The sequence below is a fragment of the Falsiphaeobacter marinintestinus genome (genome assembly GCF_007923355.1).
In the GTDB taxonomy this organism is placed as follows: domain Bacteria; phylum Pseudomonadota; class Alphaproteobacteria; order Rhodobacterales; family Rhodobacteraceae; genus Phaeobacter_A; species Phaeobacter_A marinintestinus.
Map to the genome: position 1 here is coordinate 457,948 of NZ_VOGO01000003.1, position 56,788 is coordinate 514,735.

The 56,788-nt window shown below is 57.2% G+C and carries 54 protein-coding genes and 1 tRNA gene (2 of these 55 running past the window's edge); 14 read left to right on the forward strand and 41 right to left on the reverse strand.

The features are described 5' to 3' along the window. On the reverse strand, positions 1-56 hold the start of the coding sequence (locus tag FOY56_RS09400) for a SufE family protein (protein WP_146345577.1). It extends 364 nt beyond the left edge of the window; the window shows 56 of its 420 coding nt (coding positions 1-56); it begins with the start codon at positions 54-56; its stop codon lies off the left edge, out of view. Between the two features lie 139 nt (positions 57-195). On the opposite strand from FOY56_RS09400, the gene FOY56_RS09405 reads away from it, so the two are divergent. Then, complete coding sequence (locus tag FOY56_RS09405; protein ID WP_146345578.1) at positions 196-723, forward strand: hypothetical protein; 528 nt, start codon at positions 196-198, stop codon at positions 721-723. Here FOY56_RS09405 and rnd read toward each other — a convergent pair. The 3 genes from rnd to purM all read right to left on the reverse strand — a co-directional run bounded on the left by rnd (position 720) and on the right by purM (position 3,661). Next, complete coding sequence (rnd, locus tag FOY56_RS09410; RefSeq protein WP_146345579.1) at positions 720-1,877, reverse strand: ribonuclease D; 1,158 nt, start codon at positions 1,875-1,877, stop codon at positions 720-722. The genes FOY56_RS09405 and rnd overlap by 4 nt on opposite strands. Positions 1,878-2,021: 144 nt before the next feature. Further along, the gene (gene purN, locus FOY56_RS09415) at positions 2,022-2,618 is read right to left on the reverse strand and encodes a phosphoribosylglycinamide formyltransferase (protein WP_146345580.1); all 597 of its coding nucleotides are present in this window, start codon (positions 2,616-2,618) and stop codon (positions 2,022-2,024) included. Beyond that, the gene (purM, locus tag FOY56_RS09420; RefSeq protein WP_146345581.1) at positions 2,615-3,661 is read right to left on the reverse strand and encodes a phosphoribosylformylglycinamidine cyclo-ligase; all 1,047 of its coding nucleotides are present in this window, start codon (positions 3,659-3,661) and stop codon (positions 2,615-2,617) included. Before purM ends, purN begins: the two co-directional genes overlap by 4 nt. A 107-nt stretch (positions 3,662-3,768) precedes the next feature. On the opposite strand from purM, the gene FOY56_RS09425 reads away from it, so the two are divergent. Next, positions 3,769-3,845 (forward strand) — tRNA-Ile (locus FOY56_RS09425). A 306-nt stretch (positions 3,846-4,151) separates the two neighbouring features. Here FOY56_RS09425 and pgi read toward each other — a convergent pair. The 3 genes from pgi to zwf are packed head-to-tail and all read right to left on the reverse strand — an operon-like array spanning position 4,152 to position 7,879. Beyond that, entirely contained in the window at positions 4,152-5,753 is a 1,602-nt protein-coding gene (gene pgi, locus FOY56_RS09430; RefSeq protein ID WP_146345582.1) for a glucose-6-phosphate isomerase, read from the reverse strand. Positions 5,754-5,765: 12 nt separating this feature from the next. After that, complete coding sequence (gene pgl / locus FOY56_RS09435) at positions 5,766-6,437, reverse strand: 6-phosphogluconolactonase (protein WP_146345583.1); 672 nt, start codon at positions 6,435-6,437, stop codon at positions 5,766-5,768. After that, the gene (gene zwf / locus FOY56_RS09440; protein ID WP_146345584.1) at positions 6,434-7,879 is read right to left on the reverse strand and encodes a glucose-6-phosphate dehydrogenase; all 1,446 of its coding nucleotides are present in this window, start codon (positions 7,877-7,879) and stop codon (positions 6,434-6,436) included. The genes pgl and zwf overlap by 4 nt, the downstream gene beginning before the upstream one ends. A gap of 169 nt (positions 7,880-8,048) precedes the next feature. Between zwf and FOY56_RS09445 the strand changes: the two genes are divergently transcribed. The 4 genes from FOY56_RS09445 (at position 8,049) to FOY56_RS09460 (ending at position 12,458) form a co-directional block, all read left to right on the forward strand. Further along, on the forward strand, positions 8,049-9,002 hold the full coding sequence (locus FOY56_RS09445) for a radical SAM protein (RefSeq protein WP_146345585.1): 954 nt from the start codon (positions 8,049-8,051) through the stop codon (positions 9,000-9,002). Between the two features lie 167 nt (positions 9,003-9,169). After that, on the forward strand, positions 9,170-10,879 hold the full coding sequence (locus FOY56_RS09450) for a class I adenylate-forming enzyme family protein (RefSeq protein WP_146345586.1): 1,710 nt from the start codon (positions 9,170-9,172) through the stop codon (positions 10,877-10,879). Positions 10,880-10,906: 27 nt separating this feature from the next. Continuing rightward, entirely contained in the window at positions 10,907-11,677 is a 771-nt protein-coding gene (locus FOY56_RS09455) for an SDR family NAD(P)-dependent oxidoreductase (RefSeq protein ID WP_146345587.1), read from the forward strand. A gap of 10 nt (positions 11,678-11,687) precedes the next feature. Next, positions 11,688-12,458, forward strand: a complete 771-nt coding sequence (locus tag FOY56_RS09460; RefSeq protein ID WP_146345588.1) for an SDR family oxidoreductase — start codon at positions 11,688-11,690, stop codon at positions 12,456-12,458. Here the strand turns inward: FOY56_RS09460 and FOY56_RS09465 are convergent. From FOY56_RS09465 to FOY56_RS09495, 7 genes are read right to left on the reverse strand one after another with little or no spacing between them, the layout of a single operon-like run. Next, positions 12,440-13,432 (reverse strand): amidohydrolase family protein, encoded by a 993-nt coding sequence (locus tag FOY56_RS09465; protein ID WP_146345589.1) that lies wholly within the window; start codon positions 13,430-13,432, stop codon positions 12,440-12,442. The two genes, FOY56_RS09460 and FOY56_RS09465, sit on opposite strands and share 19 nt — an antisense overlap. Positions 13,433-13,461: 29 nt before the next feature. Further along, complete coding sequence (locus tag FOY56_RS09470; protein WP_146345590.1) at positions 13,462-14,328, reverse strand: acyl-CoA thioesterase; 867 nt, start codon at positions 14,326-14,328, stop codon at positions 13,462-13,464. Between the two features lie 30 nt (positions 14,329-14,358). Continuing rightward, on the reverse strand, positions 14,359-16,314 hold the full coding sequence (locus tag FOY56_RS09475) for an acetoacetate--CoA ligase (protein ID WP_146345591.1): 1,956 nt from the start codon (positions 16,312-16,314) through the stop codon (positions 14,359-14,361). Beyond that, positions 16,311-17,549, reverse strand: a complete 1,239-nt coding sequence (locus FOY56_RS09480) for a serine hydrolase domain-containing protein (protein WP_146345592.1) — start codon at positions 17,547-17,549, stop codon at positions 16,311-16,313. Before FOY56_RS09480 ends, FOY56_RS09475 begins: the two co-directional genes overlap by 4 nt. A gap of 19 nt (positions 17,550-17,568) precedes the next feature. After that, the gene (locus FOY56_RS09485; protein WP_146345593.1) at positions 17,569-18,366 is read right to left on the reverse strand and encodes an enoyl-CoA hydratase; all 798 of its coding nucleotides are present in this window, start codon (positions 18,364-18,366) and stop codon (positions 17,569-17,571) included. An 11-nt stretch (positions 18,367-18,377) separates the two neighbouring features. Further along, positions 18,378-19,133, reverse strand: coding sequence for an enoyl-CoA hydratase/isomerase family protein (locus FOY56_RS09490; RefSeq protein ID WP_146345594.1), 756 nt, complete (start codon positions 19,131-19,133; stop codon positions 18,378-18,380). 2 nt (positions 19,134-19,135) lie between these two features. Then, complete coding sequence (locus tag FOY56_RS09495) at positions 19,136-19,606, reverse strand: winged helix-turn-helix transcriptional regulator (RefSeq protein ID WP_222434970.1); 471 nt, start codon at positions 19,604-19,606, stop codon at positions 19,136-19,138. An 84-nt stretch (positions 19,607-19,690) separates the two neighbouring features. Between FOY56_RS09495 and FOY56_RS09500 the strand changes: the two genes are divergently transcribed. Next, complete coding sequence (locus FOY56_RS09500) at positions 19,691-20,302, forward strand: glutathione S-transferase family protein (RefSeq protein ID WP_146345595.1); 612 nt, start codon at positions 19,691-19,693, stop codon at positions 20,300-20,302. Between the two features lie 73 nt (positions 20,303-20,375). Here the strand turns inward: FOY56_RS09500 and FOY56_RS09505 are convergent, their stop codons facing one another. From FOY56_RS09505 to FOY56_RS09555, 11 genes are all read right to left on the reverse strand, one after another. After that, positions 20,376-21,080, reverse strand: a complete 705-nt coding sequence (locus FOY56_RS09505) for an ABC transporter ATP-binding protein (protein WP_222434973.1) — start codon at positions 21,078-21,080, stop codon at positions 20,376-20,378. After that, positions 21,077-21,835, reverse strand: a complete 759-nt coding sequence (locus tag FOY56_RS09510; protein WP_146345597.1) for an ABC transporter ATP-binding protein — start codon at positions 21,833-21,835, stop codon at positions 21,077-21,079. Before FOY56_RS09510 ends, FOY56_RS09505 begins: the two co-directional genes overlap by 4 nt. Next, on the reverse strand, positions 21,832-23,139 hold the full coding sequence (locus FOY56_RS09515) for a branched-chain amino acid ABC transporter permease (protein WP_146345598.1): 1,308 nt from the start codon (positions 23,137-23,139) through the stop codon (positions 21,832-21,834). Before FOY56_RS09515 ends, FOY56_RS09510 begins: the two co-directional genes overlap by 4 nt. Then, positions 23,136-24,092 (reverse strand): branched-chain amino acid ABC transporter permease, encoded by a 957-nt coding sequence (locus tag FOY56_RS09520; RefSeq protein WP_146345599.1) that lies wholly within the window; start codon positions 24,090-24,092, stop codon positions 23,136-23,138. Before FOY56_RS09520 ends, FOY56_RS09515 begins: the two co-directional genes overlap by 4 nt. Positions 24,093-24,181: 89 nt before the next feature. After that, positions 24,182-25,399, reverse strand: coding sequence for a branched-chain amino acid ABC transporter substrate-binding protein (locus tag FOY56_RS09525; protein ID WP_342779783.1), 1,218 nt, complete (start codon positions 25,397-25,399; stop codon positions 24,182-24,184). Positions 25,400-25,961: 562 nt separating this feature from the next. Then, the gene (locus FOY56_RS09530) at positions 25,962-26,990 is read right to left on the reverse strand and encodes a phosphotransferase family protein (RefSeq protein ID WP_146345601.1); all 1,029 of its coding nucleotides are present in this window, start codon (positions 26,988-26,990) and stop codon (positions 25,962-25,964) included. 12 nt (positions 26,991-27,002) lie between these two features. Next, the gene (locus tag FOY56_RS09535) at positions 27,003-27,653 is read right to left on the reverse strand and encodes a histidine phosphatase family protein (protein WP_146345602.1); all 651 of its coding nucleotides are present in this window, start codon (positions 27,651-27,653) and stop codon (positions 27,003-27,005) included. 23 nt (positions 27,654-27,676) lie between these two features. Then, complete coding sequence (locus FOY56_RS09540) at positions 27,677-28,606, reverse strand: SDR family NAD(P)-dependent oxidoreductase (RefSeq protein ID WP_146345603.1); 930 nt, start codon at positions 28,604-28,606, stop codon at positions 27,677-27,679. 16 nt (positions 28,607-28,622) lie between these two features. Then, positions 28,623-29,426, reverse strand: coding sequence for an SDR family NAD(P)-dependent oxidoreductase (locus tag FOY56_RS09545; protein WP_146345682.1), 804 nt, complete (start codon positions 29,424-29,426; stop codon positions 28,623-28,625). A gap of 7 nt (positions 29,427-29,433) precedes the next feature. After that, positions 29,434-30,549 (reverse strand): acyl-CoA dehydrogenase family protein, encoded by a 1,116-nt coding sequence (locus FOY56_RS09550; protein ID WP_186766294.1) that lies wholly within the window; start codon positions 30,547-30,549, stop codon positions 29,434-29,436. A gap of 5 nt (positions 30,550-30,554) precedes the next feature. After that, on the reverse strand, positions 30,555-31,721 hold the full coding sequence (locus FOY56_RS09555) for an acyl-CoA dehydrogenase family protein (protein WP_146345604.1): 1,167 nt from the start codon (positions 31,719-31,721) through the stop codon (positions 30,555-30,557). Positions 31,722-31,853: 132 nt separating this feature from the next. Between FOY56_RS09555 and FOY56_RS09560 the strand changes: the two genes are divergently transcribed. Continuing rightward, positions 31,854-32,849 carry an NADPH:quinone oxidoreductase family protein gene (locus FOY56_RS09560; RefSeq protein ID WP_146345605.1) on the forward strand — a complete coding sequence of 332 codons (996 nt, stop codon included), beginning with the start codon at positions 31,854-31,856 and terminating at the stop codon, positions 32,847-32,849. A gap of 6 nt (positions 32,850-32,855) precedes the next feature. On the opposite strand, the gene FOY56_RS09565 is transcribed toward FOY56_RS09560, so the two are convergent. Next, positions 32,856-33,512, reverse strand: a complete 657-nt coding sequence (locus FOY56_RS09565) for a histidine phosphatase family protein (RefSeq protein WP_146345606.1) — start codon at positions 33,510-33,512, stop codon at positions 32,856-32,858. A 98-nt stretch (positions 33,513-33,610) separates the two neighbouring features. On the opposite strand from FOY56_RS09565, the gene FOY56_RS09570 reads away from it, so the two are divergent. The 3 genes from FOY56_RS09570 (at position 33,611) to FOY56_RS09580 (ending at position 36,131) form a co-directional block, all read left to right on the forward strand. Continuing rightward, the gene (locus FOY56_RS09570) at positions 33,611-34,615 is read left to right on the forward strand and encodes an NADP-dependent oxidoreductase (RefSeq protein WP_146345607.1); all 1,005 of its coding nucleotides are present in this window, start codon (positions 33,611-33,613) and stop codon (positions 34,613-34,615) included. Between the two features lie 22 nt (positions 34,616-34,637). After that, positions 34,638-35,114: a MaoC family dehydratase gene (locus tag FOY56_RS09575; protein WP_146345608.1), complete on the forward strand. Its 477-nt coding sequence runs from the start codon at positions 34,638-34,640 to the stop codon at positions 35,112-35,114. Positions 35,115-35,375: 261 nt separating this feature from the next. Then, positions 35,376-36,131 (forward strand): helix-turn-helix transcriptional regulator, encoded by a 756-nt coding sequence (locus tag FOY56_RS09580; RefSeq protein ID WP_146345684.1) that lies wholly within the window; start codon positions 35,376-35,378, stop codon positions 36,129-36,131. A 488-nt stretch (positions 36,132-36,619) separates the two neighbouring features. Here the strand turns inward: FOY56_RS09580 and tsf are convergent, their stop codons facing one another. Beyond that, a complete protein-coding gene (tsf, locus tag FOY56_RS09585; RefSeq protein WP_146345609.1) occupies positions 36,620-37,495 on the reverse strand; it encodes a translation elongation factor Ts in 876 nt (291 codons plus the stop codon). Positions 37,496-37,571: 76 nt separating this feature from the next. Continuing rightward, on the reverse strand, positions 37,572-38,345 hold the full coding sequence (rpsB, locus tag FOY56_RS09590; RefSeq protein ID WP_146345610.1) for a 30S ribosomal protein S2: 774 nt from the start codon (positions 38,343-38,345) through the stop codon (positions 37,572-37,574). A gap of 256 nt (positions 38,346-38,601) precedes the next feature. Between rpsB and FOY56_RS09595 the strand changes: the two genes are divergently transcribed. Next, complete coding sequence (locus FOY56_RS09595) at positions 38,602-39,708, forward strand: porin family protein (RefSeq protein ID WP_146345611.1); 1,107 nt, start codon at positions 38,602-38,604, stop codon at positions 39,706-39,708. A gap of 124 nt (positions 39,709-39,832) precedes the next feature. Here FOY56_RS09595 and FOY56_RS09600 read toward each other — a convergent pair whose 3' ends face one another. The 3 genes from FOY56_RS09600 to FOY56_RS09610 all read right to left on the reverse strand — a co-directional run bounded on the left by FOY56_RS09600 (position 39,833) and on the right by FOY56_RS09610 (position 43,969). Next, a complete protein-coding gene (locus tag FOY56_RS09600; RefSeq protein WP_146345612.1) occupies positions 39,833-40,273 on the reverse strand; it encodes a universal stress protein in 441 nt (146 codons plus the stop codon). Continuing rightward, positions 40,270-42,879, reverse strand: a complete 2,610-nt coding sequence (locus FOY56_RS09605) for a TRAP transporter permease (RefSeq protein WP_146345613.1) — start codon at positions 42,877-42,879, stop codon at positions 40,270-40,272. Before FOY56_RS09605 ends, FOY56_RS09600 begins: the two co-directional genes overlap by 4 nt. 121 nt (positions 42,880-43,000) lie before the next feature. Further along, complete coding sequence (locus tag FOY56_RS09610) at positions 43,001-43,969, reverse strand: TAXI family TRAP transporter solute-binding subunit (RefSeq protein WP_146345614.1); 969 nt, start codon at positions 43,967-43,969, stop codon at positions 43,001-43,003. A 474-nt stretch (positions 43,970-44,443) separates the two neighbouring features. Here FOY56_RS09610 and FOY56_RS09615 point away from each other — a divergent pair, with 474 nt between their 5' ends. After that, on the forward strand, positions 44,444-45,814 hold the full coding sequence (locus FOY56_RS09615) for an MmgE/PrpD family protein (protein ID WP_146345615.1): 1,371 nt from the start codon (positions 44,444-44,446) through the stop codon (positions 45,812-45,814). Positions 45,815-45,837: 23 nt separating this feature from the next. On the opposite strand, the gene FOY56_RS09620 is transcribed toward FOY56_RS09615, so the two are convergent. The 10 genes from FOY56_RS09620 to FOY56_RS09665 all read right to left on the reverse strand — a co-directional run bounded on the left by FOY56_RS09620 (position 45,838) and on the right by FOY56_RS09665 (position 56,468). After that, the gene (locus tag FOY56_RS09620; protein WP_146345616.1) at positions 45,838-46,314 is read right to left on the reverse strand and encodes a CYTH domain-containing protein; all 477 of its coding nucleotides are present in this window, start codon (positions 46,312-46,314) and stop codon (positions 45,838-45,840) included. Between the two features lie 2 nt (positions 46,315-46,316). Next, a complete protein-coding gene (locus FOY56_RS09625) occupies positions 46,317-47,060 on the reverse strand; it encodes a ParA family protein (RefSeq protein ID WP_146345617.1) in 744 nt (247 codons plus the stop codon). Continuing rightward, positions 47,057-48,595, reverse strand: a complete 1,539-nt coding sequence (locus FOY56_RS09630; RefSeq protein ID WP_146345618.1) for a CHAD domain-containing protein — start codon at positions 48,593-48,595, stop codon at positions 47,057-47,059. The genes FOY56_RS09625 and FOY56_RS09630 overlap by 4 nt, the downstream gene beginning before the upstream one ends. Before the next feature lie 302 nt (positions 48,596-48,897). Then, a complete protein-coding gene (locus FOY56_RS09635; RefSeq protein WP_146345619.1) occupies positions 48,898-49,956 on the reverse strand; it encodes a 4-oxalomesaconate tautomerase in 1,059 nt (352 codons plus the stop codon). Between the two features lie 91 nt (positions 49,957-50,047). Continuing rightward, a complete protein-coding gene (ligK, locus tag FOY56_RS09640) occupies positions 50,048-50,740 on the reverse strand; it encodes a 4-carboxy-4-hydroxy-2-oxoadipate aldolase/oxaloacetate decarboxylase (protein ID WP_146345685.1) in 693 nt (230 codons plus the stop codon). Positions 50,741-50,742: 2 nt separating this feature from the next. Then, entirely contained in the window at positions 50,743-51,480 is a 738-nt protein-coding gene (locus FOY56_RS09645) for a PIG-L deacetylase family protein (RefSeq protein ID WP_146345620.1), read from the reverse strand. A 241-nt stretch (positions 51,481-51,721) separates the two neighbouring features. After that, on the reverse strand, positions 51,722-52,846 hold the full coding sequence (gene lptF, locus FOY56_RS09650; protein WP_146345686.1) for an LPS export ABC transporter permease LptF: 1,125 nt from the start codon (positions 52,844-52,846) through the stop codon (positions 51,722-51,724). A 96-nt stretch (positions 52,847-52,942) separates the two neighbouring features. Then, the gene (locus tag FOY56_RS24065) at positions 52,943-54,247 is read right to left on the reverse strand and encodes a peptidoglycan-binding domain-containing protein (RefSeq protein WP_146345621.1); all 1,305 of its coding nucleotides are present in this window, start codon (positions 54,245-54,247) and stop codon (positions 52,943-52,945) included. After that, positions 54,244-55,056, reverse strand: a complete 813-nt coding sequence (locus FOY56_RS09660) for a DUF2092 domain-containing protein (protein ID WP_146345622.1) — start codon at positions 55,054-55,056, stop codon at positions 54,244-54,246. The genes FOY56_RS24065 and FOY56_RS09660 overlap by 4 nt, the downstream gene beginning before the upstream one ends. An 89-nt stretch (positions 55,057-55,145) precedes the next feature. Next, positions 55,146-56,468 (reverse strand): ATP-binding protein, encoded by a 1,323-nt coding sequence (locus FOY56_RS09665; RefSeq protein ID WP_146345623.1) that lies wholly within the window; start codon positions 56,466-56,468, stop codon positions 55,146-55,148. Positions 56,469-56,508: 40 nt separating this feature from the next. Here FOY56_RS09665 and FOY56_RS09670 point away from each other — a divergent pair, with 40 nt between their 5' ends. Then, a protein-coding gene (locus tag FOY56_RS09670; protein ID WP_146345624.1) for an MBL fold metallo-hydrolase crosses the window boundary here: on the forward strand, positions 56,509-56,788 show its 5' portion. 638 nt of this gene lie beyond the right edge of the window; 280 of the gene's 918 nt are visible here — the first part of the coding sequence; it begins with the start codon at positions 56,509-56,511; its stop codon lies beyond the right edge, outside the window.

Genomic DNA, 56,788 nt, shown 5'->3' on the forward strand with positions numbered 1-56,788 from the left:
CAGTCTTCCAGAAATTCGAAATCCTCAACGATCTCTTCGAATGCGGCGCTGGCCATATGGTCTGTCCTCGATCTGTCTGCGCTTCTGACCTAGGCCGCGCCTGCCCGGCTGTCCAGACCCTGCCTTGCGGCTTTTCAACCGGACGCGGATGCGCTAACCGGGTAACACGCGAAAAAAATACGAGTGGCGGGCAATATGCGGAAATCCCTGACGGTTGTGTTGGTCACAGGTCTTCTGGTCTCGGCTTGTGGGTGGAGTGGCTCAAGGCTTAACCCGACCAACTGGTTTGGTGATAGCACCGAGATCGGCGAACCGGTTGTCGACGATGTCGCTGCGGTCAATCCGCTGTTACCCCAACAAACCAATAGAACACGCCTGTTCAGACGCCCCGAAGCCGAAGATCTGTCGGTCCCGATCCAGACGATTACTGAATTGCGGGTCGAACCTGCCGCCAGCGGTGCCATTGTGTACACTGTTGGTCTGGCCGCACGTCAAGGGGCCTACGCAGCAGCGCTGATCCCGGACCCGCGCGACGGCGATCAGGAAAGCGGGACCTTGACGCTGACATTTCGCGTGACATATCCGCAAACTCAGACGGCTGTTGGCAGCGACGCGACACGTACTGTGCACGCCGCATATAACCTGTCCGTCGATGCCGTGAACGAGGTGCGCACAATCCGCGTTGTCGGTGCAGAAAACGCCCGCGAGGCCCGGCGGCGTTAAAGTTCTACGACCTTGACGGCCTGGCCCTTAGCCGCCAGTCCGATCTTGCCTTCGCACAGACGCAGTGCGTCTTCGCCAAAAACCTCGAACCGCCAACCTGACAAGGCCGGAACGTCGCGCATGCCAGCAGCGATCGCATCCAGATCGGCACTGGGCGCAATCAGCTTGGCCGCCACACCCGAACTTTCGGTCTTCGATTTCAAAAGCACGCGCAACAAATCGGCCAACGCAGGGTTTACCTGCAACTTTTCGCGGCTCCGGTCGGGTTGAGGCAACTGGTCCTGCGGGCAATTCATACCGCGTTTTACAGAGGCCAGGATCCCGTCAGCAATCGCGCCTTTGCGGGCTTCTCGCAGCAAAAGCCGTAATCCACCAAGGTCTGCGTGGGTTTGCGGCTTGCTTGACGCCAGTTCGACCAACGCATCGTCTTTGTACACCCGGTTTCGAGGAACATTGTTTGACTGTGCATGATTTTCACGAAACGCGGCCAGTTCGCGCACAACGGCAAGGAACTTGCTTGAATTGGTTCGGGTCTTGACCCTGCGCCACGCCTCTTCCGGACGTATATCATAGGTCGCCGGGTCAGTGAGAGTCCGCAATTCTTCGGACACCCAATGGCTGCGCCCCGACTTTTTCAGTTCTGCGTCCAGATATTCATAAATATCGCGCAAATGAGTCACATCGGCGACCGCATAGTTCTTTTGTGCATCCGTCAGGGGGCGGCGCGACCAGTCTGTAAACCGCGAGGTTTTGTCCAGAGACTCCCGCGCTATCTTACGGACCAGCGTTTCATAGCCAACCTGCTCTCCGAACCCGCAAACCATGGCAGCAACTTGTGTGTCAAACAGCGGTTCCGGGAACACGTGCGCGTCCACCCAGAAAATCTCAAGATCCTGCCGGGCCGCATGGAACACTTTGACCACCGATTGGTCACGAAACAGATCATAAAGCGGATCCAGCGCCATGCCATCGACCAGCGGGTCAACCAGAACGGCGCTGTCGGGCCCTTCTTCGGGGACCGCCAGCTGGATCAGACACAATTTGGAATAATATGTGCGTTCGCGCAGGAACTCGGTGTCAACGGTGACATATGAGTGGCTGTGCGCCTTGCCGCAAAAGTCCGCAAGCTCTTGCGTCGTCGTGAGAGTTTTCATCAGCAGTTTTTTCTTTGTTTTTTGGCTCTGATATTGACCTGCCTATCCGGCAGACAGGCGCGCCCCCTAGCACCGTAAGAAAACCTTACGCGGATCACCCGGGATTTGCAAACCGCCCTTTGTTCGGGCATTTTACACGGTGGTTCAGCTCAAAAGCACGGGTGTACGATCACCCGATGCGTATCGCCTTAACACCGCCGGATAGAGGATATGTTCCTGCACCAGAACGCGGGCCGCTAGGGTTTCCGGCGTGTCGCCGGCATTGATGGGAACACGGGCCTGACCCAGAATTGGGCCATCATCCAGTTCCGCCGTGACTTCGTGAACGGTGCAGCCGTGTTCGGTATCTCCGGCCTCAAGTGCGCGGGCATGAGTGTGCAAGCCACGGTATTTTGGCAAAAGCGAAGGGTGAATGTTCAGCATGCGCCCGGCCCAGTGGGTCACGAACCCAGCCGTCAAAACACGCATGAATCCTGCCAGGCACACAATATCAGGTTGAGCGTCCAGCAGCGGTTTCATCAGTTCGACCTCAAAGGCGGCACGATCACCTTTGAACGGGCGGTGATCCACAGCTGCTGTCGCGAGTCCCATGTTGGCAGCCTTTGTCAGACCACCTGCATGCGGGTCATTGGACATCACAAGACAGGGACGCGCGGGATGATCTCCGGTCATGCTATCGGCCAGCGCAACCATATTGGAGCCGCCGCCCGAAAGCAGAATCGCAACGCGTTTGTGACTCACAACAATGCGCCCGAATACCGCACGCCTGCCTCACCACCAACAGTGCCAAGCCGTGACACCGTTTCACCCGCGTCGGTCAGGACAACCGTCAGGACATCCGCCTGTTCGGCGTCACAGACGACGATCATACCGATGCCGCAATTGAAGGTCTTGAGCATTTCGGCTTCAACGATGTCACCAACCCCGGCCATCCACGCAAAGACTGGTGGCAGGGTCCATGCGGTCAGGTCAATGTCAGCCCCCATGTCATCAGGCAAAACGCGTGGCAGGTTTTCCGTAAGACCACCCCCCGTGATATGCGCCAAAGCATGTACGCCACCGTTATTTATAGCCTCAAGTGTCTGGCGGACGTACAGACGTGTGGGCGTCAAAAGGACCTCGCCCAGCGTTCCTTCGTCGAACGGACAAACATCATCCCAGCCAAGGCCCGACAGCTCGACCAGTTTTCGAACCAACGAATACCCATTGGAGTGGACACCGTCGCTGGCCAACCCCAGCAGGACATCGCCTTCCTGCACACCGTCCGGCAGAGTGGCGCCACGTTCCATCGCGCCGACAGAAAAGCCCGCCAGATCGAAATCACCTTCGGGATACATTCCGGGCATTTCGGCAGTTTCGCCGCCAATCAGAGCGCATCCGGATTTTTCGCAGCCCAAGGCAATACCTTCGATAATCCGCGCGGCGGTTTCGGTTTCCAGCTTTCCGGTCGCAAAGTAATCAAGAAAGAACAGCGGTTCGGCACCCTGACACACCAGATCGTTGACGCACATCGCCACAAGATCGACGCCGACACCGTCGACAATGCCCGTGTCGATTGCAATCCGCAGCTTTGTACCGACACCATCCGTCGCCGCCACCAGCACCGGGTCGTTATATCCCGCTGCTTTGAGGTCAAAAAGAGCACCAAATCCGCCCAGACCGCTCATCACGCCGGGTCGGCTGGTCCGTTTGGCAGCCGGTTTGATCCGGTCCACCAGCGCATTGCCCGCATCGATGTCCACGCCTGCCTCGGCATAGGTCATGCCGTTCTTGCCCGCTGTCATTGGCCCGTTCCTTCCGTCTCTGTTCCGCGCGAATTAATCCAATGTGCGCATGCATGCAACGGTCAGGCTTGACGCGACCGTGTTTCGTGATACCCAAAGCCCATGGCGGGCCTGTAGCTCAATTGGTTAGAGCAGAGCGCTCATAACGCTTTGGTTGCGGGTTCAAGTCCTGCCGGGCCTACCATTCCCCTGATTTCCGCCGAGTCTTGATGGGGACCAACAAGGGATGCGAACTCTGGTTCGTTTTTCAGCTTGCTGGTCAAACCATTCATTTCGACAGCCCAAACGTACGAAACGCTTGCGTCGGGGCTTTCACGTTTTTGCCCCAAACCCGCCTTTACCAAGTCACAGGCATGAACAACATTGGAAACAGTCGTTTATGAGTATCTGTTTCAGGCGGGACCTTGGTCCCGCCTCTTTTTCAATCCGGCGCACCTGTTCCTTCACGGAACAAGATCAACCGACCTCTCTCAGTCAGCCAAACAGCGGCCTAAGCCGCGCCGCCATGTTGATGTATGAATGCCACCAAAGCGGCAGTCGAGCCATCCTTGTCATTCGCGCTTTGCGATCCATCCACAATCGGACCCAGCGATGTCGCCAGTTCCTTGCCAAGTTCGACACCCCATTGATCGAATGAATTGATCCCCAGAATAATCCCCTCAACGAACACCCGATGTTCGTAAAGCGCCACAATCTGACCCAAGACGAACGGGGTGAGCTGCGGGTAACTGAGCGTGACCGAAGGCCGATTGCCCGGAAAGACGCGGTGGCGGGATTGGCGTTCCAGATCATCTCCGCTCAAACCGGTTGCTTGCATGCGAGCGCGGGCTTCCTCCAATGAACGACCGCGCATCAGCGCCTCGGATTGGGCCAGGCAATTGGACACCAGCAGCCGGTGATGATGCGCCAGATCGGGTTCATGTCCCCGCGCCGCGATCATGAATTCGCAAGGGATGACCATCGTTCCCTGATGGATCAGCTGATAGAACGCATGCTGTCCATTGGTGCCGGGCTCCCCCCAAACGACCGGTCCCGACGGGCCATCCAGGGGTGATCCGTCCATTGCGACGGATTTGCCGTTCGATTCCATCTCCAACTGCTGGAAATAGGCCGGAAGCCGGGACAGGCGCTGATCATACGGCAGAACCGCGCGTGTCGGATAACCGCAAATCTGATTGTGCCAGACACCGGTCAGCGCCAAAAGGACCGGCAGGTTTTGCGCCCAGGGCGCCGCACGGAAATGCGCATCCATCGCCTGTGCGCCCCGCAGGAAGGCGTCAAAAGCCTGTGGCCCAACCGCGATCATGATCGACAAACCAATTGGCCCCCACATGGAGTAGCGCCCGCCGACCCAATCTTCGAACCCGAACACATGCTCGGACGGGATACCGAATTCTGAAGTCTTGTCTTCGGCCGTCGACAACGCCGCGAACTGTCGGGACGGTTCGCCGCCGCCCTCGACCATCCAGGCCCGCGCAGTGCGTGCATTCGTCATGGTTTCAATTGTCGTGAAGGTCTTGGAGGCCACGATGACCAGAGTTGTTTTCGGGTCAAGCGGCCGCAGAGTGTCGGCGATATGCGCCCCGTCGACATTCGACACAAAGTGCGTGCGCGGGCCGTCGTGATAAGGCGCCAGCGCCAGAGTCGCCATTGCCGGGCCAAGATCTGATCCACCAATGCCGATATTGACGACATCCGTGATTTCACCCAATTCACCACGTCTGAGCGCAGTGGCGAACGACCGCATCCGGTCCAGAGTTTCACGAATCTCTGGCATAACGTCGACGCCATCCACGAAAACCGGACCACCGTCGAGATTGCGAAGCGCTGTGTGCAGAACCGCCCTGCCCTCGGTTTCATTGATTTTGGCGCCGGTGAACATCGCATCCCGCGCGCTGGCAAGGTCGCACCGGTCACACAAATCAACAAGCGCTGTGCGGACAGCAGAATCGATCAGGGTCTTGGAATAATCAAAGCGCATGTCGCCGGTTTCTGCACTAAAGTCGTCAGCGCGGTCCGGATCCTTCCGAAAAAGGTCCAGCATGTGCAGGGTGCCTTGCTGCTCGCGCAAAGCTTTCAATTCAGTCCACATTGTCGGGTGATCCTATTCTGCCCAATGTACTATCAAATCGCTCAAAACCGCCTGTATCGGCGCGTCTTCGGGCGGCAGTGTCATGGCGCGCTCAAGCGCGGTCCGTTTCTGCGCCCCAAAAATCACAAGGTGCTTGGACACCGCCCCATCCAATACCCGCGCGCTCAGGCTGACACGGGTTTCAGGCTGGTTGTCCGGATGCAACACCGACAAGATCCTTGCGTCAGGCGACAAAGCCTCGGCCAGCCCCCGCGCACCAGGAAACATCGAAGCCGTGTGCATATCGTCGCCCATGCCCAAAAGCAGGACCGAGATCGGCAATTCGGGCGCAAGCAGCGCCTCGATACCGGGCAGAACCTCATCCGGGGTCTCGGCAGGCGCATAAAGTGGCAGAAATTGAGCGGTCGATGCGCGGTTGACCAGCAACCGGCTGCAAATCAGTTGCGCGTTGGAGCGCGGATGATCCTGAGGCACCCATCGTTCATCGGTCGGAAACACATGTACCCGGTCCCAGTCCAGATCGGCAGCACACAACGCGTCGAACACCGGGCCAGGCGTGGTGCCACCCGGCACGGCCAGCGATACGGTATCTTGATGCAAAAGGGCGCTTTTCAGTTCACCCGCCAGCGTGTTGGCCACATCGATCACCAGCATATCGCGATCAGCATATTCGGTCAGTTTCATGGTTTGATCCCCTGCCACCGGCGGCCATCGCGCCGCATCAGTTCATCCGCATCTCCAGGCCCGATGCTGCCGCTTGCATAGGGTTTAGGCACTTCTCCGCGCGCCTGCCAGCCCGCGATCACCGGATCCGTCCAGCCCCAGGCCGCTTTGACCTCATCCCCGCGCATGAACAAGGTCTGGTTGCCTCGGATAACATCCATAATCAACCGCTCGTAAGCATCACCAGCCTCATTTGCCCCGGACCCCAACGCTTCGGCAAAGCTCATATCCAGCGGCACATCGATTAACCGCATACCTCCGGGGCCCGGTTCCTTGATGGTCACCTTCAGCGTTATCCCCTCGTCCGGTTGCAACCGAATCGACAAAACATTGGCGTGACGCCCGGCTTCGGGTCCGAAAATTGCATGCGGCGTGTTCTTGAACACCACGTTGATGACAGACGACCGCGCCACCAAACGCTTGCCTGTGCGCAGATAAAACGGCGTCCCTGCCCACCGCCAGTTGCTGACATGACACTTCAACGCAACATAGCTTTCAGTTGTTGATCGCGGCTTCCCGACCTGAGCCCGATATCCGTCCTGCATGTCTTCGTTCGCTGCCTCATATTGGCCACGCACGATATGATAGGGTTCAACCGGATCCAATGCCCGGATCACCTTGAGCTTTTCATCACGGACTGCGTCGGGATCGAACTTGGCAGGCGGTTCCATCGCAATCAGACACAAAAGCTGCATCAGATGGTTCTGCACCATGTCCCGCATCGCGCCTGCATAGTCATAATACGCTTCGCGCCCGGCAACACCGATGGTTTCGGCCACGGTGATTTGAATGTGATCCACGTACTGGCTGTTCCAGAGCGGTTCAAACAGCATATTGCCGAACCGGACTGCCATCAGATTCTGGACAGTCTCTTTGCCCAGATAATGGTCGATCCGATAAATCTGGCTTTCGTCGAAATGCGCGGCCAATGCTGCGTTCAGCGCATTTGCGCTTTCCAGATCGTGCCCAAATGGTTTCTCAACCACGATCCGGGTCAGATCATTTGCCAGACCATGATCGTGAAGCCGCTGAGCAAGTTCCCCGAAAAGGTGCGGTGCGACCGAAAAATAGAACGCTCGGACCCGTTCGGGCGACAGAAAATCATTCAGTCTGGCCCAGCCGTCGGTTCGATGGGCATCGATCGGTACATACCGGACACAGTTCAAAAACGCGTCGATCTGGGATTTGTCGGACGTGCCATCCAGCGTTTTGGCAATCAGGTCACGATAATCGGCATCGGTTAACTCGGATCTGGCGACGCCGATAATACGGGCTTCGCGCGGGATCTGACCGGCACAGAAGCGGCGAAACAAGGCTGGCAGGATCTTTCGCTTGGCCAGATCACCTGTGCCACCAAAAATCACAAGGTCGAAAGGGTCGACCGGGATTACGCGCGATACCATGAATTGCCCCTGTTTAGTCGCGCCATCTTATCACACTTCATACATGTTAGCGCAAACATAACTTATAGTCCTAGCAGAATCACAACTGTGTCAGGCGGCATTCACCGGCTTTATCTTACAGGCTGCTCAGGTTAAATCATCCGGACAAATCCCTATACGGACAAGGAAAATGAAGGACCACAGCCCTCACACTGCAAATATCGGAAAGTTTCAGGACAGATTCGTGACAGCCGACGGGCAAACACGGGCATCTGTGGCTTTGACGGATCCGAAGACGCTGTGGTTCAACACCGGAACCCTTTGCAACATCACCTGTGCAAATTGCTATATCGACAGCAGCCCAACCAATGACGCGCTGGTGTATATCACGGCGGATGAGGTTGAAGACTTTCTTGACCAGCTAGCAGCCCGGCGCTGGCCGGTGACCGAAATCGGATTCACCGGGGGTGAACCGTTCATGAATCCCGACATTATCGACATGGCCGAACGCGCTTTGTCGCGTGGGTTTGAGGTTCTGATCCTGACCAACGCCATGGCGCCGATGATGCGGCCAGCCATGCAGACGGGCTTGCAAGACCTTGTCGCCAGGTTCGGGGCTAAACTGACCTTGAGAATATCGGTCGATCACTACAGCCAGAAGCACCATGACGAAGAACGCGGCACTGGTAGTTTCACCAAAACCCTCAAAGGCATGGAATGGCTAAGGGATGCGGGTATTCGCATGACCGTGGCGGGGCGAACCCTGTGGCATGAAACCCAGGAAGACGCGCGCGCGGGATATGCTGCGCTTTATGCCAGTCATGAAATCGACATCGATGCAGACAACCCGGCCGACACAGTTCTGTTTCCGGAAATGGATGATACCGTCGAAGTGCCCGAGATCACGACCAGTTGCTGGGGCATCCTGAACAAGTCGCAGAACGACGTGATGTGTGCCTCGTCCCGTATGGTCGTGAAACGTAAAGGAGCTGATGTTCCGGCGGTGCTGGCCTGCACGTTGCTCGCTTATGCGCGTGAATTCGAATTAGGAACGACCCTGGAACAGGCCGAGGCCGATGTGCACCTGAACCACCCCCACTGCGCCAAGTTCTGCGTTCTGGGCGGGGCCAGCTGTTCGGCCTGATCCACGCGTTTTTGGGTTTGCGGAATTCCGTTCCGTCATGCGGTATTGGCAGCCTGTGATTTCCTGTCTACGCTCCCCCTTGACCAGAGTCGCCGCAGCGGCCGGTTTGGGAGGAGACACATGTTCAATAAACGCAGGGTTGCCCCGCGCCTATCGGGGTGGGCGCAATGACCGGTATGAGTTTTGACAAAGCCGCACAGCACGTCATCGACACGGTTCCCACCTTTGCGGTGACCGAAACCAAGATACGGGGCGTGACCCAAAAGGTCTTTGCCAACACCCCCGCCCATCTGCGCGATCTGTTGTTGTCCAGCCGCGCCGCGCAAGGCGACGGCGCCGCCGATTATCTGGTGTTCGAAGGTCAACGCTGGAGTTTCGACGCTTTTTGCGAAGATGTCCGCCGCATGGCAGATGCTCTGACCACGCAGCATGGCGTCACGCACGGAACGCGCGTTGGCATTGCAATGCGCAACTGCCCCGAACTTCTTATCGTGATGATGGCAACCGTCTCGGCCGGTGGTGTTGCCGTCATGCTGAATGCGTGGTGGACCACTGAAGAGCTGGAGTACGCACTCGGCATTTCGGATCTCCACCTGATCTTCGCGGATGGGGATCGGATTGAGCGGCTGAAACCGCTGAAGGCTGACCGGCAATTGACGCTGATCGGTGTTCGCGATGGAGACGGGGCTTCGGATCAAAGCTTTTCGGACCTGATGGCGCAAAGCACGTCAACCGGCTGGCCCGATGTCGACATCGACACTGATGACGATTTTGCCATTATGTTTTCGTCCGGGACGACAAGCCACCCCAAAGGCGTCGTGTTGACCCATCGCGGCGCGATCAATGCTGTTTTTTCGTGGTTGATGCAGTTTCATATGGGACCGTTGGTCAACCCACCTGCCCCGGATGCCCCTGCGGCGCCGCGCCCGTGTGCGTTGGTTGTAACACCGCTGTTTCACGTCACGGCCTCACATCCTTTGTTCCTTCTCAGCCTGCCCGCCGGGGCAAAGATCGTAGTCATGGGAAAATGGGACGCCAAAGAAGCCGTGCGCCTGATCCGGGATGAACACGTCACCCGGTTTCTGGGGGTGCCCACACAATGCGCCGACCTTCTTGCGGCAGCCAAGCGCATGGGTGAACCACTGGATACGCTGGATTACATGGGCTCGGGTGGGGCCAAACGCCCGGCGGCCCAGGTTCATGAACTTGCCGAAGGCTTTCCAACAGCCGACATCGCGACAGGCTGGGGCATGACCGAAACCAACGCCCTTGGTATTGGACTGTCCGGTGACGATTACCTTGCCCAACCCGGATTGGCCGGACGCCTGCATCCGCCTGTTCAGTCGTTGCGGTTTCTCGATGATGACGGCAACGACGTACCCCGGGGCGACATTGGCGAGATCGCGGTGAAAAGCCCTGCGATCATGCGGTGTTATTTGAACAAGCCCGACGCTACCGACGAAGTGCTGAAGGATGGCTGGCTCAGAACCGGCGATCTGGGCCAGATCGATGCGGATGGCTTGGTCACCATCGTTGACCGCAAAAAGAATATCGTGATCCGTGGCGGCGAAAACATCGCGTGCCTGGATGTGGAAGGCGCATTGCACCGTCATCCTGCGGTCGCCGAAGCCTGCGCATTTGCTGTGCCACATGACCGGCTTGGCGAAGTCGTCGGCGCAGGTGTACAGACCCGTGATGGGGCCGAGCTGACAACCGAAGATCTGCAAGCGTTTCTTCGCGAGCATATCGCGCATTTCAAGATCCCGGATCACATCTGGATACAAGACGATCCGCTTCCGCGCGGAGCGACAGACAAATTGGACCGCAGGACCCTGCGTGCCAGATGCCTGCAGACTTTGGCCGCTTCGGACCAATGACCAAACATTAAGAAACAGGAACAAGCCATGAATTTATTTGACCTTTCCGGAAAAGTTGCGGTTTTGACCGGCGCATCGAAAGGGATGGGGCTGGAAATGGCCACAGCCCTTGCTGAACACGGTGCAACGGTAGTGATATCCGCCCGCAAGCAAGACCAACTGGACGCCGCAGCTGCAGGCATCAACGAAGCTGTGGGGGCCGACCGGGCCATTCCGGTGGCCTGCAATGTTGGCCAGAAAGAGCAACTGGAACATCTTGTGGCGGCCACAAGGGACAAGGCCGGGCCAATTGATATCGTTGTCGGGAATGCCGGTGTGAATCCCTATTACGGTCCGACCTCGGACATCCCGGACGATGCTTATGAAAAAACAATGCAGGCCAATGTTCAGGCCAATCTGTGGCTGGCAAAGCTGGCCGTGCCGGACATGATTGCCAAGGGCGCCGGATCGATGATGTTCACCTCGTCCATCGGCGCATTCAAACCGTCGGTCATGCTGGGTACTTATGGCATGTCCAAGCTGGCTCTGATCGGCCTGGTGCGCAACTTGGCGGCTGAATTTGGCCCCAATGGTGTGCGGTTCAACGCGATCTGCCCGGGCCTTGTGAAAACCGATTTCGCCCGCGAACTATGGGACAATCCCGAGGTTGCCGATCGCATCATGAAAGACATTCCGCTGCGCCGGTTGGGCGAACCCGAAGATTTCCGGGGATTGGCCGTCTATCTTGCCTCGGACGCAAGCCGCTATATGACCGGACAGGCGCTGACCGTCTGTGGCGGTTCGAACATGTGGGCCTAAGGAGCAAACTATGGACCTGAAAGACAAGATCATCGTTGTTACCGGTGCTGCAAGTGGTATCGGAAAAGCCATGGCGATCCGCTTTGCGGCTGAAGGGGCGAAGGCTGTCGTTTGCGCCGACCTGAACCTTGAAGGCGCGCAAGCCACCGCCGATGAATGCGGTGGCGTCGCCATGGCCTGCAATGTCGGCATCGAAGCCGAAATCGCGGACATGATTGAGAAGGTGGAAACCGAGGTCGGCCCAATTGACCTGTTCTGCTCGAACGCGGGCATTCTGGTCGCCGGGGGCGTCGAAGCTCCGGATGAAGACTGGCAACGGATCTGGGATATCAACGTGATGTCACATGTCTGGGCCGCCCGTCATCTGGTGCCGCGCATGACCGAACGTGGCGGAGGGTATCTGCTGAACACGGCATCGGCGGCCGGGCTTCTGAACCAGGTTGGGGCCGCGCCGTATGGCGTGACCAAACACGCAGCGGTTGGATTGGCCGAATGGCTGTCGTTGTCTTATGGCGATCAGGGGATCAAGGTATCCGTGCTGTGCCCGCAAGCCGTCCGGTCCGAAATGACCCGGGGGCACGAGGATGGTGTGGCCAGCATTGATGGCATGCTGGAGCCCGAACCCGTGGCAGAAGCCTGTGTCGAAACCATTCGCAACGAGACGTTTCTGGTTCTGCCGCACGCGAACGTTCTGGGGTACATGCAATTTAAGGCTGACAACTATGACAAATGGCTGGCCGGCATGCGCAAGCTGAATCGGACTTACGGCGACAAGTTGTAAACCTGACGCGCGGTGCCCGCGAACAGGGCATCGTGCGCCGCACCGTCATAGCGCTCGGCGATTTTTTTGAAGCCATTCCACAACACATGATACCCGATCCCGGTGCGGTCTACCGGGAAATTGCTTTCGAACATGCAGCGCTCCGGGCCGAACATATCTACCATGTGGTGGTAATAGTCGCCCTGCGCCGCAACGAATTCATCCGAGGTCGGCGGGCGTTCGGCCAGATGCCAGCCCCAGCCATTGTCGGGCATCGTCAACCCACCCAGCTTTGCAAAAACATTCGGGCATTCGGCCAAAGCCGCCATGTCCTGTTTCCATTGTTCAAAGATTTCGTCCCGCTTTCCGGCGAACCGTCCCACGCCAAGTGGTGTGCCGAAGTGGTCAAGAATGATTGTCGTACTCGGAACGGCCTGCACCATGTCCAGAAAATCTGCGGCCTGATGGTGATAGTGCCATGTGTCATAGGTCAGCCCACGCTCACCCAAAAGCGCAAGACCCCGGCGAAAATCGGGATCAAGGTACTGCCCCGGTACGCCACGCGCCGGGATAGCCAATGTCTCAGGTTCGGGATCAAAGGCGCCGGAGTGCCTGATGCCGCGCAGCAGCCCCTGCCCGGCCTTAAGATGCGCGTCCAGAACTGCGTTCAGATCGGGATTGCGTAAATCTGCATGGGCAATGATGCCCGACAGCCGGGCCTTTCCAGGGGGGCAGCTTTGCGCCATTTCGGCTACGGCGCGGGTTTCGCCCACCGGTGCGAAAAACGGATCGGCATCGGTGTCATAATATTCCCGACACTCGATAAACATGGTCTGCACCACGTTGTGCCCCGATCCGGTATCGTCCCGAAGTCGGTCCATCTCATAGACCGAGGCCGCGCGGGCCCACAGATGGTGATGCGGATCGACGATCTCGCGCTCGGGGTCGATGATGTCTTCGCGCACCTGCGCCAGCCAGTCGTCACGCTGGTCCATGCCCGGCGTCCAATGTGATGAAGCATAGCTCATTTGCGGCGCGGCCGGATCAGCCCCTCTTGCGCGACCGAGGCGACCAGACGTCCATCCCGGCTAAAGACCTTGCCTCGGTTAAACCCACGCCCCCCACCGGTGAACGGCGCATCCATTGCGTATAGATGCCAGTCATCCAACTGAAGCGGCGCGTGAAACCACATCGCGTGATCCAGACTGGCGGTCATCGCAGCGCCAGTGAACCAGGTAATCCCGTGCGGTCGCAGGGACGACCCCAGAAGGTTCATGTCAGACGTATAAGCCAACAGGATGTGCTGCAATTGCGGGCTTTGTCCGGCTGCTGCATCCGTTCGCATCCACATGTAATTCACGTCGCTGGATGGTTTCGGTGCAAAAGGCTCTGGCGGGTCGATTTCGCGGATTTCAACCGGGCGCACCCGCAGAAATTCGGCCCGAAACTTCTCGGGCACCTGATCGATATACTTGTCCCGCAGTTCAGCGCGGCTGGGGATCCCTTCTGGCCCGGGCACATCAGGCATATCATGTTGAAAATCCCAACCGTCTTCCTGAACATGGAAAGACGCCGCCAGATTGAAAATCTGTTTGCCGTGCTGGATGGCAACCACGCGCCGTGTGGTAAAGCTGCCGCCGTCGCGGGCATTGTCGACCTGATAGATCACCGGGATGGACGGATCGCCCGGGCGGATGAAATAGGCGTGCAACGAATGGCACAAACGGTCTTCGGGAACCGTGCGATAGGCCGCTGCCAGCGATTGCGCGATGACCTGACCGCCAAAAATCCGGGTTGTCGTCTCGCCGCCTGACCCCAGACCCCGAAACAGATCGACTTCAAGCCGTTCAACATCCAGCAAAGTCAGCAATTGTTGGGCGATATCGTTCATCTGATGCGCAGTCCTGTTTGGGCCATCTGGTCAGCCGCGTTGGGCGGCATAGGCAATGAAAGTGTCAAAGCTATCGGGGTTCGCCATCGAATCCCGGTTCACAACTTTTTCTGGGTCCCCCCCCAAAAGCAGCTTTTTCACCGGGACTTCCAGCTTTTTCCCGGACAATGTCCGCGGCACTTCTGCGATCTGAACGATCTCATTCGGAATGAAACGGGGGGACACACCTTCACGGATTGCCGCGTTGATCCGCTCTTTCAGCGTTTCATCCAGTGCCACGCCGTCGGCAAGCACCACGAACAGCGGCATGAAACTTTCGCGACCGAGGAATTCAAGATCAACAACCAAAGCTTCCAGCACTTCGGGCAGACCTTCGACCATCTTGTAGATCTCGGAACTGCCCATGCGCAGCCCCTTGCGGTTGATCGTTGCATCGGACCGTCCATAGATCACGGCCCCGCCCTGGGGCGTGATTTCGATCCAGTCGCCATGGCGCCAGACCCCGGGATACGTGTCGAAATAGCTGTCATGCAGGCGCGATCCGTCCTCATCGCCCCAAAAACATAACGGCATCGACGGCAGAGGTTCAGTACAGACCAGTTCGCCCACTTCGCCAATCAGATCGTTGCCGTCATCATCATAAGCGCGAACGGCATTGCCCAACAGCCGACACTGCATTTCGCCGGCGCGCACGGGTAACATCGGGTTACCCCCGACGAAGGCCCCCGCCAAATCCGTACCGCCCGCCACCGGTGCCAGCCAGACGTCCGGCTTGACGGCGTCATAAATCCATTCATATCCATCGTCGGTCAGCGGCGATCCTGTCGTAGCCATCGCGTGCATTGTGCCCAGATCGACTGCGTCAGTGGGACGGATACCCGCCTTTATGCACACAGTGACAAAAGCCGCGCCGACCCCTAGAAACGTCACCTTTTCATCTGCCGCGACCTGCCAAAGCGCCATCATGTCGGGATGATGGGGGGCACCATCGAACAGCACGATTGTCGCGCCCTGCCCCATCGGAGAAAACTGCGAATTCCACATGATCCAGCCGGACGACGTCAGCCAGCAATACCGGTCATCGGCCTGCATGTTCTGATGCAGCGAATGTTTGGCCCCTTCCAGCAGCACGCCGCCGTGCCCATGCACAATGGGTTTGGGGTTGCCTGTGGTTCCGGACGAATACACCACCCAAAGCGGGTGATCGAAGGGCACTGGTGTGAATTCGGGCTCGGCGTCCAGTCCGATCAGATCGTCCCACGCGACCTGACCTGCGGGCAGGTCCCCGACGACCGGCTCCATCACACGATGCTCCACAGACGGAAGCCCGTCGAAAATCGTCTCAAGAACCGCGCGTCTGTCAATCATCTGGCCCGCATGGACATACCCATCTTGCGTGATGATGACCTTTGGAGCGATCTGTTGGAACCGGTCCAGGATCGCGACATGACCCATATCCGGCGCGCAAAGTGACCAGATCGCGCCGATGCTTGCGGTCGCCAGAAACGCAACCAACGCCGTTTCGGTGTTTGGCAAGATTGCGACGACCCGATCCCCCTGCTTCACTCCCATCTGGCGGAAATGAGCGGCCACACTGGCAACCTGCGCCGCCAATTCAGCCCAGGACAATTCGCGCCGCCCAAAGGTTTCAGACCGCAGAATGACGGCAGTGCGATCAGGTGTCTTAAGAGACTGGCGTAGCATCGCCTGAGCGAAATTCAGCTTTGCGTCGGGAAACCATACTGCGCCCGGCATTTTGCGCTCGGCCAGGACCAGGTCGCTGTCCTGATCCAGTGGCAGTTCAAAAAACGCAACGATCGACTCCCAAAAGGCATCGGGTTCAGCGACGCTCCATTCCCACATCTTGTTGTAATCACCGAAAGACAGGCTTTGGGTCGCCTCAAGCCAGCGGACATACCGCGCCATGCTGGATGACGCGGCATAAGTGGCCGACGGCCGCCACAAAACTGGACGCGACTCGGTCATGTGACTGTCGCCCCATGCACCAGCGCCTTAAGTTCGGACCGGGCCGGATAGGAACTGGAAGGCGACAACTGGGTGAAGAATACCACGCTCATGTCCATTGCCCTGTCGACCCAGAAAAAGGTCGACGCCATGCCGCCCCAGCTGAAATCACCGACGCTGCCGGGGCTTCTTGCCCGTCCGGGATCCAGTACAACAGCCCCGCCCAAACCAAAACCCATCCCCTCCATCGGTTGTTCGGCAAAGCTTTGTGGCCCCATCGAGGCGATATCGCCCGGAAGATGGTTGCGCATCATGAAGTCCAAAGTCTTTGGCGACAGCAGGCGACCGCCATGGCAATCACCGCCACGGCACAGCATTTCCGCAAAGGCCATGTAATCATCAATGGTTCCCACCAGACCACCGCCGCCAGAGTACATCGTCGCGTTCTCGAAGGCGGATGACCCGGCCTCATCCGTCAGGCGCAAGGTTTCGCCGCCGGTTTTGGCAGAGTTCAGGTCCATCGCGTCGCCTTCCAATGGAGTATAAAGCGATGCAAACCGGTCGCCTGTGCCTTTTGGGACCGAAAACGCCGTATCCGTCATGCCCAAGGGGGCAAAGATTTCGGTTTCAAAAAATTCGGCAAGCGTCTTTCCCGACACCACCTCGGCCACGCGACCCAGAATGTCGATGGAGACAGAGTATTCCCAGCGAGACCCGGGGCGAAAGGCCAGTGGAAGTTCTCCAAGACGGTTGGCCATGTCTGCCAACCGCCCCTGACGGGGGCCAAAGATGATCTTTTCGCTGTCCATTGCCTGACTCAGCAGGCCGGGGTTGAACGGATAGCTCAGACCGCTGGTATGGGTCAGCAATTGATGGAGGGTCGGCGTGGCGCAAGGTTCGGTCTGATCGATCCGTTCGGCACCCGGCACCAGCGCAGTCATGTTAGAAAACGCAGGAATGAATTCAGACACAGGCGCATCAAGGTGGAAAAGCCCCTGCTCGGCCAACATCATGATTGCGACCGAGGTCACCGGCTTGGTCATCGAATAGATACGTGCAACCGTGTCCCGCTGAAACGGCAATCCGGCAGCTATGTTGCGCTGGCCGGTGGTGTTGAAAAACACCTCTTCCCCGCCGCGCCGGATCAGAACCGAACTTCCCGGGTATTTGCGCTGCGCCACATACCGATCCTGCCAGACGGCCACCCGGTTCAGACGATCAGGATCGAAACCCTGTTTCGCACGCTCGATGTTCATTTGCCTGCTCCCTCTGCCGTCAGGACGGCGTATCATTCCCGGCCAATTTGCGCCCGCGCGCCGTGACCCGCTCCCGGCCTTCGGCCACGTCCTTGGTCGAAACGGTTGCGATATGGTCATCGAACACAGCCGCCTCGCGCGTCATCGACGCAGACAGCGACAGTTCGGCGCTGATACCAATCAGATCGCGAATCTTGGTCATTGTCGAGCGATCGGTTTCGCAAATCTGGCGCGCAAGATGTCTGGCCCGATCCATCAATTGGTCGGCGGGCACGATTTCGTTCGCAAGGCCCCAATCATAGGCCTTGGCCGCATCGACAAATTCGCCCGTCAGACTCATCTGGCGGGCCCGGTTGATACCGATCAACCTGGGCAACACTTGCGTCATCCCCCAGGACGGCGTGATACCAACCCGCGCATGCGTATCGGCGAAAACAGCCGTGTCAGAGGCGATGATGAAATCGGCCAGCAGCGCCAGTTCAAGTCCGCCAGTTATTGCAAATCCGTTCACCGCCGAGATCACCGGATGTGGGCAGGCGTGCACCGCATCATACAGGCTGGCTCCGCCATGCCAGTCAAAATTCTGAATAGCATCAGGAGATTGCGAGATCTCCTTAAGGTCCACGCCACAACTGAACGCTCGCCCGGCCCCTGTCAGAATGATGGCCCGGACGGTATCATCGGCCGACAACTGTTGAAACGCATTCTTCAAAGCATCGACCAGCGCGGCCGACATTGCATTCAGGGCCTCGGGTCGATTTAGAGTGATCTCAGCCACCGCGCCATCGCGGTGCACAAGAATGGCGGTATCCGTCATCAGAGTTCCCTTCAGCCAAGCATGCGCTGCATCGCAGCTTTGGTTTGCGCGTTGAACCAACCACTTTCCGACCCGATGGCACCTTGCTTCATCGCCGCTTCGATCCGCGCAATCGTTGGACCCCGCAGATTATGTTTGATCGACGCATAAGCCAGCGACGGCAACTGCCCAAGGATGCGCGCCTCAGCAACCGCGCGGGTCAGAACATCTTCACCTTTGGGAACCAGAACATCCACAATCCCACGGGCATGGGCCTGTTCAGCGTTGATTGGCTGTCCGGTCAACAAAAGCTGGCGGGCCGTGTTCTGGTCCAACGTTGCCATGGCAATTTCCATCGGCCCCACAGGCAGATCTGCCCCGACGCGAACTTCGGCAAGCCCGAAAGCCGCGCGTGGGCCCGCCACCCGCAGGTCGGCGCCCAGAACAAAGAATAACCCGCCCGCAATAGCCGCGCCTGCCACGGCGGTCACAACTGGCTTCGGACAGGCGAATAACTTCAGGAAATCCCGGTTCAGCGCTTCGACGATTGCCTTTTGGGCGGCCAGATCAAAACCCTGCGCCTCTTTCAGATCAAGACCCGCGGACAACACCTTGAAATCGCTTGAAATCAGAATGGAACCAACAGAATCATCCGCCGTCAATTCATCAATCATGGTGCCGAACTCAGCCAGAAATCCCGGGCTCAACGCATTGACCGGAGCCCGGTTCAAAACGATCCCTGCAACTCCATCACCGTGATCTTTGCGGATCAAAAACTCTTCGCCCATGTTTACGTCCTTAGTCGGTTTCGTTCAAACTGCAGGTCAGGGCCGATGTCGGCTGCAACGTCGCGGGCGCCGATTGGCTCGCCACAATCCGGGCAACACAACTGCGGCTCCATTTCAGCACCGCACCCTTTGTGGGTCAGGCGGACCGAATAAGGCCGTCCCAACCATTTGTCGCCCCACGCCCTAAGCGCCATAATCATGGGCCACAAATCACGGCCCTTTTCGGTCAAAACATACTCAAACCTCTGCGGATGATCGCAATAAAGACGTTTGCGCAAGATTTCGTCCTGACACATTTGCTTCAGGCGCTGGCTGAGCAGGTGCGGGGACGCGCCCGTCTGACGTTGGAAATCTTCGAACCGACGGGTGCCCAGGAAGCTTTCGCGCAGGATCATCAACGTCCACGGATCCCCCACACGCTCGACCGCGCGAGACAGCGAACAACTGGATTTGGCAAGATCCGCGCGGCTCACGTTGACTCCCTTCAAAATCTGAAGCTACTGTAGATCAACCAAGGAAGAAATGTCAATTTTCCCGGTGAAATCAAGGGGGTTATCGTGAAACTTTATTACGCTCGAAACAGCCGCGCGGTGCGGGTTGCATGGTTGTTGGAAGAACTCAATCTCGACTATGAGGTCGAAAAGTTCTCTCTTGGCGACCGTGAGATGCGTGCGCCCGACTACCTGGCCAAAGTGCATCCGATGGGCCGGGTTCCGGCGTTGCAGGACGGGGACGTGATGATGTTCGAATCCGGTGCCATCGTGCAATACGTTCTGGCCCGCCATGGTCAGGGTCGTCTGCAACCGACCGTCGATGCGCCTGAATTCCCGACCTATCTACAATGGTTGCATTATTGTGAAGGCATGATCATGCCGCCGATCAATACCATCGTCGTCGAAACGATCCTGCTTCCGCCCGACCGTCGTAACGAAGTGAACGAAAAGCGCGCCCGAAAGCTGCTGGGCCAGATGCTGAGCGCCGTGGATACCCATATGGAGGGGCGCGACTTTCTGGCAGGTGATTTCAGCGCTGCGGATATCATGACAGGACATTCGGTTGTTATATCGCGCGAAATGCTGAAGATCGATTTCTCGGCGCTGCCCAATCTTGAGGCCTATGCCAACCGGCTTCTGGCGCGCCCGGCCCTGCAAAAAGCGATGACGCTTTAATCACCGATCAAGTTCCAAAAAAATGAAGGGCACCGAGCATACACCCGGTGCCCCTTTTCAAGACTTCAAGCAATCACACTTCAAGCCATTCCTTGCGGACATCTTCACGGGCCCGCAATTCGTCAGGCGTGCCTTCGAACACAACGTGGCCGTGGCCCATCACATAAACCTTGTGGGCGATATCCATGGCGATCGACAGTTTCTGTTCAACCAACAAGGTCGCAATGCCGCGATTTGCGATCTCTTTCAAAAGTTCGGCCACACGTTGCACCATCTGAGGTGACAACCCTTCGGTCGGTTCGTCGATCATGACCAGATCCGGGTCACCGATCAACGTCCGGCACATGGTCAGCATCTGCTGTTCGCCACCCGACAGTACGGATGCCTCGACATCAGCCCGGTTGCGCAGATTCTCGAACATGTTGAACATGTCTTCCATCGACCAGCGGCCCTGTCCGTCCTTCTGACCGGGTTTCAATCCCAGGATCAGGTTCTGACGGGTTGTGAGACCGGGAAAAATGTCGCGGTTCTCAGGCACATACCCAACCCCAAGGTTCGCGATCTCAAAGGCCTTTCGGCCCGCGATTTCCTTGCCCTTGAACATGACCGAACCTTGCGGTTCAACCTCGCCCATAATGGCTTTGCAGGTGGTCGAACGCCCGACCCCATTGCGGCCCAGCAGGGCGACAATTTCACCTTCGGCGATCGAGATATTCACGCCCTGAAGGATATGGGATTTGCCGTAGTATGCGTGCAGATCGGTAACATCCAGCATCAGTGTTCGGCCTCCAATGCTTCGCCCAGATAAGCTTCCTGCACCTTGGAATTGGCGCGGACATCTTCCGGACGACCGGTTGCGATTATTTCCCCGTACACGAGGACCGAGATCTGATCGGCCAGACCAAAGACGACACCCATGTCATGTTCCACCATGATCAGCGTCTTGTTTTCGGTAACCTTGCGGATCAGATCAACGATATAGTCGGTTTCAGAATGGCTCATGCCGGCAGTGGGTTCGTCCAGCATGATCACATCCGCACCACCGGCAATTGTGATCCCGATTTCAAGCGCGCGCTGTTCTGCATAGGACAAGACGCCAGCAGGTAAGTCACGCCGCGCAGTAAGGTTGATTTGCTCCAGAATCTGGTCGGCCCCATCCGTGAGCGCACGACTTTTACTGACCATTGACCAGAAGTTATATTTGTACCCCATCGACCAAAGCAGAGAGCACCGGACGTTTTCGAACACGGTCATCTTGGGAAAGATGTTCGTGATCTGGAATGACCGACTAAGGCCCATCCGGTTGATCTCATAAGGTGCCTTACCGGCCAGATCCTGACCATGCAGGCGAATGTGGCCACTGGTTTGCGGAAAACGTCCTGTAATCAGATTGAAGAGTGTGGATTTGCCCGCGCCATTGGGACCGATGATCGCATGGCGTTCGTTCTGACCAATGGCCAGATCCACACCTCGAATGATCTCGGTCTTGCCAAAGCTTTTGCGCAAGCCGCTAAGTTCAAGTGCTGCGGTCATGCGGCGCCTCCATCGGGTGTATTTGCTTCAGCCCACGCTTCTCGCAGGGACGGAGCGTTGAGGCGCGTCAGATAGAGCGCTCCGAACGTGACGACCAATGCAATGACCCAAGGCAGAATGGCATGGCTGTCGAAAGTGGTCCAAAACACAGTCATTTCATTGTCACCTGTCGCCGCATGACGATAGTGAAACGTCATTTCCACCAAGGCAGACACGCCAAGCACTGCCACCGCGCCCGGAATCAACGTCTTGAAATACGGTAGAACCAACTGCTTCGCCTTGCCGATTTGGAAAACCGGCACATGCATCATGATCAGACCGGCCAACCCGCCAGGGAAGAACATCACTGTGGCCACGAACAGAACCCCTGCATAAAAAGCCCAAAGCTCGGTGTGCAACGAAAGAACAGTCTGCAGCAATGTGAACGCGATGGCCCCGATGATCGGGCCAAAGAAGAAGCCGACACCACCCAGGAAGGTCACCAGAAGGATGACACCTGAAGAAGCTGTGTTCAGGTTCTCTTCGGTCAGGATCTCATAGTTGATGGCGAATAGCCCGCCAGCGATCCCGGCAAAGAAGCCCGAGGCCGCGAAGCTATAGTAGCGGACCCAACGCGCCGAATAGCCCAGAAACTCGGCCCGTTCGGGGTTGTCGCGCACCGCATTGGCCATTCGTCCGATCGGCGTACGTGAGTAGAGGTACATCAGCAGCGCCGATATCATCAGCCATGCCGCGATCAGATAGTATACTTCGATCTGCTGGGCAAAATCGAAACCAAAGAATGGCAGCCCTTCGTCGCGATATCCTGACACGCCTTCCTCGCCGCCGAAAAACACAACGATGATGACGGAACAGGCCGCGATAAGTTCACCGACCCCAAGCGAGATCATGGCAAAAACCGTCCCAGCACTTCGGGTCGAAAAACTACCAACGATCATCGCAAGCCCCATACCGAACAGCCCGCCCACGATGGGCAAGAATGGCATTGGGAAGGGCGCGCCGGTATCCGAAATCAAGTTCATGACATGAACGGCGACAAACCCGCCGACGCCCATATAGACGGCGTGGCCAAAGCTCAGCATTCCGCCCTGCCCCAGCAACATGTTGTAAGCCAGCGCAAAGACGATGGTGATCGACATCTGATTCATGATTGTCAGGGCTGAGCGCGATGGAAACAGGTATGGCATCGCGATCAGGAGCACTGCAGCAATGATCCAGGGTGTTGCACTTATGGTCATAGACCCGGCACGCATGCGCTGTGCAGGCTTTGTCGGGTCGGTTGTGATCTGGTCTTGCTCGCTCATGCGTCACGCTTTCCGAAAAGGCCGTAGGGGCGGAAAATCAGGATGAGCACCATCAGGATATACGGCAGAATGTCCGCAATCTGTGGGCTGGTCACGGTCCAAAGGTCACGCCAAAGGCTATCGCTCAGGTTTTCAGGTGTGGAAAAGCCGATGCCGTTCAGTATGTCCGACATGGCGATGTTATAGGACTTGGCAAACGTGGTGACCCAACCGATCAACAAAGACGCGACCAAAGCCCCCCAAAGGGATCCAAGGCCGCCAATTACGATTGTTACGAAAACGATGGATCCAAGTACAAAAGCCATGCCCGGGAAGGTGCCCAGCACGGGTCCCGCGATCACCCCCGCGACGCCGGCAAGGGCTGTCCCCACTCCAAATACGCCCATGAAGATCAGCGGAACATTGTGGCCCAAGGATTCGACCGTCCGGGGATAGCTGAGCGCGGCTTGAATGATCATGCCTACGCGTGTCCGGGTCAGAACGTACAAAAGCCCGATGAAGATCGCCACGGATATGAAGATCATGAAGATCTTGTAGGCCGGGATCGAATTGCCAGCGATGGCAAAGGCCGTGAAGTTTAACACGTCCGGAACCTGATAGGGCATTTGGTTCTTGCCCCAAATGAATTGCACCAGTTCTTCGATCAACAACGCCAAACCGAACGTAAAAATCAGTTCCGGGACATGCCCGTATTGGTGCACGCGACGCAGGCCGTAACGTTCTACCCCTGCCCCCATGACGCCAACGATAAGGGGTGCGATAAGCAGCCCCATCCAGAACCCCAAAGCAAGACTGATCTGGTAGGCAAAGTAAGCACCCAGCATGTAAAAGCTGGCATGAGCGAAGTTCAGAACTCCCATCATCGAGAAAATCAGGGTGAGACCGGCCGAGAGCATAAACAGCAAAAGGCCCGTCACCAGCCCGTCGATGATATTGACGAGTATGAGGTCCATAGGGCCCCTCCGGTACTAGTAGATGATCGAAAGATGTGCACTGCGTGCGCGCCCTGCCAGAATGACAGGGCGCGCGGAAAGCGGATCCCTTAGGGGCGCTTCATTTCGCAAGTGGTCGGGCTGTCCATGGCGGCCATGGTCACCGTGTTCTCGACGACCAGGCCAAAGCCTGAGTTGTCGTAGTCAAAGGTGATACCGTCATCTGTGTGCGCGTGGATATGCACATCCTGAATCAACTGGTGATCCTGCGGACGCATCATCATCTTGCCGCCCCACAGTCCTTCATGCTCCATACCTTCCAAAGCGTTGGCCACGGCCACAACATCTGTGGCGCTGCCGGCTTCGTTGATGGCTTTTGCAAGCATTTCGATCACGTTGGTGATACGTGCCTGGCTGATATTGCCCTCAGGGTATTTCTCTTTGAAAGCATTATAGTATTCGGTCGCACGCATCGACACGGGAGGGTTGATCTGACCTTCTGCAACAAGGCGCAGGCTGCCCTTGCCGGTTTCACCGAAGGCCGCAGTGATACCATCAGCTGCCGCGTAGTAGGTGAAGATCGGGCCGGTGTAGCCATTTTCAAGAACTGATTTTCCGAGGCCAAGCATGTCAGCGCCCCAGTTGCCAGTAATGACCGCGTCAGCACCCGAGGACACAATCTTACGTGCATAGGGTGTAAAGTCTTTAACCTTACCAATCGGATGCAGTTCGTTACCCACGATTTCGATGTCGGGGCGCTTTTCCGAGATGTTTTTCACTGCGGCTGCAGCAACAGCTTTGCCGAATGAATAGTCCTGACCGATGATGTACACTTTCTTGATGCTGTCATCGCCAGCCATCACGTCTGTCAAAGCATCCATTTTGATGTCGGCGTTTGCATCGAAACGGAAGTGCCAGAAGTTGCATTTGTCGTTCGTCAGTGCCGGATCGACAGCCGAGTAGTTCAGGAATAGAACCCGGTCATCAGGGTTACGGCGGTTATGCTTTTCAATCGCCTCAGTCAAAGCGTTCGCAACACCCGAGCTGTTGCCCTGAGCGATGTAACGGATGCCCTGGTCAATCGCCACCTGCAGCTGAATCAGCGACTCTTTCGGGCTGATTTTGTTGTCGAAGGCGACGATTTCGAACATATCGCCACCAAGAACACCCCCTGCTTCATTCACAAGCCGGTCGGCAGCGAACTCATACTGGTGGAGACCATTGGTGCCGGTGCCGGCAAACGGGCCAGACAGCGGATCGATAAAGGCAATTTTGACGGTGTCTGCCATGGCCGCAGACGCGCTTACAGAAGCTGCCAGCGCAGCCACAAGGCCGAACTTTATTGGATTACGCATTTATTTTCCTCCCTAGACAGGCCCGACATGCTTTTCGCAACTAACGCTAGACCTATGGGGAGCCTTGCACATCCCGGTTTAAAGTCAAGCGTTGCCAGGACCATTTTGACGCAGCCTTACCAGCTCATGTTCCGATGGGCGGGACGCCATTCCGCACAAGTTTCAAAGTCCGAGTTCCAGTCTCTCGTAACATGTCGATTTATGGAGTAAGCAATTGTAAAAATTAACTTTTAATCGCCTTGTACCGTTGGCTGAAACGTTCAGATTCTCATGCCCAGTAAATGGTTTGATACCTGAATTAAGCCGTATACTTACCTTCGACATACAGCTCATGGCTCGAACTTTTTTGCCGGGATATCACTGGTATCCCAGTCAAAACCCGACCCGAGCCGCTCAGATAATATTTCCACGATGTGAAATGGCATTTTGCAGTGCGAGTGATTCTATGGCTCTGCACGGCTCTGGCCTGCTGTCTTGCAGAACGCCCCCCCGGAAAACGCAGATCCGGGAGGTCTTGGTACATCAGATCAGGTGTTCATTTGTCCAACGCCTGAAGCCCACGCTCGGCAAAAGCAGGAACAAAACTGCCCAGCCGGATTGCCCGGTCGGGATTTGATGCATTCCCATCAAGTGCCCGCTTCAAGACGCCTTGAACAATCCCCGCCATGCGGAAAAAACAAAAGCCAAGGTAAAAGCCAAAATCATCGATCCCGTCGATCCCGCGACGTTCGCAATATCTGGCAACAAACTCATCGTCCGACGGCAGGCCCAATGCGGTACGATCAATGCCCGCCATTCCGCGCCCTTCATTTCCCGGAGGCATCTGCCATTGCATAATGACCGAAGCGAGATCGGCATAAGGGTGCCCTATGGTTGAAAGCTCCCAATCCAGCACGGCCAGACAGTCTGAGCCGCTTTTTGCGAACATCATGTTGTCGATACGATAGTCTCCGTGAACCAGCGTCCGCTGCCCGTCATCTTCGGGGATGGCAGCTGTCAGCCGTTCGATCAGGGTGTCCATCGCGGGGACTTTTTCGGTCTCAGAAGCCCGGTACTGTTTGGACCACCGGCCAACCTGACGTTCATAATAGTCCCCCGGAGGGCCATAATCCGACAGGCCGACGGCATTGATATCGACCATGTGCAATTCGGCCAGTACGCGGTTCATTTCATCAATCACCGCAGCACGGGTTGCGTTACTTTCGCCCTCCATCAGCGGGTCGGTGAAATTACGCCCGTCGACATGGTCCATCACGTAAAAGGCCGACCCGATGACATCGTCGTCTTCGCAAAGCAAATGCATCCGCGCCACAGGTACTTTGGTATCTGCCAACGCCTTTTGAACGCGAAACTCGCGATCGACCGCATGGGCAGATTTCAGCAGAACTCCGGGCGGTTTACGCCGCAGAACATAGTTTCGCGCGGGTGTTTTCAGCAGGAATGTCGGATTCGACTGGCCAGTGGCAAACTTCGAAGCTTCAAGAGGTCCCGAATATCCCGGCAGGTTGGCGCTCAGATAAGCGTCTACCGCGTCCAGATCGAGTGTCTGTGTCGATTGGGTCATGCTGTTTCCCCTTCAGCTATAGCTCATCAACCCGGCGCGTTCCGGCGTTGCGAAATGCGGGGTCGAGTTGAATTCATGCAGGAAAAACCGGCTTCCTGAAAAGATGAATTTTGTGATCGAGGTGTTTTTGACCTGCAAATTCAACGTCATCATCATCTTTGGCGGGGCTTCGACGGATTGCGCGGCCAATTGCCCGATAACACCGCCAGAACTGACGACAAGCACACGTTCCGCGCCCTCTGCGGTTGAGAATTTCCGTGCACTTTCAATGCGGTCTGTAAAATCTGACCAGCTCTCCTTGGTACCTTCCAGCCCACCCGCCTGCCAGTCGAACACGGTTTCCCGCAGCGTGCGAAAATGTGTGCGTCGATCATGACGGACGTCATGGGGCATTTCACCGCCATGACGTACCCGCAGCAGATCGTAAAAATCGTATTCATTCCAGCCCGGGTGTTCGTCCGCTGCGCCACTGAACCCCATGAATTCAAGCGTTTTTTTCTGACGCTCCAGAGTTCCTGTGACCATTCGATCCGGCACCCAGTTCATGTCGCGCAGGGCATCGCCAACCGCGACGGACTGTTTTTCGCCCAACGCGCTCAGCTGGTCATAATTGTCCGCGCCAAACGAAGCCTGTCCGTGGCGAATTACCAGAAGTTCTGCCATTTCAGCGCCTTACATCCAATACTTTATTCACCCCAAGGCAATTTCAGCCCTTGGGCATCTGCCGCGCGTTTGGCGAACTTTCGCGTTTGGCCAAAGGCATCCTGCAACTCGGCCTGATTTATCGGATCATTGATCTGATCAAACTGCGCTGCAACGGATTCTGGCGTATTTGTACTTCCTTCCAGAAGGATTCCTTCCGTTTCGTACACTCTTGTTTGCGCAAAACATCCGGCCCCAGCCCCAAGAATAACCCGCGATGGTCCGTCTTCGCTGACAAGGTACAGCAATCCGGGCGTGATCTTTTCCGGGGCCAGCAATTCCAGCGCTTGCGGCGGAAGCAGTTCTTCGGTCATCCGCGTCGCCGCCGTCGGAGCGAGTGTATTGACCCGAATGTCGTCGCGCGCGCCTTCCAGATGCAGCACGTTCATCAGCCCGACCATTGCAGCCTTGGCCGCGCCATAGTTCGCCTGCCCGAAATTGCCGTAGATCCCCGAGGCAGACGACGTCAGAACGATGCGACCGTATTTCTGTTCGCGCATGATCGGCCAGCAGGCATGGCAACACGTCGCGCTGCCCATCAGATGCACGTCGACCACTTTGCGGAAATCGTCGAGTGACATTTTGGAAAACGTCTTGTCGCGAAGAATCCCGGCATTGTTCACGAGGACATCGATGCGCCCCCATTGCTTCATGGTCTGATCGACCATGTCGCGCACCTGCTCTTCGTTTGACACGTCGGCCCCATGGGCAAACGCCTCGCCTCCGGCGGCGCGGATTTCGTCGACCACAGAGTTTGCGGCGTCAGACGATCCACCCTCGCCCGATGTCGACACACCGAGATCGTTAATCACAACCTTTGCACCGCGCGCCGCCAGCCCCAAGGCGTGGCTTCGGCCCAGACCAACGCCAGCGCCAGTGACAATGGCCACGCGGCCATCAAATCGGATATCCATGATACGCTCCCTCAGTCTATTCGAAGATGTGGCCGCCGGTGGACACGTTGATCCCGCCGGAAACCGGCAAAACAGCACCCGTCAGATACGCACCACCGCGCCCGCACAGAAATTGCATGCACCCGGCGATGTCTTCGGCACGACCCACACGACCCAACGGCACCCCTTTGGCAACATGACTTTGTTGGTCGTCGCCCGTCATTGCAAAGGCAGTCATTTTGGATTCGAACGGCCCCGGCGCCAACGCGTTGACAGTGATGTGTCGTCCGGCCAGTTCCTTGCCCATGATTTTGGTCAGGTGCAGCACGGCTGCCTTTGACGCGGCATAGCTGTAAGCCCCGTCGCCCATCGGAACTTCGCCCATGACAGACCCGACATTGATAACGCGGGCCGGATCACCCACCGAGCCTTTGAGCATCGGAAGCAAATCCTGCGTCAATTGAAACAGGCCCGCGACATTCAGATCCATGACCTTGCCCCAGCCAGCGAATGGGAATTCGCCCATCGGTGCACCCCATGTGCGACCCGCATTATTCATCAGAATATCAAGAGTTTCCGTGCGATTCTTGACTTCGTCAATCAAGGCCGCGATCCCGGCCTCGGTGGCGACGTCACCTGCAAATCCTTCGGCAGACCCTGGCGCATCCAGTGCGTTCAATTCTGCGGCCACAGCTTCGCAAGCCTCGCCCTTGCGGCTGGCGATCAGCACACGGGCACCTGCACATACCAACCCTTCGGCTGCCATGCGACCGATGCCGGTGGCGCCGCCCGTGACCAATGCAGTCTTACCTGCCAGAGAAAACAAATTATCCGGTGTCATCATAGGTTCAAAACCCTCTGAGATGTGCGACTTTGCGCGCGTGATACCCATAGTCGCCAAGCCATTCGGCGGTAACGCGGGCCCGTTTCATATAGAAACCCATGTCGAATGCATCTGTCATGCCAATGCCGCCATGCATCTGTACGCCTTCCTGCACGGCCAATTGCACCGTCGCAGTCGCCCGTGCTTTGGCCAGTGACACTGCAAGTTCGGCCTCGTCGGGGTTTTCGTCCAACTGTCGACCTGCATTCATGATGGCAGAGGCAGTGACTTCTGTCTCGCTCCACAAATGTGCGGCGCGATGCTGAAGGGCCTGAAACCGCCCGATTTCGACGCCGAACTGCTTGCGTTCTTTCAAGTATTCGACCGTCATGCCAAACGCCCCGGCGGCAGCGCCCGCCATTTCGGCGGCCAGCGCGGCCTGTCCGGCCTGAAGTGCGGGTTTCAGAACGCTCATCGCATCGTCGACCGTTCCCAGAACGTCGTCGCCGGTGGCGTCGACATCGGTGAATGTAACACGCGCTGCATCCCGACTGTCTATCATTGCGGTGGTGTCGCGTTTGATCCCGGTGCGGTCAGTGGGGAGATCGAACAGGGTCAGACCATCACCGGTGTTGGCAAGAACCAACAGGCGATCCGCCAGACCGCCGTCGACAACAAAGCCCTTGGTGCCGTTCAAGCGAAATCCATTGCCGACCTTTTTAGCCTGCATTTCAGAGGCTTCCGGGGCGAACTTGTTCGTTTCATCTACGGCGAGCGCATAGATCATTTCACCCGAGGCGATCTTGGCCAGCGCCGCATTGGCGCGATCATCAGCAACCTGTTTCAGCGCCGTCGCTGCGATGACAGCAGTCGAAATGAACGGGCTTGAGACCAGCGTTTTACCCAACTCTTCGGCCAGAACACAGGCCGCAGCCGCGCCCATATCAGCGCCGCCAGCGGATTCCGGCACCATGATGCCAGCCCAGCCCATATCGGACATGTCTTTCCACAAGGCGGGATCGTGGGTCTTGCCTGCATCTCTGAGGCCGCGCAGATGCGACACGGGGGCAGCGCCATCCAGAAAGCCGCGCGCGGCGTCGGCCAGCATGACCTCTTCTTCGGTTCGTACCAGTTTTGCCATGTCTTTTACCCCGGAAGTCCCAGAACGCGTTTCGACAGGATGCTGAGCATCACTTCGGATGTGCCGCCCTCGATCGAGTTCGCTTTCGTGCGCAACCAGTGCGGTGCGCGCCCATCTTCCCATTCCAGCGCATCACTGCCGCCCGCCGCCATGACCAGCTCGTGCCGGGTCTTGTTGAGCTCGGTGCCCATGTATTTCAGCATTGCAGACGCATCGCCAACGCCTTGGCCGGATTCGGCCATGTCCTTGTAGCGCTCGATGGTCAGACCGATGGACAGCGCATCGACTTCGGCCCGCATCGCATCGGCGTGCAGGATCGGGTCGGACAATCCACCGACCTCGTCATTCAGGATCGCGCCAAAGGCCCGGCCGCCACCGGACAGACCTGCGCCGCCGGCCGAGATCATCTCGCGTTCATGGGTCAGCAAGTATTTGGCAACGTCCCACCCGCGATTGACCTCGCCCACCACATTGCCGATAGGGGTTTTCACGTCGTCAAAGAAGGTCTCGCAAAATGGCGAAGAGCCCGAGATCAGCTGGATCGGGCGGGTTGTGACGCCTTCGTTCTCCATATTGATCAGAATGAACGAAATCCCTTTGTGCTTGGGGGCCTCACGATCCGTGCGGATCAGCGCAAAGATCCAGTCGGCTTTGTCGGCGTAGGACGTCCAGATCTTCTGGCCGTTGATCAGCCAGTGATCACCTTTGTCTTCGCCTTTGCTTTGCACATTTGCCAGGTCCGACCCTGCGCCGGGTTCGGAATAGCCCTGGCACCAGCGGACTTCGCCACGTGCGATGGGCGGCAGGTATTCAAGCTTTTGTTCTTCGGTTCCGAACTGCAAAAGTGCCGGGCCAAGCATCCAGATACCAAAGCTTTGCAGCGGCGGACGCGCGTTGATGCGGCCCATTTCGTCCTGCAGGATCTTTTCCTGATCGCGGCTCAGACCCGCTCCACCGTAGGCAGTCGGCCATTTGGGAACCGTCAACCCAGCCGCTGATGCACGATCCAACCAGGTTTTTTGTGCATCTGACGTAAAGTTCCAGTTCTTGCCGCCCCAACAGATGGTACGCTCGGTTATCGCGCCGTCACGCATTTCTTCGGGGCAATTTGCCTCCAGCCAGTCGCGAATCTCTTCGCGGAACACGGACAAGTCCTTGCTGAACTGCGTCATGCTCCTCCCCTTTCATGATCGCTTATTTTTCGCATTGCAGAATTGCATTTCGAAAGTGAGTTGACAACAACGTTCTGCGTAAGGATGACTCCTTCCGACGCGCCGTCATTTGGTGCAACAGGGAGAGAGACCATGAAAGCCATGCTAAGCACCGCCCCCGGCGGTCCTGAAACCCTTGAACTAACAGACCTTCCCGATCTGGAACCCAAGAAAGGCCAACTTGTTGTGCGGGTTCGCGCAGCCGGTCTGAACTTCCCGGACACACTGATGATCCGGGATCTGTACCAGATGAAACCGCCGCGCCCCTTTGCGCCAGGTGGTGAGATCGCGGGTGACGTGATTGCCGTGGGTGAAGGTGTCAAAGGCTATACCGAAGGCGATAGAGTTCTGGCCCTGACTGGTTTTGGCGGTTTCGCCACCCAGATTTATGTCGATCCGATGCGCGCCGTGAAGATCCCCGACGGCATGCCATATGAGGATGCCGCCTGTTTCATCTTTACCTATGGCACGTCACTGCATGCGCTGAAGGATCGGGCGGACCTGAAAGCCGGGGAATCGCTGTTGATTCTGGGTGCGGCTGGCGGTGTTGGTGCGGCTGCTATTGAGCTTGGCAAAGCCATGGGCGCGAAGGTTATCGCGGCTGTTTCGTCCGAGGAAAAGGCCGCGTTCTGCCGCAAGATCGGGGCCGATGAAACCATCGTTTACCCGCGTGAACTGGACCGTGACGCTCAAAAAGCCTTGTCGAGTGAAATCAAGAAACTGGCCGGGGGCGAAGGTGTTGATGTTGTGTATGACGCCGTTGGTGGTGCGTATGCCGAGCCCGCTGTGCGCGCGTTGGCCTGGGAAGGTCGTTTCCTTGTCGTGGGCTTCCCTGCCGGCATCCCCAAGCTGCCGTTGAACCTGACGCTGCTGAAAGGATGTCAGGTTGTTGGCGTGTTCTGGGGCGCTGCGGTCGCTCGAGACCCCAAGGGCCACGCCGCAAATGTCGGTCAATTGTTCCAGTGGTATGCCGAGGGCAAGATCAAACCGCAGATCAGCGCACGTTACCCGCTGGATCAGGCGGCTGACGCACTAAACCTGATGCAAGACCGCAAGGTCATGGGCAAAGTGGTGCTTGAGATCGACTGAGCCGGATCACTCCAGATGCGCGCAGTCGTTGAACCCCCTGATCGTCATGACCTCGCCCAATATGACCAGGCGGCTGATGGAACCATTGGCCGCCCCGGTGAAGGCGAAGGGTGCGCTGCCGCTGGCCACGGCCATAGCAGCACCGATGACGCCGCCATGCACGAACACGGCCACGCGTTCGTCGGCATGGGCCTGCGCGATGCGCAACAGCCCGGCCCGAACACGGGCCTGCAACTGCGCCGTGGTTTCCGCGCCGGGGATTTCACCCCATTCCTGATTTTCCCGCGCGCGCTGAAATTCAGGAGCATCTTCGGCGGCCTTGATCCGGTACAATCCGCCATCCCAGTCGCCCAGATGAACTTCACGCAAATCGGCCTCGATCCGTGGGGTCAGGCCCAGATGGGCCGCCAAAGGTGCAGCGGTTTGATGGGTCCGCTGCAACGTAGTGACATAGATCGCGTCAAACGCTTCGCCTTTCAGACGTTCACCTACGGCCAAAGCCTGCGCCTCGCCATTGGGATGCAGGGCCGGATCGCCATGCCCGTCTTTCATCGGAAAAGACACGCCGGGACGCGCTGGCATGCTTTCGCCATGTCGGATCAGCAGAAGATCGGCGGCCCCTTTGGGCGGTTGGTACACATGCTGTCGGTATTCCTGAGCCATTCTGGGGCCTCCTGCCATGCCGGGGTATTCCGCACGCTACTGAGTGGCACACAAAGCGCAAGCGCCCATATTCATCTTCATCCGAAAGGTTTTTCGACATGACTAATCGACAGGTCCGCGTGACCGAACTGCCCAAAGGCACACTGAAACAGGACAATTTTGAATTGACCGAGGCAGACATGCCAGCGGTTCAGGACGGTCAGGTCTTGGTCAAGACGACGCTGATTTCAATCGATGCCGCGATGCGCGCCTGGATGCAGGGCGCCACGTACCGCGCACCGGTCAAACCGGGCGATGCGATGCCCTGTTATGCGATCAGCGAAGTTGTCGACGGCAACGGAACCAAGTTCCAGTCTGGCGATCTAGTGGCTGGGGAATCGGTTTGGGCAGACTATGCCGCCCTGCCCGCGCGCGGATTAATGAAACTGCCCAAGGTCGAGCCGCTGTCTCATTTGATGAGTGTTTATGGCATTGCTGGTAAAACCGCATTTCACGGGTTGGTTAACGTCGGTCGCGTGATCGCTGGCGAAACGGTTCTGGTGTCGGCCGCAGCCGGATCGGTTGGCGGATTTGTGGGACAGATCGCCAAAGCGTTTGGCTGCCGGGTTGTCGGTATCGCGGGTGGACCCGAGAAATGCGCCTGGGTGACAGAGGAATTGGGATTTGATGCCTGTGTGGATTACCGCGACCCCGGCATGTTCAAGGCCCTACGCGCCGCCTGCCCCGATGGTGTGGATGTCTATTTCGATAACGTCGGCGGACAGGTTCTGGAAACGGCCCTGTTCGTGATGAACGAACGCGGACGTGTCGTGTGTTGCGGAGCGGTCAGCCAGTACGACACCGACGCCGCCACAGGCCCGCGTAACCTGCCCGGCCTGGTCGTGGTCAAACGCCTGCGCATGGAAGGGTTCATCGTCATGGATTTTGTCCGCGAGGATGCAGCTGCCCTGCGTGCATTGCAGACATGGGTGGCGTCGGGCCAGATCAAGGTGACCGAAGACATCGTTGAGGGGCTTGAAAACGCACCTGCGGCCCTGATTGGGCTTCTGGCAGGCGAAAACAAAGGCAAGCGCATGGTCCGCGTCGCCGCAGACCCGTCATAACACAACACAGAGAGGGAATTTCATGACTGCCATCGAAAACGCGCGTGCCGCACTGGAAGCAAAAATCGGCGACGAAGTCGGCGTGGCGAACTGGATCACCGTCGACCAGCCGATGATCGACGCCTTCGCCAAGATCACGCATGACGACCAGTGGATTCATATCGATCCTGAACGCGCGGCTGCGGAAACGCCGTTTGGCGGCGCCATTGCACACGGTTTCCTGACGTTGTCTTTGGCCAGCCGGTTTGCCTATGACGTACTGAAACCGATGCCGGGAACCGTGATGGGCATCAACTATGGCTTCGACAAACTTCGGTTTCTGTCGCCAGTGCTGGCCGGATCGCGTGTGCGCGGGCGGTTCGTGCTGAAATCGGTGATCCAAAAATCGGCCACCAACCTGTTGCGCACAGTCGAGTTGACGATCCAGATCGAAGGACAGGAAAAACCGGCTCTGATCGCCGATTGGTTGGGGATGATCGTTTTCGGCGAAGAGAGTTAAGCAAGACACATCAAGCCGCAAACTTTGGTCCAAGTCGCAGCCGAATCTGGACAACATGTCTTTGCGTTGATTAAGCTTGGTAAGGTATGGGGAAATAAACCGAAAATGCGGCAAGGCCCGGCACTCTCCTGGCCGGTCGCGACGGTTGCTTTGTGTTGTGTTCCAGATGTTACCCGACAGCGTTCCGAGGATTCGGGACGCTTTCGATGGCACTTCTGAACGGCGCGAATGATCTTCCCCACGTAGGGGGATGGTATTATGATGGATCTGCGCGAATATCTGCACTTCGTCACCAATGTTCAGAGTCTTGAAGAACTATGGGACGCCCACACCCGACAAATGAATCACTATGGTTTTGACCGCCTGATTTACGGGTACACACGCTATCGTACGGGAACTTCGCTTGGGGACCCTGATGATTTCATCGTTCTCAGCAATCACAGTGCGGAATACCTGCAAGGGTTCCTGCATGAGGGTCTGTATTTTCACGCCCCCATGCTGCACTGGGCGCTTGATCATGAGGGCGCAAGCAGTTGGGCGACCCTTGCGAACCGGTTTCAGGACGGCAATTTGACACCCGAAGAACTTAAGGTGATGGAATTCAACCTTAAAATGCAGGTCACTGCCGGGTACACGGTCAGCTTCAGATCGGTTTCCATCCGCTCAAAGGGCGCGATATCTTTGGCCGGGCGACACGGCTTGACACAGCACGAAATAGACCAGACCTGGGCAGAGCATGGCGACGATATCCTGTTGATGAACAATTTCGCCCATCTGAAAATCCTGACCTTGCCCTTTTCCGCCCCCAGCCGCGCGTTGACAAAACGCCAGCGCGAAGCGCTGGAATGGGTTGGTGACGGAAAAACGACGCAGGACATCGCGTTGCTGATGGGGCTTACCTCGGCAACCGTCGAAAAGCATCTTCGTCTGGCCCGGGAGTCACTTTCGGTTGAGACGACGGCACAGGCTGTTCTGAAGGCGGCTCTGCAAAACCAGATGTTCGTGGTCGAGACGTAAAAACCGCTGACCAAGCCATCCAGAACAGCGCAGCCTTTAAGCTTGTGAAATTTATTTTGTTATATTTCAGTATATTAACGCAAAAATCGGTGAGAATTACCTAAGGTAAGGAATACATTACTTTCCGAACTCGGCAAGAAATCGCAATCTGGTGTTGTTCCGTGAGTGGTGGCTTAAAGCCAGGGAACATCGGGAAAAGAACCTTGCTATTTCAAGGCCCTCTGACCTGTCCGGCTTAGGTGTGTATTGATCCACATCCCGAGCCGGAGCATTTTGAAAGGCCCTGCCCCATCCCCAATGAATCGGGGCCTTCAAAAAAACTACGGAGCCGCGCTTGTCGCGGCTCCGGCGTTTCGCTTGTACACCTTCTCACCGCACAACCTCAGCGTCGGACTTCTTGTGCCCCGGGTTTGTACTGCGGCAGTCCAAAACGAATGAAGCCGCGCAGAGCGCGGCTTCAAGCAATTTACACTGTCCCGAAAGAGCTGTTAGCCTTGTGCGGCCTTGGCGACTTCCGCTGCGAAGTCTTCTTCTTTCTTTTCGATGCCTTCGCCGACTTCCAGACGCACGAAACCGGTGATTTCAGCACCAGCTTCTTTGGCGGCCGCCCCGACGGTCAGGTCAGGGTTAACCACGAACTGCTGATTAAGAAGCGTAACTTCGGCCATGAATTTCTTCATGCGTCCGATAATCATCTTTTCAATCACCTGCTCGGGCTTGCCGCTTTCGCGTGCAATATCCATCTGAACCTGCTTTTCCTTCTCGACCACAGCCGGGTCAAGATCAGCTTCGCTCAGCGATGCCGGGTTCACGGCTGCAACGTGCATTGCAACCTGCTTGCCGAATGCTTCGTCACCGCCGGTCATTGCGATCAGAACGCCAATCTTGCCCATTCCGCCGGTTGCAGCGTTGTGGACGTAAGACACGACGTTTTCGCCTTCGACCGATGTCATGCGGCGCACCGACATGTTTTCACCGATTGTAGCGATCTTTTCGTTCAGGATTTCTGCAACGGACTTGCCATTGATCTCGGCAGCCTTCAGCGCTTCGACGTCATCAACGCCCAATGCGGCTTTGGCGAAATCGCCGACCATTTCCTGGAATTCGGCGTTCTTGGCAACGAAGTCGGTTTCGGAATTCACTTCCAGAGCAACGCCTTTGCCATTGTCGACGACGACCGCAACCAGACCTTCGGCTGCAGTACGGCCCGATTTCTTCGCGGCCTTGGCCAGACCTTTGGTGCGCAGCCAGTCAACGGCAGCTTCCATGTCACCATTGGTTTCGGTGAGCGCCTTCTTGGCGTCCATCATGCCTGCGCCAGTTGTGTCGCGCAGTTCCTTCACGAGTGCGGCTGTGATTGCCATTTGTGGCTCTCCTCAAATCAAAATCGAGTGTGGGGCGGTCTTAGCCCGCCCCAGTTGTCAATTGCATGACAGACGATCAGGCCTCGGCCGGGGTCTCTGCTGCAACGACTTCTTCGACCGGTGCTTCTTCCATTTCGCCCAGATCAACGCCAGCTTCGCCCAGTTGAGCGGTCATGCCGTCAAGAGCGGCACGGGCTGCCAGATCGCAGTACAGCGAAATTGCGCGCGCGGCATCATCGTTGCCAGGAATGATGAAATCAACACCATCGGGCGAACAGTTAGTGTCGACGATCGCGACAACCGGGATGCCCAGTTTGTTGGCTTCGGCAATCGCCAGCGATTCTTTTTTGACGTCGATGACGAACAGCAGGTCAGGCGTGCCACCCATTTCGCGGATACCGCCCAGCGAAGCCTGCAGCTTGCCCTGGTCACGTTCCATGCCCAGACGCTCTTTCTTGGTCAGGCCGTCGGCGCCGTTTTCCATGGCTTCGTCGATTTGCTTCAGACGATTGATCGACTGCGACACGGTTTTCCAGTTGGTCAGCGTGCCCCCCAGCCAGCGGTGGTTCATATAGTACTGAGCCGACTTTTCGGCTGCATCGGCGATCGGCTGAGCTGCCTGACGCTTGGTCCCGACAAACAGAACCCGGCCGCCCTTCGCGACGGTGTCGCGGACGATTTCCAAAGCCTGATCCAGCATTGGAACAGTTTGGGTCAGATCCATGATGTGGATGCCGTTACGCGCGCCATAGATATAAGGCGCCATGCGTGGGTTCCAGCGCTGTGTCTGGTGACCGAAGTGAACGCCAGCTTCCAAAAGCTGTCGCATTGTGAACTCGGGAAGAGCCATGTCGTATTCCTTTCCGGTTTGCGCCTTGGCGGGGGTTCAGAGCGGATGCTCCAACCGGCGGTCTGATCGGGGATGTCTCCCCCGAAAAGGCCCAAACCCCGCCTGCGGGTTTGAATGAGCGGCCAACTATAGGAACACCACGAGATGCGCAAGAGCCAACTTAAAAAGACCAAAGCCCAAGGCCCGTTTCTTTTGCTAGACAAGCGCTCAACGCGAGTGACACCTTGAACCCGAGACGGAGCAGGAAGGCAATCGCGTGCGACTTGGCATCATTTTAAGCGTCAGCGCAACTGTTTGGGCGCAGGGGGCAACGGCGGATCTGAAAGACGTGGCCATTGGCGACAACTATGTCTTTGCCCCGTATGGTCATCTGCACGGCGCCTATCAGTCCTTTGACGACGGGCGGCAACAAACCGACACTATCGTCGACCCCTCGCCCAGTATCAGCCGGTTTGGCTTTTTCATTCGACCATCAAAATCGGATCTCGGGTTTTCGTTCCAGTTTGAATCCAGCCTGGGCTTTCGTCCGTCAGACAAAGTCAGCCAGACCAATACTCCACCGGCTTGGGACTGGACCAAGGGCAACCTTCGGCAGGTGCAGCTGATTCATGCGTCTCGCTTTGGCACGCTGCGCCTAGGTCAGGGCAGTATGCCGCTTGATTCCGCCGCCGAAGTCGATCTGGGCGGCTACAATAATGTGGCCAAGTCCAACATCTCAGAAGGCTACGGCTCCTATATCCTGCGTGACACTACAGGTGCGCTCACCAGCCTGGACATTGGCGATACGTTCGACAGCTTTGACGGCGACCGGCGCCTGCGAGCCCGGTTTGATACGCAATCGGTTGCAGGGTTCTCATTGTCGTTGGCCTACGGCATCGAAGTTCTCAAATCGGGTGACGATAACACATATTATGATGCGGCCCTGCGATACAAAAACGACTTCGGGCGGCTCAAGGTTACAGGCGCAATCGGCAGCGGATGGGCGAAATCATCCGCGTCAGTCGACCGTGTGACCGTTGGGTCAATTGGACTGCTGGACAAGGAAACTGGTCTGAACTTAACGGTCGCTGCAGGGCAAGACGCCAAGGGGACGCAACCCAACTATGTTTATCTTCGCGCGGGCTGGAACCACGCCTTCTGGAGTGTCGGCGACACAAAGATAGCCTTGGAATACTTCACTGGGTCAGATTATGGCTCGGCGGGGTCCGAATCTCAGATGTGGGGCGTGGCCCTGTTGCAGGACTTCGATGATCTCGGTCTGCAGGTTTATGCGGGGTTTCGGGAGTTTAGGTATTCTGATCTGACTCCTGTCACTTACCTCGACACCCAAGGCATTCAGATCGGCGCCCGCTGGAAGTTTTGAACGGAGGTTGCTGCAAGCACGCCAATTGCCCAAAAGTGGCAGCCGCCCCGATTGGTTTCGGAGCGGCCGCTTTGTCTTTTTTTTGTGCCCACACTTGGTTTGGAAAACCAAGCCGGGGCCGCCACTAGTTTTCGCCGCGAACGACGTAGACCGAGCATTCAGAGTGCCGAATGACCCGCGCGGCGTTGGGGCCAAGCAGATAATCCTTCAGGTCCGGCGTATGCGCACCGATCACGATCAGATCCGTGTCGGCGGCCTTCGCCGTTTTCAGGATTTCGCGATAGGCCGCACCGGTGGCGATCACATGCCGGATCGATGCATTGCGGTCTTCGCCCAGCGTTGCCACACACATCGCTTCCAACTGCTTGCGCGTCTCGGCTTCGGCCTTTTCGTGGTGGTGGGGTTCGAAAAAGGTCGACACCCAGGCATCGCCGAAATCGGGCAGTACGGTCACAACATCCAACTGCGCACCGTCAAGGTCCGCAAGTTTTGCGGCCTGACGCAGAACCCGGCTGTCGGCGTCTCCGTTGCTCAGGTCAATTGCACATAGAACAGAGCGGGTCATGCCATCTCCTCCTCTTTGCCAATCCGGGCCCGCTGCATCATGGCGATCAAGCCAAGAAGCAGAAGCGCGGGAATGAAGATCAGCTCTTTGGGCATTTGACTTGCCGGAGCCTTCACTTCGGTAATCTGCACCGGATCGTCAGCGTAGAAGTCAAACCCGTCCATATCATCTGCAACCGGGGTGCCAAACATCGGCTCGTCCAGCTTCATGATACCGTCCTCTTCTATCAGCATCAGACCAAAGGCATCGGCGCGCTCTTGCCCTGTTGGTTCGGAACCGACCGACAACAGAAGCGTGGTTTCCACGGTTTCGCCGGTGTCGAAATCCGGGCCACTCACAATGATCCGCAGTTCTTCGCCTTCAGGAGCCGTATCAAGGGCCTGCACCAGTTCGGTCGGCGCAATGTCCTCAAACGGAGGCTGCAGTTTGTTCATGAAGTAATCCGGACGGAACAAGGCGAAGGCCACGAAGATCAGCAGGATGCTTTCGTAGAACCGTGACCGGGTCAGCCAGTATCCCATGGTTCCGGCAGTGAAGATCAGGATGGCAATTGTTGCTGATATTGCGACCAGTATCCCTTGCGTCCACGTCACATCGATCAAAAGCAGATCGGTGTTGAAGATAAACACGAACGGCAGCGCCACGGTCCGCAGGCTGTAGAAGAACGCGATGAACCCGGTTCGGATCGCATCGCCCCCTGACACAGCCGCAGCCGCAAAGCTGGCAAGCCCCACAGGTGGTGTAACATCGGCCATGATCCCGAAGTAGAACACGAACAGGTGCACGGCGATCAGCGGCACAATCAGACCCGATTGCGCGCCAAGTTCGACAACCACGCCCGCCATCAGCGAACTGACAACGATGTAGTTCGCGGTAGTCGGCAGGCCCATGCCCAGCACAAGGCTGAGCAGACCCACCATCACCAGCATCAGGATCAGGTTGCCACCAGACAGGAATTCGACCAGATCGGCCATCACCTGCCCCACACCGGTCAACGTCACCGTGCCCACGATCACGCCCGCAGTGGCCGTGGCCAGTGCAATCCCGATCATGTTGCGCGCACCGTCGATCAGCCCCTGCCACAGGTCACGCACACCATCCATGCCCGTGTCGATCATGTTGGTCTGACCCCGGAACATCGCTTTGAGCGGTTTCTGGGTTAACAGGATCACGAACAGAAGCGAGGTTGCCCAGAAGGCGGAGAGACCCGGTGATTTCTGTTCGATCATCAGGAAATAGACCAGCACGATGATCGGCAGCAGGTAATAAAGACCCGCCTTATAGATCTCGCCCACAACCGGAAGTTCGACCTCCTTCGCGTTTGGATCATCCGGGACAAGGTCGTCGGTTTTCGACGCGACAAACAGCAGAACAACATAGGTCGCGACCACCAACAAGCTGAGGGCCAGTCCGGACGCTCCGGGCATCATCGCCACGATCGCTTTGACCGGGTATTGGACACCGTAACACAGCGCCGCGAAACCGACGAAGAAGGCCGCCATGCCGCCGATGGTCTTGCCCATCGACACGACCCGGTTGCCCAATGTCGGCATGTTCCGTTTCACGGCTTCCAGATGCACGATATAAACCAGTGCGATGTAAGAAATCGCCGCCGGCAGGAAGGCATGGGTGATGACCTCGACATAGGAAATGCCGACGTATTCCACCATCAGGAAGGCTGCTGCGCCCATCACGGGCGGCATAATCTGACCGTTCACCGAACTAGCAACCTCGACCGAGCCCGCCTGTTCGCTGGAAAAGCCCACGCGCTTCATCAAGGGAATTGTGAAAGTACCGGTTGTTACCACGTTGGCGATGGACGAACCCGAGATCAGGCCGGTCGCAGCTGAACCAACAACGGCTGCCTTGGCCGGGCCACCGCGCAGGTGACCAAGCGCACCAAACGCCATCTTGATGAAATAATTCCCTGCACCCGCTTTGTCTAAAAGCGCACCGAACAGAACGAACAGGAAGACGAACTTGGTCGACACGCCAAGCGCGATGCCAAAGACCCCTTCCGAGGTGATCCACATATGGCTCATCGCCTTTTTCAGGCTGGCGCCTTTCCAACGGATGACTTCGGGCACCCATTCGGAAGATCCAAAGAACACATACATCAGGAAGATCGTGGCAATGATCGCCATCGCGGGCCCAAGGGCGCGACGTGCGGCTTCAAACAGCAGCAGCAGGCCGACCAGCGCGAACCACATGTCCGTCTCGTCAGCCAGACCGCCGGAATTCACCACCTTGTCATAGAAAAAATAGCCATACATCGCGATGGCAGCGGCCACGACAGCCATAATCCAGTCTTGTACCGGAATACGGTCGCGCGGGCTTGATTTCAGCGCCGGATACGCGGCGAAGGCCAGAAACAGGCCAAAGGCCAGATGAATCTGGCGCGAATTGTTAACGATACTGCCAGGCAGGATCACATTGGATATCGGCGACGCCAGAATGACTTGGAACACGGACCAGGTCACCGCGACGATGGCAAGGAATACCCCGACCGCACCGGCCGGATCACGCGCACCCGCATCGGACGATGCGACGAGGTCCTGTAGTTCCTGTTCAGATAAAGGGCGATTGCCCTCTGGATCAGAGGCCATGTTGAAATTCTCCCTGTTGGCTACGGATTTTATTTTGGGGATGCAGCCTGATTGATGCCTGTCCGGCACAGTCTCCGGGGCAAGCCGCCCTGCCCCGGAGTTTCGTTAAACGGTCAGAGGATTACTCGATCCAACCCTTTTCTTTGTAATACTTGGCCGCGCCGGGATGCAGAGGCGCGGACAGACCGTCCTTGACCATTTCTTCTGGCGTCAGGTTGGCAAACGCAGGGTGCAGTTTCTTGAACGCATCGAAGTTTTCGAAGACCGACGAAACCAGCACGTATACCGCCTCATCCGACACGTCCGACGAGCTCACCAGCGTGGCACCAACACCAAAGGTATGGGTGTCTTCCGGGTTTCCACGATATGTACCGCCAACAATTCTTGCCTTGCGGTAGAACGAGTTGTCGTTGACCAGACGATCAATGCCCGGACCTTCGACATTTACCAGAACGCTGTCACAGGCTGTGGTGGCTTCCTGAATCGAACCCGACGGGTGACCAACGGTATAGACCATCGCATCGATCTGGTTGTCGCAGAGGGCTGCCGACTGTTCAGCCGCCTTCAACTCGGTCGCCAGTTCGAAATCCTTCAACGACATTTCCTTGGCCGCCAGGACGATGTCCATGGTACCGCGCTGACCGGACCCGGGGTTACCGATGTTCACACGCTTGCCCTTGAGGTCGTCAAACGTTGTAACGCCAGCGTCAGCACGTGCCACAACGGTGAACGGTTCGGGGTGGATCGAGAAAACGGCGCGCAGCTTGTCGAACTTGCCAGCGTCCTGAAACTTGGACGATCCGTTGTATGCGTGGAACTGCCAGTCCGACTGAGCGACGCCGAATTCCAGCTCACCTTCGCGAATTGTGTTGATGTTGTAGATCGATCCACCCGTGGATTCGACCGAACACCGCACGCCATGCTCTTTGCGGCCTTTGTTGACCAAACGGCAGATAGCGCCGCCTGTCGGGTAATACACACCGGTCACACCGCCAGTACCGATTGTGATGAACTCTTCGGCGATAGCCGCAGGTGCCATAAAGGCCGCAGTTGCCAGGGCGCTGAGGCCCAGCTTGATTTTATGTTTCATTCATATTCTCCCAATTGTCGGTTTTCTTCAGATCGGGGCAGACATGCGGTTCGGCGACAATGCGCCTCTCCCGACCGGAAAGTGTTTTCCGGTGACGCTGGAATTGCCCTGAGCTTGACGGTCCCGATATCGACGAAGGTTTCAATGGCCGTGAGTACTTGTCAAGCGTTGGCGGCTGGCCTTGAGGTGCAATCGAGCTGAATCTTTCATTTTTGACGTGCAGCCAAAAATATTCCCCGTAACTATGTGATTGACAGAGTTAACTTGTGAACGATGCACGCACGTCCTGCATCCCACCGCCCGGTTTCGTCAAAGTTGATATCCGTTTTCTGTACAATCGTGTTCAATCCCAAGGCGAACCGACCTTGACGCCTTGGCTCTGGAATGCAGGGATAGCGCCGCTGGCTGGCGTGATACCGATGACTGCTCCTGCCTCAGTCGAGCACGTGATTTGTCCGTTAAGAAAGAACAATTATGACACGATCACCGGACCCTACGGACGACTTATGCGTCTTTCTGACGGAATTGACGTTTGCGCAGATACCGACAGACGTTGTTGCTGGCATCAAGCTGTTGTTTATTGACTGGTTGGGGTCCGCTCTTGCTGGCGCGGGAACCGGGCCCGCCGATATGTTTCAAGGCTTTGCCGCCCGGATGGGCCCTGGCCAAGGATCTTGCACCGATTATTCCGGCGGGCCGGATACGTCGGGGTTTTTTGCGGCGATGATCAACGCGGCAACCAGCCATGTGGTTGAGCAGGATGACCTGCACAACTCATCTGTCTTGCATCCGGCAACGGTGGTGTTTCCGGCTGTTCTGGCAATCGCCCAGCAAGAAGGCGCAACCGGCGCCGAAATGCTGACTGCAGCCGTGGCCGGGTATGAGGCCGGGATCAGGGTTGGAGAATTTCTGGGACGTTCGCATTACGTGCATTTCCACACAACGGCGACAGCAGGAACGCTGGCCGCCGCCGCGGCATCCGCCAGATTGTTAAACTTGGACGCTGAACAAACCCGACATGCGTTGGGCACCGCAGGGACCAAAGCTGCAGGACTTTGGGAGTTTCTGGTTGACGGTGCGGATTCCAAACAAATCCACACAGCTTCCGCAGCATCGTCAGGGTTGCTGGCCGCCTATGCGGCCCGCGATGGTATCACCGGTGCACGAAGGATTTTCGATGGGGCTCATGGGATGGGCGCTGCGATGTCAACCGACTCTGACCCGAGTTTTCTGAACGACAGGCTGGGCGAGCGTTGGGCGACGCTTGAGACGTCTTACAAATGGCACGCCTCGTGTCGTCACACGCACCCCGCAGCCGACGCGCTGTTGAAGGCTATTCACGACAACGGTCTTGACCCGAAACGGATCACGTCCGTCCAGACTCACGTGCATCAGGGTGCGATTGACGTGCTTGGGCCAGTTGTGGCCCCCACTACGATCCACCAGTCAAAGTTTTCGATGGGCACCGTTCTTGGCCTGCTCGCGATGCATGGAAAAGCTGGCCTGACCGAGTTTGACAGTTTTGCCCTGACCGACCCTGACGTTGCGCGATATCGCAAGATCGTCACAATGACGCTGGACCCCGAAATCGATGCGGCCTATCCGGCGCGTTGGATCGGGAAAGTAACGGTCACGATGGACGACGGGACCTCTTTCAATGCGCGTGTGGACACGCCCAAAGGCGATCCCGGCAACATGCTGTCACTACACGAGATCACCAATAAGGCGATGGCTTTGGCAGCATATGGCGGGAGGGAAGATCCGGTGACAGTCGAACGCTGGATTGGTGAAATCCAGAATCTGGATGCGATTGAAGACGGCGCAGGCGCGTTGCGCCGCGCCTAAGGACCGCAAGTTCCGTTATCAGATCAATCTGGCATGCCATCCAAGGCCAGAGCCTTGTTTTTAAAGCGCTTATCTTGCGTAACATCGGCCCCGAACCAATCCGGGGCTGTGAACGCCGTCGCGGTCGATTCAGATTCAAACTCGACCTCGACCAGCCGCAAACTGTCCAAAGCACCGCTGAACAAGTCCAACTCAAACTTCAAATCGCCGGGCAACTCGCCGGTCCACCGCTCTTTTTCGACACGCCGGCCTTCGGTTTCCGGCCAAAGCGTGTCGAACTGCGCTTGGCTGATCTCGGTCTCGCGTTCAACGCGCACTGTGCCGCCATCGGATTTCAGCGTCAGAAAACAGGCCTCGTCTTTCTGCCGCAACCGGATTTCAACCGAATCCGACGGTTGGGTCAGGTACCCCTGGCGAATGACGGCCCGACGCGCATCACCCAAATCCGGAAGACACCGAACCAAAAACTTTCTTTCAATTTCAACACCGTCTGCTGGCATGCTCAGGTCCGTTTCCGCAATTCATCAAAGAACTCGGCATAAGATTTCGTCGCTGAACGGGCGCGGGCAAATGTGCCGACTGGCGCGCGGTGCACACCCATCTTTTCGACATCGGTCGAAAATGGGATCGACGCTTTCAGGAACAGCTTACCGTACTCTTTGCGCATCCGCTCCATCGTGTCGTTGTGCAGCGATTTTTGCTTCTGAACCATGGAAAAGAATGGAACCAGCTTTTTCTTCGGGATCCTCTGCTCCTTGAAAAAACCCACCAACTGGTCGAACGTCCGCTCAGACAACGTCGTCGGAATGACCGGAACAACGATGTGATCAGCCGCCTTGAACACGTTCTCGGACAGGGTCGAGATATTGGGCGGGCAATCCAGCAAAACCACGTCATAATCTCCGCCAACTGCCTTCAGTGCCTTCTTCAGACGCGAGCGACTGTTTTTCATCCGCGATAGAAACACATCGAAATCACGAAAGCTCATATTCGAAGGCAGGATATCGAGGTTCTCAAAATCGCTCTCGCGAATGGCCTTGGTGAATTTTTCAACATCGCCAAAGAACTTCTCTTCGGTCAGTTTCTTTGATGGTTTGACGCGAAAATAGAAGCTCGACGCCCCCTGTGGGTCAAGGTCGCACAACAACGTCCGTTTCCCGGCCTGGGCAAACGAATAGGCCAGGTTCACCGATGTCGCGGTTTTGCCGACCCCACCCTTGTTGCTGTAACACGCGATGATCTTCATTTGTCACTTCCCTGAGCATGAAATAGCGACCGGAACCGGCTCTGGACATCTGGGCTGTCGAAATCGGCAAAGCTGGTCACGACGCGGGCACGCTCATTCAACTGCCGCTGGTGCAGCACTGCGATCAACGCGCCGATGCTGCTGGCAATCGCCATATCCTGCTTACGGCCCTTGGTGGCGTGATTGTCGAGAAAGGCCTGCAAAGACTCTTGCTGTACCGAGTAGTCGTTGAACAGGCCAAGATTATCCTGCAATTTCTTAAGCGGTTTGATTACGGCCTTAACGCCCTTGCCGGGAAACAAAGGTGCAAAGAATTCCATAAGATAGCGCAGCTTCTTGCAGTGGATGCGCAGCTCGTGCACCTCTTCGTCATCCGTCTGATCATCAATGGCCGACGCGATCTTGCAAACCTTACGGTAGCGTTTCCAGATCAAACCGCAGGCATAGTCGTGCGCATGCCGATCCGCATTGGCACCGCGCGACAGGTTTTCAGGGTTCGAAAACAAATCCCCAAGCCCATTCATCGTGTCAGCATAAGTCTTGCTGCGAAATTGCGAGGTGATGTTGGCCAACGCATCGCGCCGTTCCTGCGCGAACATATCAAACATAACTTCTAGCCCGCCGTGCAAGGCCTCGGGCACCAAATCGAAATAGGTCTCACGGTCCAGAAGATAAACGTCGAGATCCCTAAGTCGTCCGGTGGGCGCCATGAGATCTGAAAAGGTGGTTTTCAGGTCCACCGTCTGTTGGGGGCCATAAACTTCTTTGAACAGGCTGATCACCGACCGGATCTTGCGCAGTGCAACCCGGTAATCGTGCAGAAACTCGGTATCAAAATCGCCGATCACCCCCGCTTCGTTGCGTCTGGCGACATTCAGATAGGCCGCTATGATATCATTTGCTGCCTGAAACGCCGTTTCATCGCCGGTCATGGCGATGTCGGGTTTGGCGACATAGCGTTCATACTTGGGAAAAAGCCGCTCATAAACGGGATCGGTCGACAGGTCAGACTGACCGCCAAGCTTTTCAAGATGCGTCGAGAATGCTGCGAACGCCTTGTCGTATCCGCGCAAGCCACGCAGAGTGATGAACGATACCGGCTTGCCCTTGCCTTTCGAGGTCAAGGACAGAACCTCAGCCCGGGCTTGTGTCTTCTGCTCATCATCGACAAGCGTCACATGCATTTGCTGGACCGTGCCGGTCCCGACCCTGATCAGACACCGCAAAGGCGAAATGGTTCCGGACAACGCCGATCTTACAGGCCCGTCCATCAGATCAGGGACGAAATCACCCTTGCGTGTGGCCGGTTGTGACAGCGTGGCCTCTGGCGACAGCAAGACCAGTGCCCCGTCGGTTTCAATCAGCAATTTCCCAGATGCCCGGATCGATTGATCGTGACAATCGAGCAGGGTGAATTCTGTCGCTTCTTCGGCGTCACGCTCACAGGTCAGCGTCAACTTGCCCAGCGAACCGGTGAACGCATCGGGCCTGGCCGATTTTGAAAGAACGTACATTTTGCTCTCAGGTTGGGTCATGTATCCGTTCTCTTTGCCTCGCTAAGACACTCTTTAAAACGGGTTTTGACGATCCTCCGAACGCTTGTATCAACTTCGATGGCACCTAACGTCCATGCGTACTGCGTTCGGGACTCCCCCTTCGGGGATGTGATCACGTCCGGATATCTGAAGTTGGCCATGCGTCGCCTCGTAATGGAATGACGTCAGGGTGTCACTTGGACCATATCTGCGCAAGCCTGATCATGGCGAGATCACACAATGGCACGGCCGTACGCGACGAAGGCATTGATCAACTCTTCCACTCAGAATGCCCCGCAAAATCAGCGTGGAAAAGCCGTGCCGTCCATCAGCTTGCGCGCTGTCCTCAGGATCGCGGCACTGACCACTTGCCCGGCTTCATCCAGCGTCGCCACCACCGTCATTTCCCCAGTCGGATGCTCAACCGACAGTGTCCGGCTGGGTCCACTTCCGCGGTTGGCCAGATCGAAAGCCGATGACCCTTCCAGCAGACACGCCGTTGCCACGCTGACAGCACCCAGAACCCCAATCGTTTTGTGGCATCGGTGCGGGATGAACGTACGCGTCGAAATCGCCCCTCCGGATACAGGGGCGCTGACCATTGTCATCTTTGGCACCGTTTTATCGGTCACATCACCAAGGTTCATCATTGGTCCGCACGCCAAGCGGATCGATTCCAAACGGGTGCGAAGGTCTGCGTTTGCTTCCAGGACGTCCGGCGCCTCTGTTCCTTTGATGCCAAGATCGGCAGCCCGCATCACAACGCAGGGCATGCCGTTGTCGATCATGGTAACCTCGACCCCCTCGACCACATCCATCACATTGCCTGTCGGTAAAAGCGCCCCACAACTGGATCCTGCAGTATCGCGGAATGCAATCGGAACCGGAGCTGACCCGCCCGGAACGCCGTCAATGCGGGCCTCCCCCACATAAGAGACATGCTTTCCGGGTGTTTCGACCGTCGCCTGAGCAACCTGGCCCGTGTTCTGCATATAAATCGTCACCGGGGTTTGCCCGTCGCAAGCTTCAACCAACCCACGTTCAACGGCAAAAGGACCAACCCCCGCCAGAATGTTCCCGCAATTCTGCGCATCTGTCACGATCGGCTGATCCACAAAGACCTGCAGAAACAGGTACTCCACATCGACCCCTGCGCGGTCCGACCGGTTGACGACCGCCACTTTCGACGTCAAAGGGTCGGCGCCGCCCAGGCCGTCTATCTGGCGGATATCGGGCGACCCCATAAGGCTCAGCAACACCTTGTCCCGCTCGACCCGATCCTCAGGCAGATCAGAGGCCAGGAAATACCCACCTTTCGACGTCCCGCCCCGCATCCACATGCAGCGTACACCGTCAGCCATCGCCTGCCCTTTCTTCTCTTTGGAAATACTCCGGGGGGTGCGGGGGGCTGGCCCCCCGCCTTGATCGGATCGCCCCCGCGATCCGATCCCTTCACACGTATTTCAATCCCTTCTCGGCAAGTCGATCCCGCATGTCATAAATGTCGAGGCCCAGTTCTCCCGCCTCGAACCGCGCACGCTTATCTGCTTCGTTCGCTTCACGGGCTCGCGCCTTTTCCAGAACGTCGGCGGCGTCTTCGCGACGCACCACACAGACTCCGTCATCATCTGCCACAACCACGTCGCCAGGGTTAATCAAAGCCTCCGCGCACACCACAGGCACATTGACCGACCCAAGTGTTTCTTTGATTGTCCCCTGCGCATGAACCGCTTTCGACCAGACTGGGAAACCCATTTCTGTCAGATCACGCACATCCCGCACACCGCCATCAATAATCAGCCCCCGGCACCCGCGCGTCATCGCCGATGTCGCCAGCAAATCACCGAAATAGCCGGCATTGGAAGGCGTAAAAGTGCCTAACACCATGATGTCACCCGCCTGCAACTGCTCGATAGCCACATGGATCATCCAGTTATCGCAGGGGGGCGAAAGGATCGTGACCGCAGACCCGGCGACCCGCGCCCCCGAGTAGATCGGCGTCATGTAATCCGCCAAAAGCCCGCGACGCCCCTGCGCTTCGTGTACCGTGGCCACACCGCACTCTGCGAGACCGTCAATCACGGTCTGATCGGCGCGCTCGATGTTTTGCACGACGACACCTGTTGTGCCTGCCTGATAGCGCATGGTCATGCCAACTCGTCCACGGTCTGCGGAAACACCGACTGGAAGCCTTCGGCATACCGGCAATTGCGCCCACCGGACTGACCGCCCGAATTGCGGCGGAAATGATTGCCGCGGTTCTCGGCCACGTTTTCATAAAAGTGCCACAGATGCTCCTGCCCCTGCATGCACTGGATGGCTGCCCATTTCTTGTCCCAAACATCCGTGATGTCCAAAAACACGTCAGGTTTCCACTCCATCTGCTCGGTCTGGTGGGGTTCAAAAAGGTACAGCTGCGGCGCCCCAAGAACCTTTTGCCCCGGATTATGACCCCAAGCTTGCGCAATCATCCGGCATTCCAATGCAAATTGCGTCGTGTTCATGTGATCCGTGTTATAAGGATCCCATTTCGAATGGCTCATCATGAATTTGGGCTGAACTTCGCGGATCACATCGACCATCCGCTCTTTGGTCTCCTGACCCAAATCCAGCGGGTAATCCCCGACATCGAAGAACCGAATATCCTTCACGCCCAAGGCAGAGGCCGCATTTTCAGCCTCTTCCCGGCGCGAGGCTTTGACCCGTTCCATTGTCATGCCGTCCTGCTTCCAAAGCTTCGCGCTTTCGCCGCGTTCGCCGTATGACAGGCACACCACTGTGACGTCGTATCCCTTGGCCTGATGCAGCGCGATGGCCCCGCCGGCCCGCCACACGAAATCTGCAGAGTGGGCACTGATAACAAGGGCGGTCTTCGTGTCTGACATGGGAGAGTCTCCGGATGTGTTCCTTCTGAGGCCACCCTTAACCAGAGTACTCCTGCAACACCATTTCGATTGCGATGTAGCGAGATAAGAAATCGCTATAGCAGGCGCGGATTGTCGAAAGGTTCGGACGTCAATATGTCCGTATTCCTTATTGTTTTTGAATACCTTTTCGCCAAAATCGTTACCCCACTACACGCTTTCTGCACTGCAGAGCGACGGCCTGTTGCGGTTGATTGGAGTTCTAGGCGGCTGTCGGACGGCGCAGCAACAAACTGACCGGGCGGCCCGCGATGTTCAGAAACACCGTGGCCAAAAGGATCCCAATTGCGGTTGGTGCATAAAGGATGGGCCAAAGCTCGGCGCGGTCGACAACGATCTGAGACAACACACCGCGCATTCCCTCGAGCATGATCAGCAACAGGAATGCCCCAAGCAGTTGCGGCCACAAGCCAAACCGCGAAAACCCGCCCAGCATGAGGGTTGCAAACCCGATCAGCGACACAGCCACGCAAATGGTGCTCCAGGTGAAACGCTCGTGCAGTTCATCCATCATCTGGCCTTCGGTATAGCCTTCGACCTCACGCACCATATCCCTATGCCAAAGCAGTTCGGGCGTTGAGATCGCCCTGATGTTTCGGGATTTGGCGCTTTCCTTGTTCAGTAGCGACGTGATGTCATAGGAAAAATCCGAAAACTGGGTGGTTGAAAGCGTGTTGCCCGCAACATCCAGGCGCACTGCCAACCCGTCCACCATGATCAGGCTAGCTTTCGTTTCATCGCGCACAAGAAACGCGCGCGACCCGGTATAGGTCATAGTCCGCGCAGGATCACGGCGATCTGACAGGAAGACATCATTCAAGGCCCCGTCGCGGTCGATCTTTCGAATGTACAGCGTCACGCCATCCGCAGGATGCAGGAAATTGCCCTCTTCCAATAGCCGGGCTGTAACGTCCCGCGACACCTCGGCCTCTCTGATTTCCAGTTGCTGGATCGAGGCCGGGCGCAAGACATTGGTCAGGATCGCCATCATCAATCCGGTCAATATCCCGAACACGATCACCCCCCGGGCCAGACGCCACGGGCTGGAGCCAGTTGCCAGCATCGCCGTCAGCTCGCTTTCGCGGTTCAATCGGTTGGTGACATAAAGTGTTGCCGTAAAGACCGCGATCGGCATGACCGTTCGGATCAACGTCGGAAGAGAAAGCGCTGTAAACTCAAGGAAAACCATCGCCGACTGGCCGTCCGCAATAAGTTTGTCCAGCAGACTGACCGAGCGCGTAATCCAGAAGACGCCGACCAGGATCAGCGAGAAAAAGGCAAAGAGCAGCATCAACTGCCACAGAAAATACCGATCAAAACGTGCCACGGCTTTCCCAATCCCCGAACAAGCTGCCCCGTGATAGGCCATCGCCGGGGGGAGGAGCAAGTTGATCTGCTTGCACCCCCACGGCAATGGTATGCGTCAGTCGGCCGGTTCCTGGTTTTCTTCAGGGTTTTCCGTCGACTCGGGTGACGGGTCGACATCGGCGGGCACAGGTTCTGTCGTTGCTGAGGCTGGTGCCGGATCCGCCGGCGCGGCTTCAGTATCAGCGGCGGTGGTTGACGGGGGCGTTTGGGTTGCTTTCATCGCTTCAGGCACGTCATATCCCAGTGCCTCTGCCGTCGCGACATCAACATAGCCGACGGGCTCTATACCCAGATCGTACTGGAACCACATCAACGCTGTTTCGGTTCCGGTCCCGAACACGCCGTCCACGCCTCCGACATCGTATCCGGTTGCGACCAGTCTGTTTTGCAGGTCGCGCACAAGATCGCCGCGGGTCATCGGATCGGTCAGGGCCATCCCGAAGACGCTTTGTGGTTCAGCGCTGACTTCTCCGGGCGCATCCGAGACGATCTCATAGACTTTCTCGTTCTCGTAAAACGTCGACCGATACAGCACTCCATTGCATTCATACAGTGTTTCACCACCGTCGCGGACTTCCTGACATTCCTGATCTTCAGGCAACGACGTCGCAAAAGCGATGGTCGAACCGACGATGGCCGCGGTAAAGAACCAGCCCCAGGAATTGTTATAGTAGTAGTTCCCATAGTGGTGATGGGGCGGGCGATAGTAAGGCGGCGGTGGTCCCGGCGGCGGTCGCCAGCCCGGCGGTCGGTGACCCGGCGGATGATACCCCGGCGGATGGCCAACTGAGGGTGGTGGCTTTCCGGGCGGGCGTGAACCCGGCGGGCGATTCCCCTGCCCCGGTGGTTTTACTCCGGGTGGGCGATTGACTGGCGGATTGATACTGGGTGGACGCGTGCCGGGTTTGCTGCCCGGTGGGCGCGCCCCGGGCGGCCGTTCGCCTTCGGGTCGGTTGGCAATCGGTGGGATCGCAACGCCCCCCCCTGGCTTAGTCGAAGGTGGACGGGCAACAGGTAGTGAAGGTTTTTGAACCGGTTTGGAGGTCGGCGGTCTATTCACCGGCAAGCTGGGCTTACCGGTCGAGGGTTTTCCGACAGACGGCCTGGATGGTGCCGGAAGGGTTGATGGTCGGCCCGCCGACGGCATCTTGATAGATCCGCCTCCCGATGGCCGTGTGCGCGCCCCGGATGGCCGCCCTTTGGGCGCCCCCGAAAACCCGCCTGCCCGCCCGCCAAGCCGGTTGGCAAAGGCGGCCCCGTCCATCGGGTCCAACCGGACCAGCCCCAAAGGCGACGTCGTAAGGCCAAGTGCCACGATCACCGACCCAAGGGTCAGCCGTGTTCTGATCCGCAAAGTCATTCTTCACCCCTCCCGATTTTGTATTTCGGGTCGGGTTTTGGCCAAACCATACGCTCGGTCGTTTCATCCGGGGTGAAGACAAAGCTGTCCTCATTGATCTGAGGATCGAAATCCCAGTTTGAGAAATAGGCACGATATTGTGGCCACCCTTGTTCATAAGGGTTGGTCCCGACCAGCATCACCAGTTCCGGTGCCTCCGGATCGGTAGAGATCCAAAACTGCCAGTCGCCTTCGTAATCGGACATGGCCAAGTGGTGAACCTGCTGCCCGGCGATCCGCGTTGTCCCGAGATAGGCTGCGGCATCGACACTTTCGAGAAGCTCAAATCCCGGATCCGCACTCATCAAGGTCCAGATCGGCAGACGGAGGTCGTATTCATCTGCAACACGTTCCGTCAACGCTCTGAACTCACCTCGGAATGGTGTCGTCGCATAGGCATTCTCTTCGACATCCACGACAGTGAAGCGACTGAAATCATAAAAATATTCACGCGTTTCTTCGCCAAGTTCCGAGAATGCATAAAACCCTTCACCGCGGGCAAGCAGGTTACTGCCGCTGCGCGAATAGGTCACTTTTTCGCGGCCATCCACAACAACGTCGAACGATACGAACCAATCAACTGAAAGCCGTGGCTGCCCTGAAATATAGTCGATCGCTGCATTGGCGATTTCCATGGCAAAGGGATCGATGGCTTCGGTTTCATCCGTTTGCGCCGAGGCTTGGACCACCAAACCACCGATAAGGGTGAATGCCAGACCGGTTCGAATGAGCTGGCGCTGCGTTGATCGGAAAGCCGTGTCATGCATCATTATGTTCGCTCACAGTGGATCAGTTGCCACCAGTAAGACGCATTTTGTACGACTCTGGCAACCGTTTGTACGAAAACCCCAAAAGGTGATCAGCGACCGATGACCAAATCCGCGCGCAAGCCGCCCATCGTATCGCTGTCATCAAGCCGCAGAACCCCACCATGTGCCCGTGCGATGTCTGACACGATCGCGAGACCCAGACCGACGCCGCTGCCCTGGTTCTGATTGCGTGACGGATCAAGCCTGGAAAAGGGTTTAAGCGCCTCGCCGCGCAGGTCGCTGGGAATACCCGGCCCGTCATCTTCGACCCGGATACGCAGCGATTTGTCGGTCAAAACCACGGAAACTTCGGCGCGGGTGCCGTATCTGACGGCGTTTGAAAGCAGGTTTTCCACCGCGCGGCGCATTGCCAACGGCCGTAAAGCTATCAGACCCTCGCCTGACGCTTCGACCAATTCTACCTGTTTGCCTTCGCGCTGAGCATCTTCGACGATGGTCCGAACCAGTTCTTTCGGGTCAACTTTTTCAGGCTCGCCCGCAGATGCTGCCCCCCGTGAAAAGTCCAGAAACGCGTCCAGAAGACGTTGCATTTCGTTAACATCGCCCAGCAGTGGCGCGGCGTCTTCTTCATCCAGCATCGCAAGGCCCAGCTTTAACCGGGTCAGCGGTGTACGCAGATCATGGCTCACCCCCGACAGCATCATCGTGCGCTGTTCGATCTGTCGTTCGATCCGGGCCCGCATATCCAGAAAGGCGCTGCCTGCAGCCCGAATTTCTATGGCGCCAGATGGCGAATACGGCACATTTCGCCCCCGCCCGAACGCCTGAGCCGCATTTGCCAGCCGGGTGACCGGGCGCAGCTGATTTCGCAGATAAAGAAACGCGATGATCGTCATGAGCATGCCAAAGAACACCATCGTTACGATCAATTGATGCGGTGCGGCAACCGTCACTCTGCTACGCCCGAAACTGACATGGGCCGGCCCCAGATCCGTACCAAAGAACAAATGCACAGAATTGTCGGCAGGAAACTGCACGGCGAGCGTGGCCGGAAAAGACTCCCGGATCAGATTGCGCACCAGTCCACCAGAAAAGTCGTACCATAAGATCAGGTCGCTGCCTGGAACAGAAACAGGCTCTATAAACTCGACATTCATCTGAAGCGCCGGCAGCAAGGGCGCAATGCGTTCCAATACCTCTTCATGACTTGCCGCATCGCCGGCCTGCGCTTCGATCAACCGCAATTCACGCACGACGGTCCCCGTCATCTGGGTAATGGTGTCCTCAAGATGGTTTTGAATGAAAGCGACTGACACCACCAGTTGCAGAACCAGAACCGGAATCACCATGATCATGGCGGCCCGTCCATACAGGCTGCGCGGCAGATAGTGTTTGAGCCCTTTGAACGACATGCGCTAAGCCTAGCGGGCAGCCAGCCTGAGAGGAAGAGCGATGCAACTGCCGCCTGACAATTTCAACCCCGCGCCGAGTGTGGCCGAAGAACTGGAACCCGGACTGCGCCGCATTCTTGCCCCCAACCCGTCCCCTATGACTTATCGGGGCACAAACACCTATCTGATCGGCACACGCGACATCGCCGTGATTGATCCCGGACCAGCCAATTCTGACCATCTGGACGCCATTCTCGCCGCGCTTGGCCCCGGCGAACGGATCAGTCACATCGTCGTGACGCATACGCACCTGGATCACTCTCCTCTGGCCGCACCGCTAT

What these genes read in the sequence shown, in the direction of transcription:
- FOY56_RS09405 (WP_146345578.1), top strand. Translation starts at nt 196, where the DNA reads ATGCGGAAATCCCTGACGGTTGTGTTGGTCACAGGTCTTCTGGTCTCG.
- rnd (WP_146345579.1), bottom strand. Translation starts at nt 1,877, where the DNA reads ATGAAAACTCTCACGACGACGCAAGAGCTTGCGGACTTTTGCGGCAAG.
- purM (WP_146345581.1), bottom strand. Translation starts at nt 3,661, where the DNA reads ATGACAGCGGGCAAGAACGGCATGACCTATGCCGAGGCAGGCGTGGAC.
- pgi (WP_146345582.1), bottom strand. Translation starts at nt 5,753, where the DNA reads ATGTGGACTGAATTGAAAGCTTTGCGCGAGCAGCAAGGCACCCTGCAC.
- pgl (WP_146345583.1), bottom strand. Translation starts at nt 6,437, where the DNA reads ATGAAACTGACCGAATATGCTGATCGCGATATGCTGGTGATCGATGTG.
- zwf (WP_146345584.1), bottom strand. Translation starts at nt 7,879, where the DNA reads ATGGTATCGCGCGTAATCCCGGTCGACCCTTTCGACCTTGTGATTTTT.
- FOY56_RS09445 (WP_146345585.1), top strand. Translation starts at nt 8,049, where the DNA reads ATGAAGGACCACAGCCCTCACACTGCAAATATCGGAAAGTTTCAGGAC.
- FOY56_RS09450 (WP_146345586.1), top strand. Translation starts at nt 9,170, where the DNA reads ATGACCGGTATGAGTTTTGACAAAGCCGCACAGCACGTCATCGACACG.
- FOY56_RS09455 (WP_146345587.1), top strand. Translation starts at nt 10,907, where the DNA reads ATGAATTTATTTGACCTTTCCGGAAAAGTTGCGGTTTTGACCGGCGCA.
- FOY56_RS09460 (WP_146345588.1), top strand. Translation starts at nt 11,688, where the DNA reads ATGGACCTGAAAGACAAGATCATCGTTGTTACCGGTGCTGCAAGTGGT.
- FOY56_RS09465 (WP_146345589.1), bottom strand. Translation starts at nt 13,432, where the DNA reads ATGGACCAGCGTGACGACTGGCTGGCGCAGGTGCGCGAAGACATCATC.
- FOY56_RS09470 (WP_146345590.1), bottom strand. Translation starts at nt 14,328, where the DNA reads ATGAACGATATCGCCCAACAATTGCTGACTTTGCTGGATGTTGAACGG.
- FOY56_RS09475 (WP_146345591.1), bottom strand. Translation starts at nt 16,314, where the DNA reads ATGACCGAGTCGCGTCCAGTTTTGTGGCGGCCGTCGGCCACTTATGCC.
- FOY56_RS09480 (WP_146345592.1), bottom strand. Translation starts at nt 17,549, where the DNA reads ATGAACATCGAGCGTGCGAAACAGGGTTTCGATCCTGATCGTCTGAAC.
- FOY56_RS09485 (WP_146345593.1), bottom strand. Translation starts at nt 18,366, where the DNA reads ATGACGGATACCGCCATTCTTGTGCACCGCGATGGCGCGGTGGCTGAG.
- FOY56_RS09490 (WP_146345594.1), bottom strand. Translation starts at nt 19,133, where the DNA reads ATGGGCGAAGAGTTTTTGATCCGCAAAGATCACGGTGATGGAGTTGCA.
- FOY56_RS09510 (WP_146345597.1), bottom strand. Translation starts at nt 21,835, where the DNA reads ATGACCGCAGCACTTGAACTTAGCGGCTTGCGCAAAAGCTTTGGCAAG.
- FOY56_RS09515 (WP_146345598.1), bottom strand. Translation starts at nt 23,139, where the DNA reads ATGAGCGAGCAAGACCAGATCACAACCGACCCGACAAAGCCTGCACAG.
- FOY56_RS09520 (WP_146345599.1), bottom strand. Translation starts at nt 24,092, where the DNA reads ATGGACCTCATACTCGTCAATATCATCGACGGGCTGGTGACGGGCCTT.
- FOY56_RS09530 (WP_146345601.1), bottom strand. Translation starts at nt 26,990, where the DNA reads ATGACCCAATCGACACAGACACTCGATCTGGACGCGGTAGACGCTTAT.
- FOY56_RS09535 (WP_146345602.1), bottom strand. Translation starts at nt 27,653, where the DNA reads ATGGCAGAACTTCTGGTAATTCGCCACGGACAGGCTTCGTTTGGCGCG.
- FOY56_RS09540 (WP_146345603.1), bottom strand. Translation starts at nt 28,606, where the DNA reads ATGGATATCCGATTTGATGGCCGCGTGGCCATTGTCACTGGCGCTGGC.
- FOY56_RS09545 (WP_146345682.1), bottom strand. Translation starts at nt 29,426, where the DNA reads ATGACACCGGATAATTTGTTTTCTCTGGCAGGTAAGACTGCATTGGTC.
- FOY56_RS09550 (WP_186766294.1), bottom strand. Translation starts at nt 30,549, where the DNA reads ATGGCAAAACTGGTACGAACCGAAGAAGAGGTCATGCTGGCCGACGCC.
- FOY56_RS09555 (WP_146345604.1), bottom strand. Translation starts at nt 31,721, where the DNA reads ATGACGCAGTTCAGCAAGGACTTGTCCGTGTTCCGCGAAGAGATTCGC.
- FOY56_RS09560 (WP_146345605.1), top strand. Translation starts at nt 31,854, where the DNA reads ATGAAAGCCATGCTAAGCACCGCCCCCGGCGGTCCTGAAACCCTTGAA.
- FOY56_RS09565 (WP_146345606.1), bottom strand. Translation starts at nt 33,512, where the DNA reads ATGGCTCAGGAATACCGACAGCATGTGTACCAACCGCCCAAAGGGGCC.
- FOY56_RS09570 (WP_146345607.1), top strand. Translation starts at nt 33,611, where the DNA reads ATGACTAATCGACAGGTCCGCGTGACCGAACTGCCCAAAGGCACACTG.
- FOY56_RS09575 (WP_146345608.1), top strand. Translation starts at nt 34,638, where the DNA reads ATGACTGCCATCGAAAACGCGCGTGCCGCACTGGAAGCAAAAATCGGC.
- FOY56_RS09580 (WP_146345684.1), top strand. Translation starts at nt 35,376, where the DNA reads ATGGATCTGCGCGAATATCTGCACTTCGTCACCAATGTTCAGAGTCTT.
- tsf (WP_146345609.1), bottom strand. Translation starts at nt 37,495, where the DNA reads ATGGCAATCACAGCCGCACTCGTGAAGGAACTGCGCGACACAACTGGC.
- rpsB (WP_146345610.1), bottom strand. Translation starts at nt 38,345, where the DNA reads ATGGCTCTTCCCGAGTTCACAATGCGACAGCTTTTGGAAGCTGGCGTT.
- FOY56_RS09600 (WP_146345612.1), bottom strand. Translation starts at nt 40,273, where the DNA reads ATGACCCGCTCTGTTCTATGTGCAATTGACCTGAGCAACGGAGACGCC.
- FOY56_RS09605 (WP_146345613.1), bottom strand. Translation starts at nt 42,879, where the DNA reads ATGGCCTCTGATCCAGAGGGCAATCGCCCTTTATCTGAACAGGAACTA.
- FOY56_RS09610 (WP_146345614.1), bottom strand. Translation starts at nt 43,969, where the DNA reads ATGAAACATAAAATCAAGCTGGGCCTCAGCGCCCTGGCAACTGCGGCC.
- FOY56_RS09615 (WP_146345615.1), top strand. Translation starts at nt 44,444, where the DNA reads ATGACACGATCACCGGACCCTACGGACGACTTATGCGTCTTTCTGACG.
- FOY56_RS09620 (WP_146345616.1), bottom strand. Translation starts at nt 46,314, where the DNA reads ATGCCAGCAGACGGTGTTGAAATTGAAAGAAAGTTTTTGGTTCGGTGT.
- FOY56_RS09625 (WP_146345617.1), bottom strand. Translation starts at nt 47,060, where the DNA reads ATGAAGATCATCGCGTGTTACAGCAACAAGGGTGGGGTCGGCAAAACC.
- FOY56_RS09630 (WP_146345618.1), bottom strand. Translation starts at nt 48,595, where the DNA reads ATGACCCAACCTGAGAGCAAAATGTACGTTCTTTCAAAATCGGCCAGG.
- FOY56_RS09635 (WP_146345619.1), bottom strand. Translation starts at nt 49,956, where the DNA reads ATGGCTGACGGTGTACGCTGCATGTGGATGCGGGGCGGGACGTCGAAA.
- ligK (WP_146345685.1), bottom strand. Translation starts at nt 50,740, where the DNA reads ATGCGCTATCAGGCAGGCACAACAGGTGTCGTCGTGCAAAACATCGAG.
- FOY56_RS09645 (WP_146345620.1), bottom strand. Translation starts at nt 51,480, where the DNA reads ATGTCAGACACGAAGACCGCCCTTGTTATCAGTGCCCACTCTGCAGAT.
- FOY56_RS24065 (WP_146345621.1), bottom strand. Translation starts at nt 54,247, where the DNA reads ATGACTTTGCGGATCAGAACACGGCTGACCCTTGGGTCGGTGATCGTG.
- FOY56_RS09660 (WP_146345622.1), bottom strand. Translation starts at nt 55,056, where the DNA reads ATGATGCATGACACGGCTTTCCGATCAACGCAGCGCCAGCTCATTCGA.
- FOY56_RS09665 (WP_146345623.1), bottom strand. Translation starts at nt 56,468, where the DNA reads ATGTCGTTCAAAGGGCTCAAACACTATCTGCCGCGCAGCCTGTATGGA.